This window comes from Methanoculleus sp. UBA374 (assembly GCA_002508705.1).
Taxonomy (GTDB): Archaea; Halobacteriota; Methanomicrobia; order Methanomicrobiales; family Methanoculleaceae; genus Methanoculleus; species Methanoculleus palmolei.
In genome coordinates this window covers 28,521-84,365 of the sequence record DAYL01000023.1, presented here as the reverse complement: position 1 = coordinate 84,365, position 55,845 = coordinate 28,521, and the positions used below count along the sequence as shown (strand labels likewise).

Below are 55,845 nucleotides of genomic sequence, written 5' to 3'. Positions count from 1 at the left end.
CCCGATCCCTCCCCCGCGTGGCGATACCCAGAGAGGAGCCGTATCAGAGGTTTGACGCCAGAGACCCCTCAATTTTTCGCGGGGAGGCGACAGAATGCTCTGAACTATAGGAATCGTCAGCCGCTGGAAACTTTTAGGATGACTTCGAGAAGATACGCACCGACGATGATCAGTCCCAGCGTCATCACGGTTTCAAACGTGACGTCCTTTGCCTCCGGCTTCTCCGCTACGACATAACGCCATAATTCATTCTGCTCTGTCGGCGTCAGCGAAGTATTCTGAGACTTGCCAAGCAGATACTGCATTCTTTCGAGTTGTGCGGGAGGTAACGGCATTACTATTCTCTCCTCATTTTTGGCAGATAGAGGTATCTGTCTCGTGAGGGACCGCGACACACTTGTAATACAGTTATATGCTATCGAAAAACGCTCAGATCAATGGATAGTGAGCTAATCACAACAGCACTCCTTCTTTTGCCTTATGCCACTCTGTTAACCTTCATATTTGGCCTGTACAAGTTACTCGTGGATCTATCGGAAATAGTTAAATTCCGTATTTTGCGTGAAGTTCCCCGGAGGTGTATGTTTTCTCTCTGTTGGTTCTTCGGACCATTTCATCGACCTTTTTAACGTTCACGGCTGTCTCGCAGGCTACCACTTTTTTGGGCTTTAATTCGCACTCAAGGGTCTTGCTGATCGATTTTCTTCCTTTTCTGCGCGAGATGATTTCTTGATAAATTGCATCGGATACTTCTATCGTCCGCATACACATGGTGTCTGCCATCCAAAGGGATACACTTTGTGTAGGGGTGCAAGACCCCAGTTTCCCGAACAGCATTCGCCCATTTCTGTGGGGATCGGCCGGGAAACGCCCATGAGGATTGCGTGTACCGGCCAATCTTGTCCTGGCCGGAAAACCCATCCTCGGGAAAAAAGAGGACGAGTTATTTTCTCTTCAATTCTCCGATGATCGTTGCCTCCTCAGGCATGACGTTCTGCAGGGCGGCGTATAACCGGGAGAACCGGTTTCCTGTATATATAAGGATTTGCCCAAATACGGAGATTATGCGCTTCCACCTATGGATTAAGTAGAAAACTCGATGTCCAATGATTTAGGGGTCTTCGATCTAACCTAGGCAAGGTATGCGGCGCACGACGCGCTAAGGTGTTGAGCATCAATATCTATATAAATCAGGCTGTGAAATCACCACCCTGATGCAACATGAAACTCAGTGCAAGGAATCAGCTGCCGGGAACGATTAAGGCAATTAATGTGGGTGTGGTCACCGCAGAGGTCGTCATCGCGCTCTCCGGCGGCGGCGAAATTGTCTCGGTCATCACCAAAAAATCCGTGGAGAGCCTCGGGCTTACCGTCGGCAAGAAGGTCTACGCCGTGATCAAGTCGACAGAGGTCATGGTCGCCATCGACTGAGAGAAACTTACTCATTTCAGGGCGGCGACATCTGTGTCGTCGCCCCACAGGTTCCAACCGGAGCGTGTCATTGTACCCCGAGAACTCAAATTCCGCAGTATGCCCAGATCCGGCCAAAAACCCTCATAATGTCTTCTGGACAACAAACATACAGGACGGAAACTGCATTTCCATACAAAAGGGGAACCCGGGAGATTCAGCCCATACCTCCGTGCTCGCCCACCCGCATCCCGGATCCTTCATCGAAATCTCCAAAAATCATCCTTAAACTCCGATAATCTCCCTAAATAAAAGGAAGTTTCTGAGAGGCCCGCACTGCCGCCAGGGCTGTCGGGAGGAGCGGCGGGTGGCAGGAGAACTATAGAGACTTTCGATGAACAGGGGAGATCGTCGTAGACCCCTTCATTTCCACTGGAGATCTGGACTGCCTCTCTGTAGTAATCCGGAGGTGCCGGGGCACTGGCCCGACCAGTCGTTCACGATATCCCTCCCCGTCACGCCTCCGATCAGCGTCCCTAAACTCCAGGACTTTCCCCAAATCAAAGGCGATTTCTGAGAAAAACCCACTGCGCCAGAGCTGTCGGGCGGCAGGAGGACTATAGAGATTTCCGATAATCATGGGTGATCGTCGTAGACCCCTTCGTTTCCACTGGAGATCCAGGCCGTCGCTCTGTAGTAGCCCGGAGGTGCCGGGACGCTGGCCAGGCCGGTCGTTCGCGATACCCATCGCCGTCACGTCTCTTCCGGGCTCAGCTGCGATTGAACGGCGTCAAACGACAGAGACGGGGAGAGAAGTTACCCATCTTCCTCCACAACATCGAACCAGACGGGATCGGGGCAGTCGGGCCGGCCGCCGTAGTTGATGGTAATCTCCTCATCCTTCCGGATGGCGCGGTGAGCAGAGATACGAATCTCGCCCCGGGCAACGTCGCAGACATGATCTGCATTCGCGTGATATGAATGGTTGTAGAGCGAACCGTAGCCCAGTGCCACGGCGGCCAGCTCCGGGTGCTCCCCCCATGCGAAGTAATAGTTGTAAAGGCGTGTCCGGTCAAGGAGTTCCTGCTCGTCCGCTCCCCCGAGTATGATCACCGGACAGACCTCGATCAATTCGCCTGCCGCAATCGCCCTGCGGGCGAATACGCCCCGGCCGCGGCTCTCTGTCGAACCCACATAGACGGCGTCGGAGGGGAAGATTGTCCCCTCCGGCCCCGCACCCAATGCTCCAGCACCATCTGTCGTGGTATCACCGCTCCTCCATGTGCGAATGAGAGTAGTGGGTGTTGCCCGGGCAAAAAAGATGCGGGCGGAGGGAATTCCGGCAAACCTACCCCGGCGGAAGCGAAGACAGGGGGGTAAGCGAAAGAATTTGTATCCGCACGCCCCCACAGACATATCTGGAGGAACAAACAATCGAAGACGTCATCGTAGCGCGCGACCTCGAGAAGCGGTTCGAGGATCTCGTCGCAGTCGACCATATCGCCTTCCGGGTCAGGAAAGGAGAAGTCTTCGGGTTTCTCGGGCCGAACGGGGCGGGAAAGACGACGACCATGAAGATGATCCAGTGCATCTCTCCAAAGACAGGCGGCACGCTCGAGGTCTTCGGCATGGACGTGAACACCCACCAGCGGGAGATCAAGAGCCGCCTCGGGGTGGTGCCGCAGGAGACCAACCTCGACCCGGATTTCTCAACCTATCGGAACCTGCTTGTCTATGCGCGCTACTTTGGCATCCCGAAACAGGAAGCGGAGCAGCGGGCGGAAAACCTCCTCGCGTTCATGCAACTTGAAGAGAAACGGGACGTACGGGTCGACAAACTCTCGGGCGGGATGAAACGTCGGCTGATCATCGCCCGGGCCCTGATCAACGCGCCGGAACTGCTCATCCTCGACGAACCCACGATCGGGCTCGACCCGCAGGCGCGTCACCTGATCTGGGAGAGGCTCAGGAACCTCCAGGCCGAAGGAAACACCCTTGTCCTCACCACGCACTACCTGGACGAAGCGGAACGCCTCTGCGACCGGCTGGTGATCATGGACCACGGGAAGATCCTCGTCGAAGGGCCCCCGGCAGACCTTATCCGGGAACATGCCGGGAGCGATGTCGTTGAGGTCGAACAGACGCCGAAGGTGATCGCCCGACTGACCGAGCTTGGCGTGAACTACGACCTTGTCGGAGATATGCTTCAGGTATTCACGGACCGTCCCCACGACGTAGCACGCGAACTGCTTGAGGTCTGCCGGCACGAAGCAGTGACGGTTCGCCCCGCGACCCTGGAGGATGTCTTTCTGCGGTTGACCGGACGGAGGCTGCGGGAGTGAGCGAGCGACTGATCGATATCACCGGAAGGGTGAAGAGCGTCTGGCAGAGGAACTGGGATGCCTTTCTCAGGACCTACCAGGTAAACTTTATCCCGCCCTTTGTCGAGCCGGTCCTCTATCTCCTGGCCCTGGGGTTCGGGCTCGGGACCTACATCGAGTCCGTCGACGGGATACCGTATCCCGTATTCATTGCACCGGCCCTCGTCTCGATATCGGTGATGAACTCAGCCTTCTTTGAGTGTACCTACTCGTCGTTCGTCCGAATGTACTATCAGAAGACGTTTGACGCCATCATCGCAACGCCGGTCAGCATCGACGAAGTGATCGCCGGAGAGATGCTCTGGGGGGCCACCCGCGGGATGATCTATGCGACCCTGATGCTCCCGGTGCTCCTCCTCTTCGGCGTCGTGGCCATGCCGTCGTCCCTGCTCCTCATCCCCTTTGCTTACCTCGTCGGTCTTCTCTTTGCAGGGATTGCAATGTGTTTTACGGCGATAACGCCAAGCATCGACGCGCTGAACTATCCATCGTTTCTCTTCATCACCCCGATGTTCCTCTTCTCGGGAACGTTCTTCCCCCTCGACCTGCTTCCGCAGCCGATCCAGTACTTCGCCCTCGCCGTTCTCCCGCTGACCCACGTCGTCGGTATCAACCGGGCAATCACGCTCTCGGCCTATTCTCCGATGAACCTCTTCAACCTGGCCTGGATCGCCGTCGCCACCGCCCTCTTCTTCGTCCTCGCCATCAGGCTGATGAGAAGAAGGCTCATTGTGTGACCGCACCCCGTCAATCGGTTCTCCCGGGCATCACGGTCCGGAGAGGAAATTCGCATAACCGATGCTGCCGGTAGCAGTCACGCCGCACGGGGGCCGTGCGCAAAAAAAGAGGTTAGAATCGGGGTTTCCTGTGCTTCGGGAGGCAGTCGCGACAGTAGACGGGCCGGCCCTCCGTCGGCTTGAAAGGTACTTCGCACTCTTTGCCGCAGTCGGAACAGACTGCTTTGTGGAACTCGCGGGGGCGATCCTGGAACGAGCGGGGACCCCTGCTCGGATATCTCTCTTCCATGTACTTCAACCATGCAGATAGACTGCACATATACAACAACACGCCTGCATATAGATATTTCTCATGGATCTCGGAGAGTAAAAATCGCCCGGATGTATCCCCACCGGGTTCGGGTCCCGCACCGGACAACGCAGGACCTCTCACCCGGTGCGTGACGAGGTCTTTTGGCGATAAAAATTCCCCCGTAATGCAGTTGTTTCCCCGGGCAGAAAGAACAACGGCACAATGCTTTTATCGATACCATCCTACCGAATGATCATCCAACTATGACACACGATAACCGTTCTCTTTTACCATCCGGCAGATCGCCGGTTCTATCCTGGAGATGGGACTAAGGTGAGTGGCTCAGCATGACTGACGAGAACCACACAGACGAACCTCCCGATAGCAGACCAAAGGGAAAACACCGGGAAAGGAAGACGATTGGTCCTGTCCCGAACCTTGAAGAGCATGTGAAATCCGACTGGTGGAAGGGCATCTTTAATCGTCTCTACCTGAAAACCGACGGCGACGTCGTCGACGACCGGCAGATCACGGAAAGGGAGATCGATCAGATTGTTCAGATCCTGCACCTGGAACCCGACGCGAAGATCCTCGACCTCTGTTGCGGCCAGGGAAGGCACACCCTCGAACTCGTACGGAGGGGTTATAACGTCGAGGGCCTCGACCAGTCGCATTACCTGATCCACCGTGCCCGATCCACCGCAAAGAAAGAGGGGCTCCCGGTCCGGTTCCGGGAAGGGGATGCACGTCGGCTCCCGTACCGCACCGACACTTATGACGTTGTCCTTGTCCTCGGGAACAGTTTCGGGTACTTTGATTCTGTCGAGGAAGACCTGCGGATCCTCACCGAACTCCGGCGCATCCTCAAACCCTGGGGCCGGGTGCTCCTGGATGTGGCCGACGGCGATTACCTGAAAGAGCACTTCCAGCCGAGGTCGTGGGAGTGGATCGACGACGCTATGTTCGTCTGCCGCGAGCGGTCCCTCTCGCTCGACGAGCAGCGCCTGATATCCCGGGAGGTGATCACCGACGTCGACAAGGGTGTCATAGCCGACCAGTTTTACGCCGAACGTCTCTATACTCCCGAGGCACTCCGGCGGCTCCTGGAGCGGGCCGATTTCTCGGGGATCACCTTCCACAACATCGCCACGGAGTCGCAGCGGAACCAGGATCTCGGCATGATGGAACGCCGCCACATTGTCACGGCGGTCCTCAAGAAAGATTGGTCGACGACAAAGACAAGAGAGCAGGAGCGGACAAAGCACGTCGCGGTGATGCTCGGCGACCCGGCAAAGCCCGACGCTTTAAAGCCCTCCTGCACCTTTGACGACGACGACTTCTACACCATCGGCCAGATGAAGGCGGCCCTCCGGGAACGTGCGGGTTACCGGTTCACCTTCCTGTGCAAACACGACACCATGATCCCGGATCTCTTGAAACTGAAGGGGAAGGTGGACTATGTCTTCAACCTCTGCGACGAGGGGTTCAACAACGACCCGAGGAAAGAGCTCCACATCCCGGCGCTTCTCGAGATGCTCGATATACCGTATACGGGCTCCGGACCGCAGTCGCTTGCATTCTGCTACGATAAGTCGCTTGTGCGCGGCGTCGCGAAGGAGATGGGTATCCCGGTGCCGGATGCCTGCTTCATAACGCCCGGCGACCGTACCTACGCCGTCGGGATGAAATTCCCGGCAATCGTCAAGCCAAACGCGGGCGACTCATCATACGGCATCACACAGAAGAGCATCGCCCATACCATCGAGGAACTCTCCGATATCATCAACACGCTCCGGACGACACTCGGCTATGACCGCTCGCTCCTCGTCGAGGAGTTTCTCACCGGGAAAGATATCAGCGTCGGGATCATCGGAAATCCGTCGGGCTACTGCACGGTGCTTCCCGTCATCGAGGAGGATTACTCTGCGCTGCCCGCGGAATTTCCCCGGATCTGCGGCTACGAAGCGAAGTGGCTCCCGGATTCACCCTACTGGAAGATCGTCTCGAAGCCGGCGGATCTCCCCGAAAAAACAGAAAAGACGATTGTAAGGTGCTGTCTTGTCCTCTTTGAGCGTCTAGAGTGCCGCGACTACTGCCGGTTCGACTGGCGCCTGGATGAAGCCGGCAACCCGAAACTCCTGGAAGTCAACCCGAACCCCGGCTGGTGCTGGGACGGCCACCTCGCAAAGATGGCAAAGTATGCGGGCCTCACGTACTCCGAGATGCTCGGGCGAATCCTGAAGGCGGCAGAGGAAAGGTTCGGGATCGAACAGGCAACCGACGTGCAGGAAACCGAAACGGAGTCCTCTCCGCTCGACCTGCCCCGGCAGGCGGCCTGAACTCCCTTTTTTTTCGCCGGATCGGGAGCGGTTCACCTTCGTTGCGAATGCATTTATCCTAAAAAGACCACTGTCTTCCCGCATATGGCGGGGCCGGAGAAAGACACGCTCTTTACGAGGTGTGCCCGGGAAGCAGAAGCGCTTTCAAGAGACGTGATGGACGAGATCGCATGCGAAGAGCGGCGGCAATCGTCCCTCTTCGCACGCGACGACCGCCTTCACGCCACAGGGCCCTTCATTCTCGCCGCGTTCCTCGCAAACCTCTTCTTCCTGCTCATCCTCCCCCACCACTTCATGCCGTACTGGATTGCATCGAGTTTCATCCTGTATATGGTGAACCCCTTCATCCTGATGATCCCGACCGGAGAGGGGGTGACGGTTTCCCGGGGCGGGGAGACCGTCCGGGAGGTCCTCCGATCGCTCCGGGCTACCAGAGGGGGGCCCCACCCTGCGGTTCACGATCTGCAGGCGCTCGGGAAGGTGCTCTGGGACATTTTCTTCATCAACTCTCAGCCCCTCGCCGCGGGGTTCGGTCTGATATTCGGCGTCAATATACTCTTTGCACTCTTCTGCGGGTATGTAACGGGATCGCTCGAAACGGGGACGGCAGCGCTGATCACTCTTCAGTCCCTTGCAATCGTCCTTTTCTATGCCGGCATCTGGTACTTCAAGCCCTATACGACGAGTTTCTTCCTCTCGCTCGACGTGATGCGGGTAACTATGCAGGAGAAGATCCGGGCGGGATGGAGGGCGGCGATGCAGGTCGTCCTCGTCGTCGCCGTCATTGGAGCCGCAAGCGGAGTCCTCGCCGTATCGGCAATGCTTCTCCCGGGGGTGACCTTTTCGACATTCCTCGCCTCGGTCAACCTTGTCCTCGGGTGGGACCTCCTGCTGCTCGCGGTCATATTCGCTTCGCAGGTCACCATCGTCCGGTACCTGCAGGGGGCATACAGCCGGGAACTCTCCTTGCAGGTGAGCGATTACAAGGTCCATGTCTGGCGGGACGGTATCCTGAACCGGCTTGCCGCATTCCCAAAAACACCGGAGGAACTCCATGGGTCCGGGCATCTTGCGGATCTCATGGCAAATCTCTCGCAGATGCAACGAGACTACCAGCGGATGAAAGTATACGCATCGGAATATCACAGTATCTTCGGTTTTTTCCCGGTCTGCCTCGTTCTTCCCGACATCTGCCGTATCCTTGACCGGAGCCGGGACACACCCCAGAAAGCCGTGCCGGAGCCCGATAGCGGGATGCGCACTGAGAGACCGAGCGAACCGACGGGTATGAATGCCGGTAGCCCCCGGTAACCATCAGTATATAATCCCCCGGGACATAGATCATAATTACATGGCCGATGAATCGTATCGGATCGCGACGGTTCGGGGCAGAGAGGTCCCCTACGATCCGGAACAACTGCGCAAGATCAGCGAGCATCCCTGCTACTCTGATAAAGCGTGCCACGCCTTCGGGCGCTGCCACATCCCCGTCGCTCCGAAGTGCAACATCCAGTGTAACTACTGTGTGCGAGACTTCGACTGCGTGAATGAGAGCCGGCCGGGCGTGACGAGCAGGGTTCTCACCCCGAAGGAGGCGCTCGATCTCGTCAGGAACGTCCTCAAGGAGTACCCGTACGTGAAGGTGATCGGTATCGCGGGACCGGGTGAGCCGCTTGCAAATCCCGAGACGTTTGAGGCTCTGCGACTGATTCACGAGGAGTTCCCGCACCAGATCCTGTGCATCAGCACAAATGGTCTGGTACTCCCCGAGTCGATCGAGGAACTGGCGAAGAACGATGTCGGAAACGTGACGGTCACGCTCAACGCCATCGACCCTGCGATCGGGGAGAAGATCTACTCCTGGGTCGAGTACAACGGGAAGAAGTACCATGGGCGCGAAGGGGCGGAACTGCTTCTTTCCCAGCAGATGAAGGGGATCGAGATGGCGGTTGCAAAGAAGATGCTGGTCAAGATAAACACCGTCTACATCCCCGGGATCAACGACGAGCATATCCCCGAGATCGCAAAGAAGGTCGGGGAGATGGGGGCGTTCACCTTCAACGTCATCCCGCTCATCCCGCAGTATAAGTTCGCCGGGATCACTCCTCCGACGCCGAAGGAGAAGCGGGAGATGCAGGACCGATGCGCACTGTATATCAAGCAGATGCGCCACTGCGCACGCTGCCGGGCGGACGCGATCGGGAAACTCGGTCAGGACGTCCAGTCATGCGTCTACCGGCAGATGAAGGATGAGAAGGCAGAGTAATCAATTCTTTTTTACCCGCCGGACATGACGGCGATCATGCTCCGGGCCGACCAGCCGTTCGACCTCGACCGGACGCTCTCCTGCGGGCAGGCTTTCCGCTGGGAGAAGGCGGACGGGCGGTGGCAGGGCGTCGTCGACGGCCGGGCCGTTCGCATACGGCAGGATGCAGAGGCTCTCACGTTTGCCGGGGCGGACGAGAGGTTCATCCGCGACTACTTCCGGCTCGACCAGGACCTTCCCGCCGTCCTCTCGTCCATCGACCGCGACCCGGCGATCGGCGCTGCGATCCGGGAGTGCCGGGGGCTCCGGCTCGTGAGGCAGCCGCCGTGGGAGTGTCTGATCTCGTACCTCTGCGCCACGAACACGAACATCCCGGCGGTGAAGCGGCGGGTCGCGCTGATGGCGGAGCGCTACGGGAGACGGATAGACGGCCCCTTCGAGACGGCGTATGCGTTCCCCGAACCGGAGGCGCTCGCAAAGGTCTCCTGTGCGGACCTGTGGGACTGCAAACTTGGCTACCGGACGGATTACGTCCGGGACGCCGCGGCCTATGCAAGCGAGCACCCCGATTGGGCGGAACGGGTCGCGGCCCTTCCCTTCGAGGAGGCGCGGCGGGCGCTGATGGAGTTCCGGGGCGTCGGGCCGAAGGCGGCGGACTGCGTGCTGCTCTTTGCGTTCGGGTTTTTCGAGGCGTTCCCGGTCGACGTCTGGATACGCCGGATCGTGGCGGAGACCTACCTCCCGGACCTCACGGGCCGGAGTTGCACCCCGGCGGAGTACGAGCGGATCCGGCGGTTCGCGCGGGACTACTTCGGGGAGTACGCCGGGTACGCGCAGGAGTACCTCTACTGCGCACGGGGCCCTGCACGTCACACGGAGTGAGTTTGCGCCGGACGGTGCTCGCGCTCCGGTTCTTACGAACCAGCGTGCTCCTGAGCGTCGTTCCTGTCGGAGCATCGCATATCGCTTCGCGGGGACGGGAGCGGGCCTTCCTCTCCCGAAGATACCGCGACGGCGTCCGGGAGATCAACCGGAGAGTAAAACCGACTCGAATTAGTAAAACTATTTTGGGTTAAGATGAAGACACTACTATCATGCAGAAGCCTCTTTTTCCCGCGAAAAAGCCCCCTCGTTCGAAGATGCCCGGAAAGATCGTCCCGGCCCGAGAGGTGTATGGGGTTCGGAACGTCGGGGATTTTTTTAGCCTCGAATCACCGAAATACCGTGAAGTTCGGTCCTTCGACCCCGCCGACAGGGAGGTGGCGACCGCCGCTTTCGCAGGGATGATCGGAGGAACTTCATGCAGGAGTTAGGGTGCTCGACGTGGTGTCTCATGGACCGGGAACTTCCCGAGGTTCTGGAGACCCTCTCCGCCCGTACCGATACGGTCGAGATCCTCTCGGAGGCTGCCCACGATATCCTCTATTGTTCGGAAGCCTGTTTCTCCTTCGACCTCCGGTACACGGTTCATTCCCCGACCGCCGATATCAATATCGCCAGTTGCCGCGAACCGATCCGGCAGGCATCGCTCGGTCTCCTCCGTGAAGTCTGTAGGGCGGCCGGGGAGATCGGTGCCGGGTGCGTGGTCGTCCACCCCGGTTTCTCGCCCTGGATCGAGCTTCTCGATCGTTCGTACCTGGCACTTCAACAGTCTCTTGGAGATCTTTCAGCAATCCAGGAGGAGTACGGGGTGCCGGTCGCCGTGGAGAACATGGGGAGCTGGAAGGTGTGCCATTTCCGCGATCCCTCCTTCCTGCCGGTCTTGCAGGAGGCAGGGCTTTCATTCTGCCTGGATCTCGGCCATGCCAACCTCAACGGGGCGCTGGATGAGTTCCTCGCCATAGGAAAACCCCTGCATGTTCATCTTCATAATAACGACGGCTCTGATGATTCCCACCAGGCGCTGGGACACGGGAATATCGATCTCTCCCGGGTACTTCCCCTCCTTCCCCGGAATGCATCGCGGATTGTTGAAGTGCAAACGCTTGAGGCCTACGACGAGAGTATCCGCTTCATGGCAGAGATGGGGAAGGGAGGCCCGGACTGCAGAGAATGTACGGGTGATGGAAACAACGGATAACACAAACGAGGGGGGCCGTTCGGCTTCGATCTGGAACGTTACGGGAAGTGGAATGCAGTAGAGTTGTTTTTCAGCGAGATTGCTTCGGGGAGTCTGGCCGGGTACGCGCAGGAGTACCTCTGCTGCACGAGAGGGGAGGCGGCACGTCGCCCGGCGTGAGGTTTGTGCCCCCAACAAGCAGGTGTGGACGCGAGAACAAGCCTTCCCCTCTCGCCGGAGGTGGTGAGAGCGTAGCGGTTTGCTTTGCCGTATCGTGGCCCCATGGCGGGACCTGCCAACTGTCCGTCCGCCGTGCCTTCGCGCCGTCCCCACACCGCATCGACGGTTTATCGTGAGTACCTGCGCTGCTGAGACGATTTAGAAGATATTGCAGCGATACATCGGTATCGTGTTCTTCTTTTTAGTTTTCAGGGTTCTATGGAACCCAAACCTTTCGTAAAACAGTTCAGCATCGGGTTTGGCATCGACGGTGAGAACGCAACATCCGGAATAGGTTGACACGGCTATTGCTATCGATCGTACCGCAGTTAACATGGCCCGCCCAACGTCTCTTCCTTCGTATTCCCGGTGTGTGGCGAACCGAGCAATCTTGACTGCAGGATAATAGGAGTGGTTATACCAATCTTTGTCGTCCTCGGGATCGATGTCCTTCTTGATGATACTGTCGTTGAGGAGCGAAAAGTATCCTGCACACTCTCCTTCGTAAACAGCGAGATGGGTTACAGCGACATGGGCATCTTTTTCAGTACGTCTATGGTCAGGTAGTCGGTAAGAGCCTGATGCGTGCAGAAAAAAGATAAGGTGTCATGATTGGCGGCGAGATGCTCGAAGGATATATCCGATAGAGGAATCTTTGGTAGCCTGGCGCCCGAGACCGTGGAAAAGTTCTTTGAAGGCATCTTGATCGCGCAAAAATAGATGGAAACGGAGAGAATTTTCACCGGATGGATCTTACAAGTTCCTCTCCGTGGTCGCGTACCCAGCGGGTCATCTCCCTCCCTTCCGGAGTATCATACCGGTCGGGGTCCGCCATGTACTTCTCAAAGCGGCGGGCGTCATCGCCTTCCAGGTAGAGACCTAATTTGATTTTTTGGGCCATATTAACATCATCTCCACACAGTTCTCGACGCGTTATGATATACTATATCCCGCCAGGCTGATATATATTCGGGTTAACGCAGGTCGTATAATCGATCCCGTCAATTGCCTGTTTTACGCTGGCGACATATATCCGGCATACTACCCGGACCTCCCTCTCTTCACTGTCGTCCTTCCTCCATCGAATAGAATAGCAGGAAGTAACCTTTATTCCCCATATCCTCCCATAGTGAATTATGGTAACACCGATCCAGTTTCAGCCGGAGACCACGGCCCGCCTGGATGATGTGAAAATCCATCCACGAGAAACCCTTCATGCCGACGGCGACTCATCGGGTCCCCTGAATAGTTACAAATATCTGTTCTCACACTGCATAAATGATTATTATTCGGGGGAAAAATCGTGCAAGTTTTCTTCAACGTTGAATTTGATGGGGAATGGTGGTGCGCGAGCGCCCGCACACCGGGGAACCTGATCTGCACCCAGGGTGAAAACATAGGGGATCTCATCAACAATATCATCGACGCAACATTACTTCACTATGATGATCTTCTCCAAATGGGAGAACATATCACGATCGTCACTATTTACCGATCAACGTCTTCCAGTCCCGCTCCACAAGCAACCGCCAATTTCGAATACAGGGTCGATCTCGTTGCCGCGTCGTCCGGTTGTTAGTGGAACTGATGTCATCAAAGCATTCAGCAAGATTGGGTTCTACCTATTTCGCAAACCGGCAGTCACGTTCACCTGCACAAAGAATTCACCAAACATGGCCCGTTAACCATCACCATACCTCTTCACCGGACGCTCGCGGTGGGGACGCTTAACGTTATCGTCTCCGAGATAGCGCGATATGAAGAGATCCCCAAACAACAGATATTCGATCTCCTTCGCTGACCGGGCGAGTATCCACGAGGAGTGCGAAATAGTAGGGAGAGGGGATGTTTTCTACCGGATTCACCTGAAGAACTGCTAACACTCCTGCAGAACATGAACCTTGCCATGGATGACGGCATGCTGAATCTGACCGGGGTGCTCCTCTTTGCTGAGAAACCCGAGTGGATCAAACCCCAGTTCATCATCAAAGCCATCCGCTATCCCGGCAACGCCATCCACGCAAGCGAATACCTCGACACCGAGGATTTTTCCGGGACATTCCCCGAGATCTTCGAGGGCGCCATGGCCTTTATCATGCGCAACCCGCGGAAGGTCCAGGCAGGTAAAGGAGTCAATACCCCGGGGGTTCTGGAGATCCCGCCGGTAGTCTTTGAGGAACTCCGGGTCAATGCTCTGGTGCACCGGGATTACCTGGTCAGTGCACCTATCCGGCTGTTCGTCTTCGACAACCGCATCGAGATCATCAGCCCCGGCCACCTCCCGAACAACCTGACGGTGGAAAAGATCCGGACCGGCAACTCAAATATCAGGAACCCTATCCTGGCATCATACGTCGCAAAGGGGCTGCTGCCGTACCGCGGTCTCGGCTCCGGCATCAAGCGGGCACTCGAAGACTGGCCGGATATCGACTTCACCGACGACCGGGACGGTTGCCTCTTCACCGTCACAGTTCACCGAAAGGAGGAGAAAAGTTCGGAGAAAGGTTCGGAGAAAAGTTCGGAGAAAATCCTTGAACTCCTGAAGGCCGAACCCGACCTGGCAGCAAGAGTAGTCGCAGAACGGCTCGAGATCACACAGAGGGCGGTCGAAAAGCAGATCGCCAACCTGCGTAGAGACGGCCGGCTCCGCCGCATCGGCCCCGCCCGCGGCGGGCGCTGGGAGGTGCTGGAATGACCTTCACCGATTCCTCCACCGTCGAGCAGCTGATCCTTGATGCCGTCACCCGAAAGCGGCGGGCCGCCCACCTGACCGTGCAGGAAGCCCCCCGGGCCGCATTGCCCGGCCGGTTGGACCTACGTGCCCCCAGCCCAAATCCCGCGCCGGTCAGGCGACGTGATGTTTGAACCCCGATATCGCTGCCGGGCCCGACCGGGCCGACGAGGTGATCTACAACCTCCGTGCCATCCTCCTTTCCGTTCAGGCCGACGGCCTCGTCCGGGCGAACGAGAATTTCATAGCCTGGCTCCGGGGCGAGAAGACCATGCCCTTCGGGATGAACGGCGAGCACGTCCCGGTGCGGCTCGTCGACGCCGAAAACCCAGGCAGTAACCACCTCGTCGTCACCAACCAGTGGATCTACCAGGCCGGAGCCGTGGAGAAGCGGTCCGACATCGGCTTCGTCGTCAACGGACTGCCGCTCGTGATCGGCGAGGCAAAGAGTCCCGCCCGTAGCGCCGTGACCTGGTTTGACGGCGCATACCAGATCAATGAGATCTACGAGAAGCAGGTGCCGGCCATGTTCGTCCCCAACGTCTTCTCCTTCGCCACCGAGGGCAGGATCTACCGCTACGGCTCCATAAGGATGCCGATCGACCTCTGGGGGCCGTGGCGGACGGAGGAGAACGAACCCCGTGTTCCGGATCTCAATCAATCGGGAACACCCGGATGTGATCTCAGATGACCAGTTGTTTCGTAGGGCACTACCCAATTTTGAGGGGACCTGTTGTAAGGGACCCTGACAGCATCTTTATACCATATAGTAACCTATAGTTTGTTATGGCAACGACGATCCAGCTCCAACCCGAGACCAAGTCCCGTCTGGATGCCCTGAAAATGCACCCCCGGGAGAGTTATGACGAGACGCTCAATCGTATCATGGACGCGTTCTTCGATCCGGAGCCGCTCTCCGAAGAAACGCTGCAGGAGATCGAAGAAAGCATCGCGGACATGCGGGCCGGTCGGGGTCGCCCCTTCGAAGAGTATGCTCGGGAACGGGGCCTTCGATGACCTGGCGGCTCCTCCTCATGCCAGGAGCGGAGCGGAAACTCAATCAAATCCCGGACCCTGATGCCCAACGAATTAAGGACGAACTCTACGCCCTGGCAGACGAGCCGTTCCCTCGTCTGTACGCCAAAAAACTGAAAGGACACCAGAACAGTCCGTTGTATTCTTTTCGTGTGGGACAGTACCGGATCATTCTTGTGTTCGAGAATAATATGATGATTATTACCGTGATCGATATTGGAAATCGGAGTAAAGTCTATCGGAAATATTGATAGCCGTCATTTCCGCTCTGCATACCAGAAGGTCAACTACCCCCACCTCTCGTCGGGGGCATGATACCATGCTCTTTGTAGGCTTCGCGATTCAACTCCCTCCTGTGCGGGAGAGAGACCGCAATAGGCCGATTGACGGCGGCCCTAGCAGCGATACTGCTGCACGGTGGTGGTGTTTGCGCCGGTGTATAGCCGTGATCCACAGGAGACGTTCCTGCTTCGTGTTGAAGAAGCTGAAGAAGGGGAACATGACATACGATGATGTAATCTCTCGGATGGTCGACGATGAGAGTTGGGATGTTGAAAAACTGGATGCCGATCTAGGTAGAATCGAGAAGAGATCTAAGTTTTACTCCTTTGAAGAGGTATTCAAAGATGTATAAACTAATCTTCAGTGAGGAAGCGCTCAAATACCTATCACAAATACCGAAATGTGCACCGTCGCCTCACGTGAGGTGCGACGGACGGAATGTCCGGAGCACGAGCACTGTTCGGTGCAGAGCCGCGAAGGAATGATCAGACTCTGCGTGATGCTCATCCTCACTTCCAATGGGTGCCGGATCTGAATTTTCCCCGGTTCACCCCGGACAGTGGACCGTGGCGGCCTGCGCACCTCGCACCGAGCGGTGCTCAAATTCCGTTCCTACCGGAACGTCGTTCTCCGGTGCTCGAACTCCCGCCGTGCCGCCGGTCGTTTATCGCCTCTGGGGGTGGGGACCGGGGAGGGGAGATTTGTCCCCCTCCCCCAGAGGGTGTCCTTCCGTCCTTCCGGAGGCCCCCACCTCCTCGGAAGAGGCGGGGACAATGCGGTGGCGATAGTCACGAGGAATCCGCGCTCGGGCGTGGCCCCGGAGGAACGACACTCCCGCAAGTTAACCGTCGCGGTTTGAAGCCTGACGGCTTCTCAAGCTCCGCTTGAACTCGCGCTTCGCGTGAGAGAGCAGTCCTCCATACACCAGGACCGACAAAATAAGATGAAACGGTCCATCCACTACCGTCCTGCGGCCGATGACGGCAGGGATATCTTCGCGATGTGGTTACCGATCGTCCGGAGGGGAGAACATCCCGTTCTCTCCGCTGCGTCCCTCGTGGACGGCGGCCGGGATGGGGCACTCCCAGATCGTCCGCGCACCAGTCTTCGGTGGGACTGAACAGCCGTCCATGCGCGCCGGAACGGTGGCAGCCGGTGATGCTGTGAGAACCCGAACTGCAGGGGCCGCTCGGCGGCTGGGAAGCGTGCGGTTGTCCCAGGAGCGAGGTTGCGCCCGACGTTCCTGACCCATCCCTCTCATCGAGAAACGACGTCTGGATCGCAAGGGTCACCGCGTCGCACCCGGCGAAGTCCGCGGTGCAGGAGAACTTCCCCGCACCGACGACCGTTCCCAACAGTTCCTCAAACCCGGGCTCCTCGCCCTTGAGCGGAGACTCGCCCCGGTTGAGCATCACGATCTTGTAGCCCGACGAGGAGGAGTTCCGCTGGAAGTTGTAGACGTGCTCGATCTGTGGCCCATCCACAAAGAGGGGCGCCACATCTCTCAAAGATACCGGGCAAAATCGTCGGGATCTATCTTTGCCAGTTTCAGGACGCTATGAAGCGTACCAATCTTCAGCTCATCGTGCAACGGGACAACCGTACCCACTTTTCCGCTGGGCGTCACCTTTGAAAGGCGCACATGGCTCCCCGATTGCCCGCTTACGGCGAATCCATAATGTTTCGAGAGTATCTTTATCACCGTCTTGCCCGAGACGGGTTTAAGCCCGGACACCTTCGGCCACCTCAAACGTCGTGATGATCGGCCTTCTCCCATCTTTCAGCGGGAACTCTTCAAGGTACAATTCCGTAGCTTCTTTGAGGTTAGCTACCGCCTCCTCTACCGTCCGACCCTGGCTGACGGTGCCGACCTCCGGGCACTCCGCGACGTACATATCCTCTTCCCTGTAAAGCACGGCCGTGAGCGTCTTCATGATCTCACCAATAGAATAGCATCGCTCTTTGTGGTGATAATACTGACCGAAGTATCAGCGTAGCCATCTCGTCAACTTTGAAGACTCCAAGCGCGGGTTCAAGCCCGGACCCACAATTATCCCACGCTTCTTTCGAAGTCATCGTGATCAGACCGAGAGTGGGTCTGCCCCGACTGTGGTACTCACCATGACCGCGACATCAACGCAGCGATTAGTCAGAAATTTGCCTTGCAAGAGCAGAATCTTGTCGGGGAGCAGGTGCGGAACGCACCGTTGAGCCTGCGGACTCGTCTCAATAGGGGGAGAATGAAGCAGGAAGCCCCGTTCTTCATGGCGGGGTGGTTTACTTTAGGAAAAACAAGTTATCCTGATAAGTACAATATCATATATCAGCCGCCCTCCGACCAAAGACGAGACAGGGCGTGCCGGCAAAAGAGAGGGGAAGCCCGATGCCGGGCACCTACACCGGAACGACACGGGAAAATCGGCCGAGCAATCGTTGCAGCGAGGATCTACATATTATGGACACAGAAAACCTTCCAATCAGGATCACCTCGAACGGAGAGGAGATCTTCCGGACAGAAGAGAGCATATACATCCGCCTGCCGCCCGGACGGGCCGTCTTCTCCACGTCCTGGGTGAACGGGGGGTACCGGGAGGACCTGACGGGGGTGTTCAACCACCAGCCGCCCCACCGCGCCCTCAAGTCTCACGACCTCGAAGGAGGGTCCGTAGAAGCGTACATCGCACTCGTAGCCGGAAGGCTCGGCCTCGATCCTGATAAAACGGCAGGACTGCTGACCGCAGCCCGGATGAAGCACGCCGCCGCGGTGACGAAGGCTCATCGGGGCGTCGAAGTCACGGCGGTCGTCACCGCCGGGATCGAGGTGAACGGAGGCCGGGTAGGCGATCCGGCATCCTACTTCCAGGAAAACGGAGAAATCGAGATGATAGCCGGCACGATCAACACCCTCCTCCTCATCGGCGCCGACCTCCCGGCGTATACGATGACCCGGGCGGTCATCACCGCGACGGAAGCGAAAACAGCCGTTCTCCAGGAACTGATGGCCCCGAGCAGGTACTCTTCCGGCATCGCGACCGGTTCGGGAACGGACGGCATCGCCGTCATCGCGGACACCACCCACGAAAAGAACCTGACCGACGCAGGAAAACATTCGAAACTCGGGGAGTTGATCGGCAGGGCCGTCATGGAGGCGACCCGGCTCGCCCTTGAACGTCAATCCCGCCTCTCGCCGGCGTCCCAGCAGGATATCATGGTCAGACTGAGCCGTTTCTCGATCGGGGAAGAGGACCTCTGGACCAGGGCCTCCTCCATGGCAGGCGAGAACCGGAAGCCGCTGTTCATCCAGTCCCTCCGGGAGACCGCAAAAGACCCGGCTCTCCTCTCCGTGGCGACCGCAGTCATCCACATCATGGACGAGATCGGCTGGGGCCTCCTCCCGGAAACGGCCGGGGGGACCGCAGCCAGAAAGATCCTCTGCACGATGCCGGAGGTCTGCGGGACGAAGCCCGACGAGGAGTTTTTCTCCCTCCTCGCCGCCGATGAGCCGGTGGGGGAGCACCTCCAGAGAACGATCGCCTGGATTGCAAAACAGAGGGCCCGGGAAGAATGACGCAGGTCCAGTACCCCTTCACCGCGATCGTCGGCCAGGAGACGATGAAGAGAGCGCTGCTCTACAACGTCGTCGTGCCCTCCATCGGGGGGGTGCTCATCCGGGGGGAGAAGGGCACCGCCAAGTCGACGGCCGTGCGGGCGCTCGCTTCCCTGCTTCCCGCGCGGAGCGTGGTCGAAGGGTGCCCCTTCCGGTGCGGCTTCGGGGAGACGGAGACCTACTGCTCCCTCTGTCGGGAGCGGCTGGACGCGGGGGAAGAACTCAGGCCGGCCTCCGTCCCGATGCGGGTGGTGGAACTGCCCCTCAGCGCCACCGAAGACCGGGTCGCCGGGACCCTCGACATCGAGTACGCTATCAGGACCGGGATGAGAAAGTTCCAGCCCGGCATCCTGGCGGAAGCAAACGGAAATATCCTCTACGTGGACGAGGTCAACCTGCTCGAGGACCACCTCGTGGACCTGCTCCTCGACGCGGCGGCGATGGGGGTCAACTACGTGGAGCGGGAGGGGATCTCCTTCTCGCACCCCGCCCGGTTCCTCCTCGTCGGAACGATGAACCCCGAGGAGGGAGACCTCCGCCCGCAGCTCCTGGACCGGTTCGGCCTTGTGGTCGATGTGACCGGGGAGGAGGACCTCTCGAAGCGCAAGGAGATCATCAGGAGGAGGCTTGCCTTCGAACGCAGCCCGGAGGAGTTCCTCTCCGGGTACCGGGGCTCCGAGGAAGAACTCTCCGGGGCGATTGAATCCGCAAAAGCCCGGGCGGCTGCCATGGAAGTCGCCGAGGAGATCCTGGACAAAGTGGTCTCCATAACCCTCCGCCTCGGCGTCGACGGGCACCGGGCGGACCTCACGCTCGTCCGGGCCGCGATCGCGTCCGCCGCCCTTGCCGGCAGGGACGCGATCGCGAGGGAGGACCTCAGCCGGGCAGCGGACCTCGCCCTCCCGCACCGGGTCTACCGCAGGCCCTTCGAGGAGCAGCACGGGGATATGCAGGCGGTGCAGACCCATATAGCGGAGCTGTATCGGGATGCTCCCTGACGAGCCCGTCTTTGAGGGCATCTTCGGGCTGGAAGAGGCAAAACGGGCCCTTCTCCTCTTTTTAACCGCCCCGGACCTCAAGAGCCTCGTCCTGATAGGAGAGAGCGGGACCGGAAAATCCAGCCTGGCCCGCATGGCGGGGACGATCGCCGGGGAGCGCATCGTCACGCTCCCGCAGAACGCGACATGGGACCGGGTCTTCGGGGCGGCGGATATCCCCGGCTCCCTCCGGGAGGGAAAGCCCGTCTTCCGACCGGGCCTCCTCGGAGACGCCGACGGCGGAATCCTGCTCCTGGACGACATTCATCTGATGGACCGCTCACTGGTCGCGTCCGTCTTTACGGCGGCTGAAGACGGCTGCGTCCCCGTCGAGCGGGACGGCGTATCCTCGGCCTACCGGACCCGGTTTCGGGTCCTCGCAACCCTGAACCCGACGGAGGGGGAACTCTCCCCGCACCTCATGGACCGGTTCGACCTCTCCGCCGTCTGTCCGTCAATCGACGACCCCGCCCTCCGGAAAGAGTTTCTGGCATCGACGCTGCGGCGGGAGCGAGAGACGGGAGCCGGGGGAGAGAGCCGGCGCGAGATGCTGCTCGCCGCCCGGCGGAGGTATACGTTTGTCCTGGTCCCCGAGGGGTTGATGGACCTGATCGCGGACCTCGGCAGGAGCCTCCGGATAGCGGGCCACAGGGGTGAGATCTCCCTCGCCCGGGCTGCCCGCGCGGCGGCCGCCCTCGACGGGCGGGACCAGGTCACGCTCGAGGATGTATCCGGGACCGCACCTCTCGCCCTCCGCCACCGGAGGCGGGACGGCCCGGAGGTCCCTCCCCCCCGAGAGACGGGAGAGAGCGCAAACAGAGAAAACGGAACCCCGGAAGGGCAGGCCGGGGCCGCACCGGCGCCGGAGAGCGGAGAGGGGTCCGGGGACGCCCCCGGAGAAGAGGGGGCGCCCGGCCCGGCAGGGGCCGATCAGGTCTATCCGGTAGGGGAGCCGCCCCTGTGCGGAGATATCTTTCCAGAGCGGGCGAACTCCCCCGGGACGACGGGAAAAAAGGGGGGACGACAGAAGAACGCCGACCGGGGGAGGTATCTCCGGCCGCGGATTCCTTCGGGGACCATTTCGGATATCGCCTTCGACGCGACGATCCGGGCTGCGGCCCCCTACCAGCGGACCCGTCCGAAGGGAGAGATGGCAATCGCCCTCGCCGTCCGGGACCTCCGGGTCAGGGAGAGAGAGCGCAAAACGGGGAGGACGATCCTCTTCGTCGTCGACTCAAGCGGTTCGATGGGCATCGGAAAGAGGATGACCGCGGTGAAGGGAGCGATCCTTTCTCTGCTCAAAGACGCCTACATCAACCGCGACAGGGTCGCCCTGATCTCCTTCCGGGGCACCGATGCGGAGGTGCTCCTCCAGCCGACCAGAAGCGGGGCCGTCGCCTGCCGTCGGCTCGAAGACCTGCCCACCGGCGGCCTGACCCCCCTCTCCCGGGGCATCCGGGAAACGGCCGGCCTTATCAGGAAGATCAGGCAAAAAGACGTCCACGACGAACCCCTGGTCGTATTCGTATCGGACGGCCGGGCGAACTACTCCCCATCGGGGGCGGACCCGATCGTCGAGGCGTTCGACGCCGCCGTTGCGATCCGGAGGGAGAAAGCCCGGTTCCTGGTGATCGACGCCGAATACGGATATCCGCGGTTCGGACTCGCCGGGGACCTGGCGGAGCGCCTCGGCGGAAGGTGCGTCAGGCTTGAATCCCTGAGCGGGGACACAATCGCCGATCTGGTCCGGAAGGAGCGGCGCACATGAGAAACCCTCAACCGCACTCAAGGAAGACAGGGATTTTGGGAGATAAGGGTGAGATCTCAAAGGTCAATTAAAAAAATATTTACTTAATGAAAATAATTCTGATTGTCATGAAACGCACCCGACATCTCCACGGACTGGCGATCCTCTGCCTCATGCTCATCGGATGGATCGCAATATCCCCCGTATCCGGAGAAACGCTGCAGGCCTTTCCCGCCGACACCGTCTCCCCCGAATACGCAGAAGGGTTCAGTGTAGAGTACCACGACACCTACAAGCGGGTCACGGTCCTCAGCCCGTGGCGAGGGTCCAACGAAACGTTCACCTACCTCCTGGTGGAGCCCGGAACGGTCCCTCCCGACCCGGGGCCCGGGGAGACGGTGATCGAGATACCCTCCCGCCGGTTTGTCTCCCTCTCCACGACCTACCTCCCGTATCTCCCGATCCTCGGTGAGACGGAGGCTCTGGTCGGAGTGGAGGATGCGAGCCTGGTCAACACCCCTGAGATCGTCAGCCGCATCAACGAGGGCTATGTCAGGGACGTTGCCGGCGCCGGGTCCGGCATGGCATCCGGGGTGGACATCGAGGTGCTCATCGATCTCGACCCCGACCTGGTCATGACCTACGCCACCGGTACCCCTGAGTATGATATGCACCCAAAACTCAAAGAGGCGGGAATTCCGGTCGTGCTGAACGGAGAGTACATGGAGACGGACCCGCTCGGAAGGGCCGAATGGATCAAATTCGTCTCGGTGTTCTTCAATAAGGAAAAAGAGGCGAACGAGTACTTCGACCGGATCGAAGCGGAGTACCTGGCCCTCAAAGACCTGGCCGCCACGGAAGAGAAGCCGACCGTCTTTCTCAACAACAATTACAGGGGAACCTGGTACATGGCAGGCGGGGAGAGTTACGTCGCGTGTTTCCTCTCCGATGCAGGAGCCGATTATTTCTGGGCAGACGACACCACAACGGGGAGCATCCCGCTCGACTTCGAGGTAGTCTACGATCGAGCGCTCGGCGCGGACTACTGGCTCAACCCGGGCACCGTACGGTCCATGGAAGAACTGCTGGCAGAAGACGCGAGGTACGCCGACTTCGGTGCCGTCGGGTCGGGGCAGGTCTATAACAACAACGCCCGGGTGAACGACGGGGGAGGGAACGACTACTGGGAGTCGGGCGTGGTTCACCCCGAGATCGTCCTCAAAGACCTCCTGAAGATCTTCCACCCCGATCTCGTCCCGGACCACGACCTCGTCTACTACCAGCAACTGAAGTCCGCCGACGATTCCCCGGGCGACGGCGGAAGCGATCTCTGGGAGCCTTTCAAGGCGATCTACAGAGAACTCCTGAAGATCTTCCACCTGGACCTCGTCTCCGTATGCCGGATACCCGGGGCCGGAGCTGGCCGGTGACGAAGACCGCAGAAAGGACCGGGTCTGGCTGGCCGGTGCTGAGGGGCTCCATAAGCATGGTTCTCCTCATCGCAAGCCTCGCCGCCCTCTTTATGCTCAAGCTCGTCCTCGGTTCGGTGGCGATCCCCGTCTCCGACGTCGTCGGCATTCTGCTGGGGAACGGAAGCGATAATGCCGGCTGGGTCGCCATCGTCCTCAACTACCGGCTCCCGACGGCGGTTGTCGGCATCTTTGCCGGGGCATCGCTCGCGGTTGCCGGCCTGCTGATGCAGACCCTCTTCCGAAACCCCCTCGCCGGACCGGATGTCTTCGGCCTCTCGGCCGGGGCAAGCCTCGGAGTCGCCGTGGTGGTCCTCTCCGCCGGAACGGCCGGGGCCTCGTCCACCATTCTCGGAAACCTGGGCCCCTTCGGGAGCATCGGGATCGCGGTTGCGGCATCGATCGGGTCGGGACTGGTCCTCCTGATGATCCTGATTGCATCCCGGCGGATCAGGAGCAGCATGACCATCCTTATCCTGGGCCTGATGTTCGGCTACACCGCCAGCTCGTTCATCTCGATACTGATGCATTTTGCTCTTGCCGAACGGATTCAGGCATACACCGTCTGGAGTTTCGGGTCCTTCGGGGGGGCGACCTGGGACCAGATCCAGGTCCTGGTCCTCTTTGCCTCCGTCGGACTGCTCATAGGGGCGTGCCAGGTAAAAAACCTCAATGCGCTTCTCCTCGGAGAGCAGTACGCAGAGAGCATGGGGCTCGATTTTCGCAGAACCAGAAACGTGATCTTCGTCACGACCGCCGTACTCTCCGGAACGGTTACGGCTTTTTGCGGCCCGATCGCGTTTATCGGGATAGCGGTGCCCCACCTGTGCCGGGCTCTCTTCTCCACTGCAAACCATGCGGTCCTCGTTCCCGCCTGCATCCTGCTCGGCGCCTGTCTCGCGGTTGCCGCCGACATCATCGCCTCCGTCCCGGGAAATGAGATTACCCTCCCCCTGAACGCCATAACCTCTCTCATCGGCGCTCCGGTCGTCATCTGGGTGATCTTCTCAAAAAACAGACAGGGGATGGAGATGAGCGTGTGAGGACCCTGATACGGGCAGAGGGCCTCTCGATCGGGTACAAAACCCGGAGAAAGGTGCGAAAGACGATCGCGGCGGACCTTTCGCTGGACCTGAAAGCAGGGGACCTTGTCTGTCTTGTCGGCCCGAACGGCTGCGGAAAATCGACGCTTCTTTGGACCATCACCGGACTTCTGCCCCCGCTCTCGGGGGAGGTGTATCTCGGCGGACGGGACGTGCGGGCTCTCGCGCCCCTGGAGCGGGCAAAACTGGTATCCGTCGTGCTGACGAACCCCGTCCAGGCAGGTCAACTCTCGGTGTACGACGTCTGCGGCCTCGGAAGATACCCCTATACCGGCTGGCTCGGCTCGCTCACCGACATAGACCGCCGGCAGGTGGAACAGGCGCTCGACGCCGTCGGGGTCGCCTCGTTCGCCGATCGATTTTTAGACGAACTCTCGGACGGCGAACGACAGAAGGTCATGATAGTGCGGGCGCTTGCTCAGAATTCGAGGCTGATGATCCTCGACGAGCCGACCGCCTATCTCGACGTGCCCTACCGCATGGAGATTATGCATATCCTGCGGAGCCTGGCCCGGAACGAGGACCGGGGGATCCTGCTCTCCACGCACGACCTGGACCTGGCGATGCGGACCGCCGACCATCTCTGGGCCATCAGCAGAGAGGGCCGGTTCTACTGCGGGGCGCCCGAGGACCTGGCACTGGACGGCGTGATCTCCGAGGTCTTCGGGATCGGGGGGATCAACTACGACGTCGGGTGCGGTCAGTTCCGGATGCCGGCCCCTCCGAGAGGGACCGTCGCGGTATCGGGAGAGGACGGGAAGATCAGGTTCTGGACGGAGCGTGCGATGCAGCGGATCGGGTTTGTCCCCGGGGCAGGCGACGATCCGGCCGTCAGGGTTGCGATCCGGGAGACCGAAGCCGGCCCGCTGTGGGAGGTGCGTACCCGGGAAGATGCGGGACGCTTCTCCAGTCTGACCGACTGCACCGCCTGGCTGAGAGAACGCGATGTCGGGTGACCGGTGCCGGGCGGCGGCTGCAAGGAGCCTGAAGCCATCTTTATGGGGAATATTTATATACACACTTTTGTTAACTTGTGAAAATACCTCTATAATTGGCCCAATTTGGGAAATATTTATAAGAGGAATTTATCTCACAAATAACTTTATATAAATATATCTCAAACAATCACATATGTCTCACACAACACATCCGGCCCACGGGCACGGCAAAGAGAGAGAATCTCACGGTGCGATCGTCGTGGTCGCGCTGGGTACAACCCAGGCCGAAGGGAGGGCCGTCATATCCCGGGCCGTCGATCAGATCCGGGCATGGTGCCCCGGCACGGTAGTAAAGTACGCGTTCACCTCGGAGGTCGTGCGGAGCGTCCTTTCGGAGGCGGGCGAGAGCGTCCCGAGTCCGCTTGCGGCGGTAGCCTCCCTGATGGATGAGGGGCACCGACGAATTGTCCTGCAGCCGCTCTGCGTCACGCCGGGCCTCTACTACCACGGGCTCTACAGCATTGCATCGGCCCTCAACTCGATCGCCGGCCCGCACTACGACTTCGGCCTCGACGGGGTCCTGATCAGCAGGCCGCTCCTCCTCCTCGAAGAGGACTACCGCGACGCCGCCGCAGCGATCCTGGAGGTCTATGGGAGGCAGGAGCCGGGCTCCGCGCTCGTTCTCATCGCGCCCGCATCGGAAGGGGGAGGAGACCCGGCGCTCTGTCAGCTCCAGATGATCCTCGACGAGACCGCCGGCGGAAGCATCATGATCGGAGCCGCATCCGGGTATCCCGGCATCGATCAGGTCGTCGAACGGCTGCGGCATATGCAGATTAAGACCGTCAAACTCGCCCCGCTCACCCTCGTTCCGGGCATCCATTCCTGGATAGAGATTGCCGGAGAGAACAACGAGGATTCATGCCTGAAGCGGCTTCGGAAGGCGGGCTACCTGGTGACGACCGATACCCGGGCCGTGGGAGAGTATCAGCCGGTTCTGGACCTCTTCGGGAAACGGCTTAAAGAGACCATCCAGAACCATGACTTTTTCTAACCCCTTTTTTCAGGGTAATTTTCATCGCAATCTGCAGCGTCGATCAACATGTTTAACTTGAATAAAGGCAAAAAAAGTTGTATTAACGCCACGTGAGCATCTCCGGCCCGGCGGACCCGGCCGATTTTTCCTTGCAGAAGTGAACATCCATGACGCACCAACCCCGTACGAAGGCAAAGATCGCGATCTACGGAAAGGGAGGGATTGGAAAGTCCACCATCGCCGCAAACATCTCGGCGGCACTGGCGGATGCGGGCTTTTCCGTCCTCCATATCGGATGCGACCCCAAACGTGATTCAACGCGGGCTCTTCTCGGAGACCTCCAGCAGGTGACGGTCACCGAGTACCTCCGCGGCGGGGCCGGGGGGAGGTATGCCCCGGGGGACCTGATCGAGGTAGGCTACAAAGGAGTTGCCTGCATCGAGGCGGGAGGTCCGGAGCCGGGCATTGGCTGCGCCGGAAGGGGCATTCTCAGCACCTTCGAGGTGCTCGACCAGTTTGAGAACGATATGTCGCGCTTTGCCTACGTCCTCTACGATGTCCTCGGGGACGTCGTCTGCGGGGGGTTCGCCGTTCCCCTCAGGCACGGGTATGCAGACACGGTCCTCATCGTGACGTCCGGGGAGTACCTCTCCCTCTACGCCGCAAACAATATCCTCAGGGGCATACGAAACTTCGACGGAGACCGAAAGAGGATCGGCGGGATCATCTACAACTCACGCGGGGGTGCGGAGGAGGACGAGCAGGTCGGGCGGTTCGCAAAGGCCGTTCATCTCCCGGTCCTCGTGAAAATTCCGCGAAGCGAGCTGTTCCACAAAGCGGAGCGGGTGCCGGGGACGCTGATCGGCGAATACCCCGACTCCGAGGAGGCGGCCCTCTTTCGGGGGCTGGCCGCCCATCTCACCGGAGATGGAGGATTCCCCCGGTATCGGGCAAGACCCCTGGAGGCCCCGGAACTCGAGGCCCTGATCTCGGGGCGCAACGTGAAGACCCCGCCTCCCCGGCGCGCTCCCGCCCCGCCGCCGGGGTCCCGGGGATTCATCGAGGAGCCGCTCCGACCGGGGCCCGGATCGGGACATCCCCCGTATCCCGGAAGGGAGCCGCTCTTCGGGTGCGCCTTCTCCGGGGCCGTCGTCGCCCTCTCGCAGATCCGCGACGTCGCCGTCGTCGCACACGGCCCCTCGAACTGTGCTCATATCGTCTCCCAGCTCCTGACCTCCTCGTACAACCGGGATATCCAGAAAAACCCCGGGCGCCGGCCCATGCCGTCCGTTATCCCGACCCGGATGGACGAGCATGCGGTGGTCTTCGGGGGGGAGGAGGCACTGGCGGCATCGGTGCAGAACGCCGCCCTCGCCGGCTATCGAACCGTCTTCATCGTATCCACCTGCGTCCCCGGACTGACCGGGGACGATATCGCCGGCTGCGCACGGGACCTCTCGGCGAAATACTCCATCCGGGCGATCGCGGTGCCGGTGGACGGGGTAGGGGAAGGCGACTTCTCCGCGGGGACCACAGCAGGGTACCGGGCGGCATCGTCCCTGATCGCCCCGGGAGTGCGGGGCAGGCCGCGATCCGTGATCATCGCCGGAGAAAAGACGCTTGCGAACAACACCAGCGCAAACTTCGATGAAATTGCCGCGTACCTCTCGGCTCTGGACATCCGGGTCGTTTGCCGGTTCCTTGCAAACACCTCGGTTGGCGAGGTCGAATCGGCCGGAGAGGCGGACCTCATCCTCCCTGCATCCTCAGACGTCCAGACGAGAGCCCAGGCGGAGATCCTCTCTGCAAAGACCCGGGCGGAGATCTTCCCCCTCCCCTTTCCGCACACCTTCCGGGCATGCGAAGACTGGGTACGCGGCCTTGCAGAGAGATACGGTGCCCGTAAAGAAGCCGAAGCCCTGATCCGGAGGCACAGGGTGATCTACCGGGGGGAGATCGACCGGATAGGAAGAGCGGTCGCCGGAAAGAAGGTCATCATCTCCTCGTCCGGCCCGGACATCTCGTGGGTTCTCGATATCCTCACCGAATGCGGGATGGAGGTGCCCCGCGTCGGGCTCTTCGGCTCCCCCTACCCGCAGGCTCCGCACGACCCCCCGACCGGGGTGTCCGTCACGACCGGCTACTCCCCCGACCGCCTCTACGCGGATATCGCAGATATTCGGCCGGACCTGGTCCTCACCACCATCTGGCCGGACCCGAAGAAAGCAAAGGTACGGTGGGGAGTCATTCCCTTCTGCCCGAATGCAGGCTTTTTCGGGTCGCTCTCGTCCATGCGGCAATGGGCGGGCATCCTCGCCGGGCCGGTCTCCGAAGGATGGAGGGACGACCTGTGAAGTCCGGCGTGATCGAGCCCGACGCCCTGACCGGGATGATCCTCGGCGCCGAAGGAATCCCGGATGTGGCGGTCCTGCTCAACGGCCCGACCGGCTGCAAGTTTTATCATGGGCATGTCGCCCACGTGCAGCGGGGCGGATCGGAGGTCCCGGACCCCTACCTGACGCTTGAGCCGTGGTTCTTCGGCCAGCCCCGCGTCCCGTGCACATACCTCGACGATGAGGACTACATCTTCGGAGCCGGGCAGAAGCTCCATGAGATCCTCCCCTCCCTCGCCGCACGATGGGACGGCCTGATACTGGTGGTAAACGCCCCGGGAGCGGCGTTGATCGGCGACGACCTAGAAAAAGCAATCGCTCTGGCCGGGGTTCAGGACCGGTGCATCCCGGTAGAGACGCCGGGATTCTCCTGCCCCGGACCGGCGGGGACGGACCGGGTCATCGCCCGGGTCCTCCGGCATATCGCCCCGGCCAAAGAGAAGACCCGGCCCGGGACGGTCAACCTGCTCGGCCTCTCCCTCATGCAGCGGCACTGGAAAGGGTCGCTTGCGGAGGTGACGCGTCTCCTCGCCCGGATGGGCGTGCAGGTCCTCTCCTCCCCGGGCGCCGGTTCGGAGACCGGGAGCATCCGCTCCTCACCCGGCGCCGCATACAACCTGCTCGTCTTCCCCGAGTTCGGGGAGGAGACCGCCCGGTGGTACGGACAGAACGCCGGGACGCCCTGCTACATCCCCGCCGAAGGCGCGCCGATCGGATTCGACGCCACGTCCGCATGGGTCCGTGAAGTCTCAGAACTCCTCGGGGCGGACCCGTCGGACATAACGGGAGAGATCGCCGCCGCACGAGCGAACGCCGCAGCCCATATCGCCGGGCAGAACTCGATATCGGGGGTCCCCCGGGGCGCGGGCTACGCTATCAGGGCGGAGAGTTCCGTCGCCCTCCCCCTTGCAAAATGGCTCTACACCTACCTGGGCATGGTCCCGACGGGGGTCGAGGTCGCCGGCGGTGCATACCCGCCGTACCGGGGCGAACTTTTGCGGTTCCTGGAGGAGATCGGCGCTTCGGAGACCTGGAGCGTCTTTCCCGGGGTCCGAAACCCGGATATCGTCTTCGCCGACGGAATGACCGGAAAGATGCTCGCCAACCAGGGGATCTGCAGGGGGTACGTCGAGGTCGGCTACCCCTCCTCCGGGAGGATCGAACTCGTGCCGAGGACCATCCTGGGCGTATCGGGGGCGCTCTACCTCGTCGAGGAGATCCTCAACATCCTTCGATAGTGAATCGTTTCGTCTTATGTTATTGGATGCGTAGAGGATCGCCGCTTCACGCGAAGTGCGAGTTCAAGCGGAGCTTGAAAAGCCATCAGGCTTCGAGCCGCGACGGTTCTAACGAACCGGAGCGTGAGCACCGAAGGTGCGAGCCGCGACGGACGCGAAAGGGAGATTGATATTGCGGTCAATAGAGGTCTGATTCCCGCTATACTAACCTGGGGGAGCGTCGTTCCTGGGTTTTAGGGCCACGCCCGGGCACGGATTCCCCGTGACTATCGACACGCACTGCCCCCTTCCTGCAGGGAACGGGGGCTGGAGACCGGGCGGGGAGGGGGAGACCCCCTCCCCTGTCCCCACCCCAACGGCGATACCTACCACGGTCCACTGCACGGGGTGAACCGGGTTCCGGGGCCACGCGCTGCCCCCGCCCCTTGGGGCGGGGAACGACGTTCCGGTAGGAACGGAGTTGAGCACCGAAGGTGTGAATGAGGAGGCCGAAGGCCGGGCGGGGTGGGGCTCGTGAGGAGTGCCGTGGACGGGGAGGGGGAAAATCCCCCTCAAAGGCCTTCGGCCTTCTCGTGCTCCGTTCCTGCGGAACATCGCATTCCCCGGTCCCCACCCCCAACGGCGATACCCGCCACGGTCCACTGTCCGGAGCGAACCGGGGAAATCCAGATCCAGCACCCACCCCATCGGAAGTGGGGCTGAACATCAAGCAGAGTCCAATAATTCAGGATCGATGCAATAATGTCCGCGGTTTCACACCGAACAGTGCTCATGCTCCGGGCGTTCCGTCCGCCGCACTTCACGCGAGGCTACGGTGCACGTGAAAGATTTGATGAAATGATCCACGAGGGCCGTCACCTGCCGGGACCGGTCATCGACTCGAGGGTGCTCTCCACCGAGAGGTAGAGCGACCGGAGCCGGCCCAGCGTCTCAGCGTCCGGCTCCCACATGCCGCGGTCAACCGCTTCAAGAAGCCTTCCCGCCATGTGCATGAGTGCATGCGGGTTGTCTTCGGCCAGCCAGGCACGGCAGGACTCGTCGAAGAGGAACGTCTCGGCGAGGGACCGGTACTGCCAGTCCTCGAGGATACCCGACGTCGCATCCCACCCGAACGCAAAGTCAACCAGGGCGGAGAGTTCCTGGGCTCCCCTGTAGCGGTGCGGTTTGAGGCCCTCAAGCCATTTCGGGTTTAAGATCCGGCTCCTGAAGAGAAACCGGCTCTCCTCGGCAACCGTGCGAAGGACCGGCGCTTCCGGGTTCGAACTGTCCCCCACGAACGAGACGGGGTCCTTTCCGCCGTATTCCTTCACCGCCGCGATCATCCCCCCGAGATACATGAAATCGTCGTCGTTGTCGAGGATGTCGAGCTCGCGGGAGTCGTGGTTCTTGACGGTGACGTCGAGTTCGGAGAGCCGCCGCTTGAAGAGGTCCCGCATCTCCTCCCCATGATGCTTTCGCCCGTAGGCATGGCCTCCCCAGTCCAGGTAGGTGTCGGCAAGGTCCCGCCGTTCGCCCCAGTCGGCGGAGGTCACGCGATCGGCGACTCCGGCGCCGTAGGTCCCCGGCGGGCAGCCGAATATCCGGACGAGGGCGCGCGATCTCGCCTCGTCCGCGTCCAGCCCCTCCCGGATCGCATCGAGAAGCGATCGGCGCAGGTGGGCCGCGAGGTAATTGTCCTCGTCCTGCTCGTCCAGGCTCGCGACCATCTCCACGCCCTCGTCGATCAGGTCGATAAGACCGGGGAAGACGTCCCGGAACAGGCCGGTGATCCGGAGGGTCACGTCTATCCGCGGCCTCTGCAGTTCGGAGAGCGGCACGACCTCCAGCCCGGCGACCCGCCCTCCGTACGCGGACCAGACGGGCCGAAGACCCATCAGCCAGAGGAGGTAGGCGAGGTCGTCCCCGCCGGTCTTCATGGTATCGGTGGCGAAGACCACGATCCCGACGTTCTTCGGGTAAACGCCTTCTTCGGCCACGTATCGCCGGATCATCTCCTCCGCCATCCTCTTCCCGACGGCAAAGGCCGGGGGCGTCGGGATCGTGGCGGGATCGACCGAGTAGAAGTTCCGACCGGTCGGGAGCAGGTGCGCATTGCCCCGTGTAGGGGCCCCCGACGGCCCCGGGGAGACGTAGCGCCCGTCGAGACCCGCCGCAAGGCTCCCTATCTCGTCGACGGTCCGCCGCACCGCCGGTACGATCTCGGTACAGATCGCCTCCAGCGCCGTCTCCAGCTCCTCGCGGTCGTCGAACTCCCCGAGCAGTCCGGGGATGCTCGCGGGGTCGCATCCTGTCTTTGTCATCTTTTGTATCAGATCGGCGGAGCGTCGATCGATCTCCTCCAGGACGACGCCGTTCGGCATCCCCCGCCCGGAATGCCAGCCGGACGGGTCGGCGGCGAGACGAGGCGCATCCTCGCCCATCGCCCGCCCGACCGCTTCCCGAAGGGAAGGGATCCGACCGTTCCTGATCCTGGTCAGGGCGTAGAGGAGTTCGCAGAAGCGCTCCCCCTCGGGGACTTCGCCGAAGATATGCAGCCCGTCTTTGATCAGGGAGTCGCGGGCCGTGCAGAGGTAATCGTAGAGCGCCTCAAGGTGGGGCGGCAGGTCCGAAGGAGCTGTAGACCGGAGATGAAGATCCGAGGCGAGATCGGTCCGTTCAACGATGCATGCGATCTCTTCGAGGAGGCCGTCGGCCTTGGCCTCCTCCCCGCTTCGCGATGCGCGGAAATAGTCCTGAAGGAGGAGGACGAGGTCCTCGAGGTCCCCGTATCCTCCCGCCCGGGTCATCGCCGGGATCAGGTGGTCGACGATGACTGCATGGGACCGCCGTTTTGCCAGGACCCCCTCTCCCGGGTTGTCGATGACATACGGGTAGAGATGAGGGAGGTCCTCGAGCACGGCGTCGGGGTAGCAGGACGACGAGAGCGCCAAGCTCTTGCCCGGAAGCCACTCGAGCGTGCCGTGCGTGCCGAGGTGGACGACCGCCTGCGCCCCGAACCCCTCCTTCAGCCACCGGTAGTATGCGAGGTACTGGTGAGGCATCACGAGGTCCGTACTATGGTAGACCGCCTCCGCCTCTTCGAGAAATCCCCGGGGGGGCTGCAGGCCGACGAAGACGTTTCCAAACCGTCTTCCGGGGATAAGGAACCGGTCCCCCTCGGTCAGGACGGCTCCCGGCGGCTCCCCCCAGTCGCGGAGCATGCTGCTCCTGCAGGTGGAGTCCAGCCCGGAGAACCATTCCCGGTACTCGTCCCGGCCGACCGTCCCTGCCGCCCGCCGGACCATCTCCGGCCCGGTGAGGCACTCGGGGGTGTTGGTCAGGCCGGAGAGGAGCAGGAGGACCAGGTCCTGCCCGGTTGCGGGGAGGTCGTCTCCGCAGTCGTACCCCGCCTCCCTGAGCGCGTGCAGGATGCGGACGGCGCTCTCCGGACCGTCAAGGCCGAACGCTCCCCCGATCGAGTCGTTCGAGAGGCCGTACTGGTAGAGCAGCACCGCGACCCTTCGCTCGTCCACGGGGGTTGCACGCAGATCCGCCCATGCCTTCGCCATCTTCGCGAGCCGGTCGGCCCGTTCCGCGATCCCCCGGACCTGCCGGGCGCCGTCCTCCGATTCGCGCGAGGCAACCGGGACGGTGATGATCTGCCCATCGTACTCCGGCCATACCACGAGGGACGAGAGTTCGAGCGGAGAGAGGCCCCGGATATTGCCCGCCCAGTCGTCACGGCTCTGACCGGTGACCATCGCCTGCAGGACCGGCACGCCGAGCTCCGCGAAGAAATTCCCCGGGCCTCCGTCTGAACGGCCGTCGCCGGGAGAGGAGAGGCTGATCTGGGAGAACCCCATCAGGACGACGAGAAGATCGACGACTGCCTTCCCCTCCTTCATGAAATACTTCCTCACGATCTCCGCAACCCCCGGCGAACCCGAGACGGGGTCCGGCACGGACGAACAGAAGACCGGTATGGTCGAAAGCCCTTCCCGCTCCAGGGAGGCGATGACCACGTCCACCCCCCCGAGCGCCCCCTCGAGGTAATCGCCCTGCCAGAAGAGGATGCCGGCCTTTCGTGCGCCGGGGGGGAGGGAGGCGAGGTAGTCTTCGGGAGATGCATCCTGCGGCCTTCCGGGGTGGTAGATACCGTGGGCGGGAGGCCGGACCGGATCGGGGGCGGCCGGGGACCCGCCGTCGATGCGGCCGTGAACAAAGAGGAGGAGGGAGCGCATGTTCTCGTAGCCGCCGAGGTGCAGATACGCGTGAACGAGACGGTAATCCTCTTCGGCGAGGCGGAACAGATGGCGGAATTCTTCCATCTCGTCCGGAAGCGTGGATGCGACGAAGACGGGGGCGCGAAGGCCCTCCAGTTCCTCCCGGAGGCGGGGGAACTTCTTGAAGTAGGGCACCGAGCCGTGGAGGTTGATGATGACGAACGAGGCATCCCGGACCTGTTCCACCGTCCCGATGAAGAGCTCCTCGTTGCCGTCGAGGTCTTCCGAACAGACGCACCGAACCGTGACGGGTACACCTTCATCGCAGAGGTCGGCCGCCGCACGGGAGAGGAGAGGGTTATCCCCGGACCCGGAGCCGATATAGATAAGGTTCATCCGGAGCCTCCCGATGGGGGCGACATCGGTTCTGCGACTTCTCCAAACGGGTAAACGGAAGGGGCGTGCGACATACTACATGTTTTTGTCGTGCAGGAATATAAGCGGCATGAGAGACCCGGAAGGTCGGCAGGACCGGAGGGATGGGCGGCGGAAGCGGGACCGATCACGACGGGCAAAGCGACCGCATGACCGGGGATATGCGAAAGGTTAATGCCCGCACAGGATACCGCAACCATCATAGTTTTCCGGGTGTAACCTATGCATGAGATGCTCGATGAGGGTTCGGCATGGCGGAACCGGAGGTTCAGGTCTCTGCACCTCCCGCTCTTCGTGATTCTCGCCGTACTGCTGCTGCTGGATGTCGTCACGACGACCGGGATTCTCCTCCTCGGGGGAATGGAGTTGAATCCTCTGATGGCGGGCATCGTGCCTTCCGTTCCTCTGCATATCGGAGTGAAGGCCCTCTTCTTTGCAGGGATGTTCCTCTGGGTGAAGTGGTGGGACGTGCGGGTCTGCCACGCCGGGGTCACGGCTCTCGCGGTCCTCTGCACATGGTTCACGTTCGTCGTCGTCCACAACGTCGGCTCCCTCATCCCTCACCTGTCGGGGTGACGGCGGACGCCCGGCACCTTCGTCCCTGTGGTCGGGGAACTGGACTTACTCACCACAGTATCATCTGCAAAAGTATTTGACGAAGAAGAAAGAATGAGCAATCAAGGAGATGGAACGCGGACAAATTACCGGAAGCGAGACGCTACCATGACCACTCCCCCGGACTCGACGAAGAAGACGCCGTCCGTCGCCAGGCTTGAGAAGATGCTGCCGGTACTCCGGGAGCGGTTCGGCGTGATAAAGATCGGGATCTTCGGGTCCACCGCCCGCGGCGAAGAGCGGTTCGACAGCGATGTGGACATCCTGGTCGAGCTGTCGCCGGAGCACCTTACATTCCGGAACTTCACGGCGCTCGCCGACTTTCTGGAGGAGGTTTACGGGCGAAGGGTCGACCTCGTCACCGTCGGGGGGCTCGATCCGCTTATCCGGCAGGATGTGGAGAGCGAGGTGATCTGGTGTCAACTACCCCGTCCGATAGGCCGGGGCTTGCAACCGGGATCGATTGGGATCACAAGGTTGCAATTTAATGTGCGCGAAGGTTGACGGTTGAAACGCGGTCCTTATTCGCAACGGCCGGTTGACACGGCCACTACTGATTATCCGTTGAATCACGGAATCACCAGCGACTTTTCTGGCGTGGTTGAGAGCGCTGTTCACGTCGGCATTGATCAAGGTTCCCGTGGCGCTCCGGTACAGTCCCCGCTTGATCCGCCGCTTCTTCCCGTAGGGAGGCTTCTGGATCGAGTCGAGCGCGAGAGCATCCACCTGGGAGGTGTACGCCTCTGAGTGGGAATCATCGAACCCTCTACTGCGCCCGGGGCCCAGCACGCCGCCCGCGGTGAGGCTCACTCCTCCTTCTTACGGACGCGCTGCCGGATGAGCCAGGCTGCCGCCACCAGGCCGAGGATGCCGATGAGGGCAAGGGTGCCGATACCTGCAAGCAGGGGTGGATGCGAGAGCGGGTCTTCCCCTCCCGTCAGAAGATACTGGAACGACCTCCTAAATACTGGAACGACCTCCTAAAAAGCGCTGGAACCGTCTATTTCAAATGGAAAGTAAAACCTACTTAAATTATTAAAAACTATTTTGATTAAGATGAAGAAACTACTATTATCATGCAGAAATCTCCTTTTTCCGCGAAAAAGCCCTCTCACTCGAAGATGCCCGGAAAAATCGTCCCAGTCCGAAAGTTGGATGGGGTTCGGAGCGTCGGGGACTATTTTAGCCTCGAATCGCCGAAACACGGTGGGTTTCGGTCCTTCGACCATCCTTCCGGAGGGGAAGGGGTGTTAGACCCTGCCGACCGGGAGGCAGCAGCCATTAACGATGCGATCGTTGCAGAACATTGCCGGCTGCTGCCGGCTACCGCTGTCGCGGGGATAATCGGAGGAAGACCATGCAGGAGTTAGGGTGCTCGATGTGGTGTCCATGGACCGGGAACTCCCCGAGGCTCTGGAGACCCTCTCTGCCCGTACCGGTACGGTCGAGATCCTCTCGGAGGCTGCCCACGATATCCTCCATTGTTCGGAGGCTTGTTTCTCCTTCGACCTCCGGTACACGGTCCATTCCCCGACCGCCGATATCAACATCGCCAGTTGCCGCGAGCCGATCAGGCAGGCGTCGCTTTGTCTCCTCCGTGAAGTCTGTAGGGTGGCGGGGAGATCGGTGCCGGGTGCGTGGTCGGCCACCCCGGTTTCTCGCCCTGGCTCGAGTTTCTCGACCGTTCGTACCTGGCGCTTCGAGAGTCTCTCGGAGATCTTGCAGCAATCCAGGAGGAGGACGGGGTGCCGGTCGCCGTGGAGAACATGGGAAGCTGGGAGGTGTGCCATTTCCGCGATCCCTCCTTCCTGCCTGCCCTGCACGAAGCAGGGCTCTCGTTCTGCCTGGATCTCGGCCGCGCTCACATCAACGGAATGCTGGATGAGTTCCTCGCCATAGGAAGACCCCTGCATGTCCATCTCCACGATAACGACGACTCCGGTGATGCCCATCGGGCACTGGGAAACGGGAACATCGATCTCTCCCGGGTACTCCCCCTCCTCCTCAGAACACATCGCGGATTGTCGAAATGCAAACGCTCGAAGCTTACGACGAGAGCATCCGCTTCATGGCGGGACGGAGAAGGGGGGCTCGGTCCAACGCACCGGGGTGCGGGCTATGTCGAGTTTGAGATACCGCCGTGTTTCGGGGTACTTCTTGCTCCGGTGCAGGTGGTGGATGCGGAGGGACCTCTGAGTGTTTTCGTGCAGTGGCGTCTGCAATTCACCCATCCTCGTCGAAACGTCCCGAAAACAGACATAGGGAGCACTTGTAAAGATCCGAACGGGGACAACATACTCGGCATATCTTAATAGTTGTATGCAAAGTATAATACTTATGATACAACTCTTCGTGAACCGGGAGAGGGAACTTGATTTTCTCAACCGGAAATATTCTGAAAATTCATCCCAGATGATCGTTTTGTATGGAAAACGGAGGATTGGAAAGACCGAACTGATAAAAAAATTCATTGAAGACAAGGACGGGGCATATATCCTCTGCACAAATGACAGCACGGAGGAGAATATCAAAGAGATGAAAGATAAATTCGCCGCCCTCACCGAAAAAGAATATTTCAGGGATATTGATGTCTCATCGTTTTATTCATTATATAAGTACCTTTCAGAGGAGTTGGGCGGCAGAAAGGCGGTAATTGCGATCGACGAATTTCCATATTTAATTGAGCTGAACCGCGGAGTTGTATCAGTCTTTCAGAAGATCTGGGATGAACTCCTTGTAGAGAGCAATATATTCCTGATACTATGCGGCTCTTCAATGGGAATGATGGAAAACGAGGTTTTAGGTTACAAAAGCCCGCTATACGGGAGGAGAACAGGAGAATGGAATGTTTCATCGATGTCATTTAGGCATGTAAAATACTTCTATCCTGATTATGAAAAAGCCGATCTGTTCAGGGTATGGGCAATATGCGGAGGCGTACCTTTTTACCTTCAAAAACTTGACGGCTCCCTGACAGTCGAAGAGAATATAAAGGAAAAGATCCTCAAAAAAGGTGAAATCCTCTACAACGAGCCCGGAGTTCTGCTCAGAGAAGAGTTCAGGGAGCCGAAAATATATACACTCATCCTGAAATATCTCTCCCTTGGGTACAATAAACAGGGGGAATTATCTTCGGTCACCGGAATAGACAGGGGCAACCTTTCAAAATACCTTTCAGTGCTTGAAAACCTCCATTTTATTGAATATATACTCCCTCTTGGGAGAAGAAAAGGCGGAATCTATGAGATCAATGACCAGTTCTTCAGGTTCTGGTTCAGATTTGTATATCCGAACCTGTCGGATCTTGAAATGAGCCTTGTTGATGAAGTCTATTCCCGTATCTCTTCCGGGCTCAATGCCTATTACGGAAAGCAGTTTGAGCATCTGGTAATCGAACAGATAAAAACCAAGGAAATCCCCCTCCCTTTCTCATTTACTGATGTCAGGCCCTGGTGGCATAAAGAACATGAGATTGATGCAATTGTCACCAACCCGGAGAACAGGGAGATTTTATACGTGGAATGTAAATGGAAAAGTCTTGACAAAACCGGTGCCGAAAGGACCCTCTCAGGGCTTGAAAAAAAGTCATGCTATGTTCAGTGGAATAATGAATCCAGAAAGGAGTATTTTGCTCTATTTGCAAAGAAGATAGATGGAAAAGAAATTCTGCGTGAAATGGGATATAGTGTATTTGATCTTGATGATCTCTGAACAGAACTATTTTGGCAAGGTATAGGCATGATATACTCTCTCCATCGGCAGGCAGAGACAGACCGAGAAATGATTATTCCTGTTTGTATTCTTTTAAGAGTGTATACAAAGTATAATACTTCTCATACAACATTTGGATGAGAAGCCGGATAAAGAGATGTCCCTGATGACGTCAAAACAGATCCCGATCGTCGCCTCTTCATCCGGTACCGGGAGGATGACGGTGACCTCCGAATCGCCGGAGGATGGACGCGTTGGAGTCTCCGGTCCTCCCCCTCTTCATCCCGCCTCTCCCTGCGCGGGGCCGACCCGCCATCCGACCGATCGGTCGATGCCGAGCGTTTGTTCTATGGGCCGCTGGCGGTGGCAGGCCGGGGCGGACCTCCCGGACCTTGCAGGAAGGAGTTGTACCCCGGTCGGTTAGGAGCGTATCCGGCGGTTTGCGCGGGACTACTTCGGGGAGTATGCCGGGTACGCGCAGGAGTGCCTCTACTGCGCCCGGGGTCCGGCACGTCGCCCCCGGTGAGGCTCACTCCTCCTTCTTACGGACGCGCTGCCGGATGATCCAGGCTGCCGCCAGCAGGGCGAGGATACCGAGCCCGACGAGGCCGGGGATGACGATATCGCTAAGGTGGATAGGCACTCCGCAAATCGAGATAACAGGCGAGGCGATGCCGATGGCGACCTATTTTCCGGGAGGGACAAACACCCTGTCAGCAGCGATATCCCGGGGCCCGCGCATCGTCGTGTTGTAAAGATGCGCCCTCGTCTCCGGGGGCATGCTCTCCAGGAATTCAGGGCAGGTCATCTCATAGTACTCACCTACGGATGCGTTCTGCTCCAGTATCCGCTGGTATACCAATGCGTGCGATTCGTTGAAGGGGCACTCGACGGCGAGCTGCTGGCCTGCGGTCTCTTCAAAAACCAGCCCCGGCACAGAAGTAAGAACCGCCAGCAGTGCAAGGAGCAGGAGAGAGATCCGGGGACTGTGTGTCATCGACCTAGAGGTGGGCGTCCGGGATATAAGGTCGTGCCGGGACCTTTTCCAGCATCCCCGGTTTCCGGGTCTCCACTATCCATGCCTTCCCCCCGCTCACCCCCCGGTGAAACTCGCGATAAACCCGTTCTCCTTCATCCCGAGCACCTCCTCCGGCGTTCCGTCGGCCAGCACCTTCCCCTCCTCAAGGAGGCAGAGGCGGTCTGCGAGTTCGAGGACGTCGCGCAGGGCATGCGTGACGACGATGCAGGGGATGCCGGCATCCCGGATCTGGTCGCGGAGCTCCGTCCGCATCGCGCCTCGCGCCCGCATATCCACGGCCGCAAGCGGCTCGTCGAGGAGGAGGAGTTCCGGGTCGAGGATCAGCGCCCGGGCGAGGGCCACCCGCTGCCGCTGGCCTCCCGATAGCCGGCCTACGTTGACGCCGGATAGGTCGGAGAGGTTCATCGCGCGAAGGTGCTCCGCCACGGATCTGGCTATCTCCGGCTTCGGCACCTTCCTGCACCGGAGGCCGAACGCCACGTTCTCAAAGACGGTCATATGCGGGAAGAGAGCGTAGGACTGGAAGAGGTGGCCGATGTTCCGGTTCTCGGCAGGGATATCGATCCGTTGTCCGTCCGAGAAGAGCGCCCGGTCCCCGAGGGTGATCTCGCCTGCATCAGGCGTAAGGATGCCGGAGACGAGGTTCAGCACCGTGGACTTGCCCGACCCATTCTCCCCGATGAGGACGAGGGTCTCCCCCGACCGGACCGAGAGCGCGACATCGAGGGGAAAGTCCCGCAACTGCCTGATAACATGGAGAGAGAGCATCAGTACCTCCTCCGGGTGACGATCTTCACCGCGGAGATCACCGCAAACGATATCACGACGAGGATGATGGAGAGGCTGATCGCGGCGTTCATGTCTCCCTGCATGGTCGTATAAATCGCAAGCGGCATTGTCTGGGTACGGCCCTGGAAGTTCCCGGCAAACATGATCGTGGCGCCGAACTCTCCGAGCGCCCGGGCGAACGAGAGGATTGCCCCGGAGACGAGCCCGCCCCATGCAAGCGGAATGGTAATCCTGAGGGCGACAGTTCCGGGGGACGCCCCGAGGGTCCGCGCTGCATCCTCGTAGAGGCGGTCGATCGCCTCGAAGCTCGCTCTCGCCTGCCGGATGTAAAACGGCGAGGCGACAAAGACCTGGGCCGTGACCACCGCGAGGGTGGTGAAGGCGATCTGGATGCCGAAGACGTCGAGGTACTGCCCGACCACGCCCCGGCGCCCGAACGCCATCAGCAGCGCGAGGCCCGCCACCGCCGGCGGCAGGACCATGGGGAGGTCGGTGAGGGTGTCGACGAGCTCCCTCCCCGCGTAGTCCCGCCGTGCGTTCACCAGGGCAAGCGGCGTCCCGAAGAGGACGACGATCGCCGTGCTCACCGTCGCGGTGACGAGAGAGAGGGAGAGCGCATCGAGGACCACCGGTGCGGCAAGTGAACGAAAGAAAGCTTCCGGCGAGATGCGCAGGAAGAGCGAGACGACCGGCAACGTGACGAAGAGGAGGAAGATAACAAGAAGGACGGAGATGAGGAGGGCAAGCGCCGCCCTCCAGAACCGCGTCCGGCTGCCGGAGAGGAGAACCTCACGCTCAGGCAGGGATCGGGTCAAATCCATAGTCTGTCAGGATGGCGCTGCCGTCCGGACCCCGGACGAATGCTATGAACGACTCTGCTTCAGTCTTGCTCGGCGATTCCGCAAGGATGCCGAGCGGATAGGTGGCCTTGACGTTGTACTGGGCCGGGATCTCGATCCGCGTCACTTTGTCCAGGTCGTCCCTGGTGACGTCCGACTTGTAGACGATCGCCGCATCCGCCTCGCCGAGCGCCAGCTTGGGCACCACCGAACTCACCGCTGTCTCCTCGGAGATGACGTTCTGCATCACGGCTTCACGGTATGCCTCGCCGTATGCAGGGTCGGCAGCCAGTTTCTCGAGCATCTGCCGGGTGTAGTCGCCGAAAGGAACATCCTTGGTGCCGATGACGATCTTCACGCCCGACTTATTCAGGTCGGCAAGACCCGTGATCCCCGCCGGGTTATCGACCGGGACGATCAGGGCCAGATTGTTCTCGAGGAATGGGGCCACGGTGCTGTTGTCCATGAACCCCCCGTCCTGGAGGGCCTGCATGTGCTTCGTGCTTGCAGAGACAAAGATATCTACGTTCGCTCCCTGTTCGATCTGGGTGCGGAGGGTCTGCGAGCCGTCGAAGACGAAGTCGACCTTGACGTTCTCGTTCTGTGCTTCATATGCTCTCCCGATATCAGTGAAGGCCCCCGTGAGCGACGCTGCCGTAAAGACGGTCAGAGTCGTTTCCCCAGGAGCCTGCGGGGTGGTCGTACACCCCGCAACCAGGAGAGCGGCAATAATTAGAAGACTTACGGCAACAAGGGTTGCCGGAACTGACATCTTCATGCTACACCTTTCCTATAAAAGGGTTGCAGTTCCAGGTATTTAATTTAGTTTATTTTATACATTTATTAAATAAAATAGATTAACCGTTTCCTACAGTATTAAAAGGTATAGTGTCGCCGGACCTCGCCGCACAGAAAGGAGGGAACAGGCGGGCCCGAACCGGGAAAATGGCCCTCATCGGAGATCGACGCCGGGGCGAACGTGAAAACAGGGAAAATTCAGGCTTTATTTGAATGATCCTTGCAGAAATGAAGCAGGTTCTGATCAGGAACACCGTCGCTTCACTTCATCCAGGAGTTCGCGACGGACCCCCTCGATGCGCTCGTTCACCATCCGGGCGAGGGGGTCCTCGCCCATGGAATCGTAAAGCATTGGCCGGTGCGGCACCTCTTCGAGTGTCCGGGCCTTTGTCAGTTCCCCAATGACGGCCTGTGCCATGTTCGAGTACTCATCGCGATCGACCTTAGCCTTCAACCACCGGTACAGGTGGCCCGGCAGTCGCACACCCACCTGTTTGCTTGAAACGGTATCGGGGGACTCCATCTCCTATTTAGGTAGCCTGCAGAACAGTTATATCCTGTCATTTTTATTTTTCTATTGCGATACCATAGGATACCAATAGATACCATTAAACCTTCTTAGACCCGATCTAAATGCATGAGATGGAGCAAGCCGGTCAGCCTGTGCCTGCCGGAAAGCGTCCGACAGGCACAAAATGAATGGGGCTGCAGCACGACAGAGGGGAGCAACCACACCGGAAACAAGAGGGCTGATACGTGCACGTAATAACCCGTACCCAAAAGACACCGGGCTCATCGAACGCCGTCGGGGATACCGATGAGGGGACGTGCACTCCCGACCCCTTCTGCGGTTGCCAGCACCAGGACCCCGTTAACGGCAGTCGGGGAGCGCACGTCGCCCACCAGTGCCCCAGGTGCGGGTCCCCGGGAGAGTTCCACGGAACCGTCGATCTCTCCGACCGGGGCCTCTATGCCCAATACCGGTGCGCCGGGTGCGGCCACGGGTTTATGGTGAGAATGAGATGATACCTATAGATAACATTCAAGAGCATGGCATTCAGGGAAATTGACGATGAACTGTGGAGGATCGTCCAGAAGCACCTTCCTCCGACGAAGCCGCACGTCGGCCGACCCCGACGCGACCCTCGCGGGTTGTTCAACGGCATCCTCTACATCCTGACCACCGGCTGCACCTGGCGCGACATTCCGGTTAAATATGGCACGAAATCGACGATTCACCGGTATCACCTTGAATTGTGCGAGAAGGAGGTGTACCAGGCGATCTTCTTCGACCTGCTCCGTTCCGGGTATGAGATCCGGAAAACACGGAAGATCAAAAACCGGAAACTGCAGAGCGGTTTTCGTGTCGATCTCTCGCGCTGTGTGACGGATACCAACGATATCCAGGCGCAACAGGGGGATCGGCCGGTTGTAATGGCAATAAACCGGTAGACGGGAAGAACAGTCCCCCACCCGGACCATTCCGGGGGTTCGCCCCCGATCACCTCCCGGTAAACGGTGAGGTTGGCCAGGAACGTCTGCCGCAAGGTGTGCCCGGGATAAAAGCCGTTTCTCCGGGTAGACCTCCGGTGCGGCCCCGGCGACAGAAATTCTACGATAAGTATCCGATCGAGATGCACCAAGGGTTTTCGGGATCTTTTGGGACGACATCAGGAGATCTCCGAAAACGCCTTTCCGGGATGGGGACGGCCTGACAACGCAACGGCTCGGCACCTCTCCGCCGGGCGTTCTTCCGGAACAAAAAAATTTACGTCCCGATCGCCCAGCTGTTCATGTAGGTCTCCTGCTCTGGCGTCAGACGGTCGATCGAAAGACCGAGCGCGGCGAGTTTCAGCCGCGCCACCTCTTCGTCGATGGCGGAAGGGACGTCGTGAACCCCGGGAGCGAGATCGCGGCCGTGTTTTGCGATGAACTCCGCAGAGAGCGCCTGGACGGCGAAACTCAGGTCCATCACCTCGACCGGGTGGCCCATGCCCTTCGGTGTTGCAAGGTTCACGAGCCTCCCCTCGGCAAGGACATGAACGGCCATGCCGTCGAGCATGTAGGTGTCGATCCCGTCCCGGTGGACGGTGGAGTCCGCGTGGGATGCGAGCCACGCGACATCGATCTCCACGTTGAAATGGCCCGCGTTCGCAAGGATGGCCCCGTCTTTCATCTTCGGGAAGTGCTGCCCGGTGATGATGCCCGCATTCCCGGTGGTGGTGACGAAGATATCGCCGAGGGCCGCCGCCTCATTCATTGTCATGACATCGAACCCGTCCATGTGCGCTTCGAGCGCCCTCCGGGGGTCGACCTCGGTCACGATGACGCGGGCACCGAGACCCCGGGCCTTGCGTGCAAGCCCCCGGCCGCAGTAGCCGTACCCCGCGACGACGAACCGCTTTCCGGCGATGAGGACGTTCGTCGTTATCATGATGGATGCAAGTGCGCTCTCCCCGGTGCCGTGGACGTTATCGAAGAAATGCTTCATCGGGGTATCGTTGACGGCGATAACCGGGAATTCGAGCGCCCCGTCCCGTGCCATGGCGCGGAGCCGGTGGATGCCGGTCGTCGTCTCCTCGCACCCGCCGATGACCGAATCGAGAACGTCCTGCCGCTCGGTGTGGATGCGATAGATCAGGTCCATACCGTCGTCGATGGTGATCGCAGGACGGGCATCGAGCACCCGATCGATGGCCGCGTAGTATTCCTCGACGCTCGCACCCCGACGGGCATAAGAATGAACCCTATCCCGAGTGTTGAGCGCCGCCGAGACATCGTCCTGGGTCGAGAGAGGGTTGCACCCCGTGATATGCACCCCGGCACCGCCCGCCGCCAGGGTCTCGACCAGCACCGCAGTCTTTGCCTCGACATGCAGGGCCATGCCGACGGTCATGCCCGAGAACGGTTTTTCCTCGATAAACCGCTTCCGAATAGACGCAAGGACCGGCATATACTGCCGCGCCCACGCGATTTTGAGATCTCCAGATTCCATTAATTCCACCAGACCGGTATCTGTCCGGAGAGTTCTCCGGTTTGCCTGTAAGGGTATCTTTCGGGATCACTTAAAACTGAGGGGAGCGGCACAGGTTTCAGAGGAGCAGGATCGCCCGCGTGGATGTGCAACATCTATTGACAGATGTCCGCGAGGAGCATCCCCGGAATGTTCATCCGATGGATACGCTCATTGAACACGGATTTTCTCCGGATATCCCCTCGAGGGGGGGGAGGGAGGAGCATCCCCCCTCCCCGTCAGCCCCGCTCCCATTGACGATATCCAATGGAATACCACGAAGGCGCAACCGTGGTCCCGGGATAACGTCCCGCACACCGGATAGTGCGTCTGCCCGGTTCCTGCGGAACCTCGCAAGGTACACCTCGCACATACCAAACCCTCATCACCTCCCGCTCCCCAACCATTACCCATGGTTCTGACGAAGCGGATCATCCCCTGCCTGGACCTCAAGGACGGGCGGGTCGTCAAGGGCACGCACTTCGTCGGGCTGCGCGACGCGGGCGACCCCGTCGAGCTGGCCCAGCGCTACAACGAGCAGGGTGCGGACGAGGTGGTGTTCCTCGATATCACCGCCACCCGGGAGGACCGGGGCACCATCGTCGACGTCGTGCAGCGGGCGGCCGATGAACTCTTCCTCCCGCTCACCATCGGCGGAGGCATCCGGACACTTGACGACATGAAGCAGCTCCTCCGGGCGGGTGCGGACAAGGTAAGCATCAACTCAAGCGCCGTCCGGGACCCGGGACTGATCTCGCGGGGCGCCGAGCGGTTCGGCACCCAGTGCATCGTCGTCGCCGTGGACGTCCGGCGGAATTATGAAATGACGCCGGGAAAAACGCCGATCGCCCTCGCCGACGGCCGGGAGTGCTGGTACGAGGTCGTGACTCACGGCGGGAGTAGGCCGACCGGGCTTGACGCCGTCGCCTGGGCGCGAGAGGCCGAGGAACGCGGGGCCGGCGAGATCCTGCTCACCAGCATGGAGACCGACGGGACGAAGGAAGGGTTCGATATCCCGATCACCAGAGCAGTCTCGTCGGCGGTCGGGGTCCCGGTGATTGCAAGCGGCGGCGTGGGCACCCTCGAACACTTCTACGACGGGTTTACAAAAGGTAAGGCCGATGCCTGCCTCGCGGCAAGCGTCTTCCACTACGGTGAGTTCACCGTCCGCCAGGTGAAGGAGTACCTGGCGGAACGGGGTATCCCGGTACGGCTGTAAGGTCGAGCGCAAGCGCCGCCACCGGATGCTCGAGGTCGAACGCGGTTAAGACTGCCGGGTGGATCTCCCCGAACACCCCCGCAATCCTCCCGCCGACGACGATGTCCCCCCGGCGACCGTCGATGAACGCCGGGTCCGCCGACTCAACGACCGTGTAGGAAAGGGAGAGTTCCCGGCAGAGGGCATCCGCCGCTGCATACGCTTCAGAAAAATCGGCCCCGGGGTGGATGCTGACCGCAGCGACCTTCTGATACGTGACGCAGGCCTCGACCACGTCGCCCACCGCAAAGAGCCGTTGCGGGAGTTCGCGGTGCTTGTTCGCCTGGAGCATCTCCATGAGCAGCGGAAGGAGGTCGGTGCGGACCACCGTCTGCTCCTCGCTGATCGGGTGGAGCACCCGCAGGGTTCCGGGCAGGGGCTCCCGCTGCATGTTCGAATAGAGCACCCGTTCGTTCGTGAGGGTGAACGGCATCATCTCGAGGTATCCGAGACCGGTCATCACCAACCGGACGGCGGCCGCGATGGCGGTGGTCGGGTGCTCCTCTGCAATGGTTGAGGTTGCCGGGAGGACGGCATCGAAGTTTTCGAAGCCGTAGGCGATCGCCACGTCCTCAAAGATGTCCCAGTCGTGCAGAATGTCCGACCGGTAGCAGGGAACGAGGACCCGGACCCGCAGGTCTCCGTCGGGTTCGGCACCGAACCGCATCCGGCGGAGGAGCCGCGCCATCTCCTCCGCCGTGAGGGGGAGACCGAGGAGGGAGGCGCACTCCCCGACCGAGACCACCCGCTCGGCCGGCGCAAGCGAAGGGATCTCCCGCCCGTCGACGGCGACCGTCTCAATCGTCGCCCCGGCCTCGGCGAGCGCGGTGCAGATGATGTTCACCGCCGTCATCACCGCCTTTTGATCGGTGCCGGTGCAGTCGAGCAGAATGTTCTTCGTTGCCGTCGTGACCCGCGTCAGTTCCCCGTTGATGATCGGGGGGAACGAGAGAACCCGGTCGTCGGCATCGACGATCAACGGGAACCGGGCGAACCCCTCAACCAGGCGGGCGTAATCCCTGCCCTTCGGGTGGTCGGTAAGGATCTCGTCGAGGGTCATCTCCCGCTCGAAGTCCAGCGGAACGAAAGAGCGGCTCCGGGGTGAGGCGATATACCGGAAGGGCGGCGTGACCGCATCGAGGTCGTGGACGCCGATCGCCACTTTGGCCCGTCCGCGCCCGACCGCCCAGTGGAGAGCCTCCTGGAGGCTCATCAGGCTCTCGATCGCCTCTTCGTCGAGGTCGACGTTCCGGATCACCGCCGAACCCAGGCACGGCCGGATATCGGCAAGACCCGGGTCGACCGAGAAGGCGATGCCCGAGGGCCGGACGGTGTAGACCGGTAGGCCCTCCTCGATCCCGAGGAACCCGCGCATCGCCCGGGCAACGCCTTCGGGCGAGTAAAGGTCCGGCCGGTCCGGGAAGAACTCGACGTCCACGTGGTCTTCCTCAATCCGCTCGATATCGGCCCCGATCATCGGAACACGGTCGATGATCGTCTGTCGGTCGGTCCCGGTCAGCCGTTCCAGGTACCGGTAGGGTAACGTGATTACTGCCATCTCACCGCCTCCCGCCGTAGGTGGGCGTCTCCCGGACCCACTCGACGTCGCTCCGGTAGAGCTGCCGCAGGTCCCGGAGACCGAGTTTCAGCATCGCAACCCGGCTTATCCCGAGACCCCACGCGAGCACCGGGTGCTCGATCCCGAAGGGTGCGGTCACCTCCTGCCGGAAGACGCCCGCTCCCCCGAGTTCCACCCAGCCAAGCCCGTCGACGTAGACCTCGGGCTCCACGGAGGGCTCGGTGTAGGGGAAGTAGCCGGGCCGGAACCGGACCTTCTCAAAGCCCATCTTTCCGTAGAACTCCTTCAGGAACCCGAGAAGGTGGCGGAAGTTGACCCCCTCGTCCATCACGACGCCCTCGAGCTGCTCAAATTCGGCAAGGTGGGTGGGGTCGATCGCTTCCCGCCGGTAAACCCTGCCGATGCAGAACGCCTTCACCGGGGGCTTCGGGTGTCTCGCGAGATGCTGGATGGAGAGGCTCGTCGTATGGGTCCGGAGCACGCACTGCTGCGCCTTTTCCGCGCTCCAGACGCCGCCCCACCCGGTGGAAGAGGTCGCGCCGCCGAATTCGTGCATATCGCGGACGCGCTCATACCCTGCCGGGAGCGGCCAGCGCTCGCCAAGGAAGAAGGTGTCCTGCATCTCCCGCGCCGGGTGGTCCTGCGGCTGGAAGAGCGCGTCGAAGTTCCAGAACGAACTCTGCACGATCCCGCCCGCCATCTCCGTAAATCCCATATCAAAGAGGATGCGGCGCATCTCGTCAAGGAGGCGCTGGTAGGGGTGGATCTTGCCCGGGTAGACGCGCTTCGGCAATTTCCCGACGTCGTAGCGCCGGAGAGAGAGACCTTTCCACGCACCGGAGAGGATCTGGTCGCGGGTGAGCGTCCCCGTCTCTTCCTGCAGGTCAAGCCCTCCGGCGAGGAGGGCCTTCCCTCCGGGCGCCATCGAGACGATGTAGGTGACGGCCTCCTCCTCTGCGACGAGCCCGCGCCGAAGAAGGTCGGCAACCCCCACGCTGTCTTCGACCGCACCGCTCTCGCCGAGCCGGGCAAACGCGGCCTCGTCGGGCCCCGGGGCGGAAGCGCCGGTCTTCTGCACGACCCCGTCCCGGATGGCGACCCAGCCCTTCTTCCGCATCCAGCCGATCCCGATCTTTGCAAGCGGGTGCCTCTGGAGGTCCCGCATCGGGATCGTCTCCCCGAAACTCTCCAGCAACTGCCGTTCGGGAAGGCCCTTCCCGAGATAGGTCCGGCCCTCCTCCGTCGGAGTGAACCGCCGGGAGATGCGTTTTTCCACGTTCACAAGCCCCCGTTCACCGGCGAGATTCGCGTACTGCACCACCGCCTCCGGGCGGGCGTTCATCTTCTTCGCAAGAGTAGCCGCGTCGGCGGACCCCGTCGACCCCAGGGCGACCAGGAGCCTCTTCTCGTTCAGCGTCAACTCCACCGTTCACACCTCTTCCGCAAGGTGCTCGACCGCGTCCATTTTCTCCCGCAGATCCACGAGAAACGCCTGCACCCGCTCCAGCGTCTCCTTCTTGCACTGCCCGCAGGTGAGTTCGCCGCTCTCGCACCGGCGGCGTAAGTCGGCGAGTTCCACGTCGTCTTCGAGCATGTGGAAGAGGTTTAAGAGATAGACCGGACAGCGGTCGGGCTCGCCCCCAAGGCGCCGCTGTTCCTCAAGCGTCATCCGCCCCCCGGTCAACGCCGCCATAATCTTCTTCTTGAGCGACCGCTCGGACTCGTAGAACCCGATCAAACTGTCGGGTACGCTGCTCGACATCTTCCCGCCCTGAAGCCCGGGTATGAAGATGTGGTAGGTCGACGAAGGGAGGTAGAACCCGAACCCGCCGTGAGCGATCTCGATCTCCCGGACGGCGCCCTCCACCCGGTCCATCGAAAGACCGGTGACGTCCACATGGCCAGCATACTTCTTTGAGCCCGGGAACGCACGGGATACGGCCTCGAGAGCCTCTTCCGGGGCGTTCTTCGACCGAACGCTGATGTGATCGCCCCGGTCCTCGACCGTAAACATCCGGAGTTTGTAGGCCACGTCCCGGGTGAGCCGGATGTGCGGGTCCTGGTCGAGGCCGACCGGGACGACCGTCGGCGCCGGGCCCGCGTCGAGCTGCGGGAAGAGGATATCGGCAACCTGGGTGGCGACACTCACGGCGTGGGAGAGCGAGGTCTCGGGCCCGAACCCGTAGATCGCCGAGAGGTCCGAGAAGTTCACCTTCGTGGACGCCTCGAACGCCAGGTCCTTCAAGCGCTCGTTTTTGCTCTGGTAATAGGTCGTTCCCTCAAACCCGAGGGCGTAGAGGGCCTTGAGGTACTCTTTCCCGAACTCGCGGCACTTCTCCCACGAGAGGCCGCGAACCGCATGCGCCTCCCGGTCGGCAACGGCCACGTAGCCGTTCCCGCCCTGCCGGATGTGCCAGACCACCTCCTTCATGACCATCAGGTGCCCGAGGTGCGGGAGGCCTGAGGGCATGAACCCGGTCAGCACGTGAAACGGTGTGCGGTTCCGGATGGCATCGACAATCAGGCCGTAGTCCCGGTGTCCGACGACAACACCCCTGCGCATAAACGACGGTACCTCGGGAAGTCTGCGTGCGACCTCACCGATCGGCCCGATGCCGAATTCGGCAAAGAGTCGATCCACATCGATGGTCTGGTTACTCGACCACGGATTCATTTCGGACTGCATGGTCTCTGCTCACAGTTTGATTCGGGCAAATTCGACGTATCGGATATCGGTAGTGTATATGCAGGCAAACAACATCTTCTTTTTGACGCTATGCGCAAGCCTGACCGAGCGTGAGACCGCACTCATCGGCAGGGTGGTCCCGGACGGGACGGCATGGACGAGCATCTCGGAGTGAGGCTTTTTCCCGGAGTAGACACGGAAGTGATGGCCGAACTTGTATCCGGTTCTCGGGATGTAGCCCCTCCCCCGGAGGTCGGAGAAGACCCGCTCCTTTTCGCGGATCTCAACGTCCTTTTCGGCCACCGAATCGAGAAACTGCTCCGCGGTCATCGGTTCACCGTCCCGCGTGACCGCAAGACAGTGCCGGCGCATGAGGTAGATCGACTCGACCGGGCGGAGGAGCAGCCGCCGGGAGTCAAGCCGTTTGCCGTACCAGTCCTCTTCAAGCGGCGTCCCCGGCGGCAGGTGGGCCAGCGCGTAGGTCCCGAAGAGGGAAGCCTCCACCGGCGGCATGCTGCACCCGGCCGGCTCTCCGACCCGGGGGAGGTCCTGCACGCGCACCTCATAGTAGGTCAGCTCGTCCTCGTCGTCGACGACCGCAAGGAGATACTGCTTACGCATGTTGACCGCTGCAAGCACGTCCTCGCCCAGTCGGTCGAAGTCGACGAGGTCCCGCTCGGAAAGGACCCGGATCAGGTACTGGGACCTCCCGACCCCGGGCCGGTGACCGCGGCGGAAGACACGAAAATCGTGCGGACCCGGTTGAACCACGTACCCCCGCTCGCGGATGTCGCGGTAGACGAGGTACCTGCGGATAAAGTTCGGCTGACCGGCGAAGAGGCCGAGCAGGGTGTCGAAGTCAAAATCCTGTACGTCAATCTTATCTCGTTCTATGAGGTAGAGCGCCTCTTCGGGAGAGAGCCGGAGACCGTCCCCCTCCAGCCTCCCGTAACCCCCCTGCTCGTAGAGCGTGCGCCCTTCACTCCCAAGGCGCACCCAGGTTCCGTCGAATATCGCCGACACGTGCTAGAACTATTGGGAGTGCACGGACATTAAGGGATTGCCGACACGGCACGGGATGCCGGACCACCATGTTTTTTGCGTGCTGCACCTCACCAAGTGATGATCTTATGACGGAAAGACACCGATTCTTCTGGCAGCCGGGGATGGTCCTCGCGGCGCTGCTCCTCACGGCGGCGCTGCCGGCAGGAGCCTTCGCCGCAAGCGAGGCCGCCCCGTCGGTCTCCTGGAACGTGACGTTCTCGCCGGAGAATAACAACAAATTCGACGCCGTTGCACCGACCGCAGACGGCGGATATATTGCTCTCGGCTCCGCCCTTACGGAGGTCTACGGCGGCAAAGAAGACCTGCTGCTCGTAAAGACCGACGGCAACGGCACGCACGTCTGGAACCGGACATTCCCCGACATAGCGCCGGCTTCCGTCGCAGAAACCGCTGACGGCGGGTACATTATCGGCGCATACAACGTCTCCACGGCCGGGTCGGACCAGAATATCACCTATCAGGGCACTTCTTTCCTGATCAGGACCGACGCCGCCGGGACTGAGGAATGGCGGCAGGTTCTGCCCGGGATGATGGTCTCGTCCGTCGCAGAGACCTCTGACGGCGGGTACGCTGTCATCGGATGGCTCTGGAGCCGATCCGAATCGATAGACGACACGGCGGCGGCGATCGTGAAGACCGACGGCAACGGTACTCCCGTCTGGAACCGGACGTTCCCCGGCACCGCCGCGAATGCGGGGCTTGTGACCGCCGACGGAGGGTACGTCATCGGGGGCACGAAGTCCCCCTTCAATAACGACCGGGGAGATGCCTTCCTCATCCGCCTCGACGCCGACGGCAGCACCCTCTGGCACGAGAATTACGGGGCCCCGACCATCTACGACATCAAGGAGACCGGCGACGGGCGGTTCGTCTACGCAGGCAACTACTGGTACGGCCTCGTTGACGCGAACGGGGAGGAGATCTGGCTCAAGAACATGGAGGGCCTCACCGGCTACGCCGTCGGCCTGCGGCCTTCCGGAGGCTACCTGATCGCAGGCACGGACCAGAGGAGCAGTGAGGGCTTCGCCTTCGGGACCGATGGAGACGGGGCAATTCAGTGGAACACGACGTTCCCCGCAACCGGGGTCTACGCGGCCGGCAACGCTCCCGACGGCGGTTACGTCCTTGCGGGCATCCGGTTCCTCTCGCCCGACACCAGCGCCGCCTGGCTGGTCGGCCTTGAAGAGCCGGCCGAACCCGCACCGACGACGCCGGGCTTCGGCGCAGCGGTCGCCGGGACGGCGCTTCTCCTCCTGGTCGCGGAAAGAAAGATGCGAAGGTAATCTCCCGCCCCTATTTTTGTGTGAAAAAGAGTCTTTCAGGAGTTTTTCCACCTGAGGTAAAGGAACACCCCCACCCCCACGATGAGGAGGGCAGCCAGGCCCGGGACGAGGGGCAGATCCCGGGGACCCTGCCCGGTCTCCGGCGGCGGCGGGGTGCCTTCCGCGACCACCTGCACCGCGCCGGTCCCGGGCACCTCGATAAAGAGCGCATACAGGCTGAAGTGAGAGACATTGGCCGTGACGCTCCGGGTCTCCGGGTAGACGGCGGTGGGGACATCCTCCCAGTCGTCCGCCGACCGGTTGAACCACCGTACCAGGAGTTTGTTCTGCCCGCTGCCGTTGTAGACGGCGTCCCACTGCCCTTCCGTGAAGTTGAATGCCAGGGTCGCCGCAGGCGAGAAGGCGGCCCCCTCCGGGCCGAGGGTGCAGGCATACCCGGCAAATGCATACGCACCCCCACCGGGCACCGGGGGTACGTCGGCCGGATCGAGGTCCCCGAGGGTCACCGCAAGAAGCGGTCCGCCGGCGGCATCAACCGCCCGGACCCCCTCCGCAATAGTGAGGGTCGCGATGCCGGCGGGAGAGGCGATCCGGACGATCTGATCCACGACGCCGGTCTCCCGGAGAGGCAGCTGGCCGGGCTCAGCCTCATCCGGGGGGGCGGAGGTCGGCGTCGGGGTCGCTGTTGCGGTCGGAGCCGGCGTGTTCCAGTCCGGGGCAACCCAGGCGAAACCGCCTCCTCCGCCACCCCCGCCTCCCGTTGAGGTCGCCGGCGGGGGCGGGGTTGCCGGAGCAGGACGGACGGAGATATACCCGGTCTTCACCGCGGTGCTCTTCCCGGCGGCGTTTTCTGCGGTCAGGTTGACGGTGTAGTTTCCGGCGGCCGTGTAGGTGTGCTTCGGGTTTTGAGCGGCAGATGTTGCCCCGTCCCCGAAATGCCAGAGCCAGGAGGACGGGACTCCGGCGGACGTGTCGGTGAACGCGACCGTGAGGGGGGCCGTACCGTTGGGCGGTTCGGCACGAAACCCTGCAGCAGGCGGACCCAGGACCTGGATCTGCCTGGTTTTTGTAGAACGGGCGCTGCCGTCGGAGATCGTCAGGTTGACGGCATACCTCCCGGGCTCCTTGAAGACGTGAACCGGGTTCCGTTCGGTTGAGGCGGCACCGTCACCGAAGTCCCAGGACCACGACAGAGGCCCCCCGGTCGATGCATCGGCAAACCCGACCGCGAGCGGAGCGGGACCCGCGGTTACATTGGCGGTGAAGTCGGCAGCGAGCGGCCCGATGACCGTTATGTAGTCTTTCCGGACGGTTGTATTCTCCCCCGCGGCATTTGCAACAGTGAGAGAGACAGTGTAGGTACCGGGATTCCGGTACTGGTGAACTGGGTTCCGTTCGGCCGAAGACGCCCCGTCGCCGAAGGCCCATAACCACGCTCCGGGCCCCCCCGTCGAAGCGTCGGCAAACCGGACGGCAAGCGGCGCCCGGCCCTCGGTGACGTTTGCCGAAAACACTGCGGCTGGTCGTTCGATCACGGTAATATAGCCGCTCTTCGTCTCAACGTCGCTCCCTGCCGGGTTTTCGACCGCGAGCGAGACGGTGTAGGTGCCGGCCGCCGTGTAGGTGTGCTCCGGGTTCCGGTCGGAGGAGGTGCCGCCGTCGCCGAAACGCCAGGACCAGGCATCGATCTTGCCGGCCGAAGTATCCGTGAACCTGACGGTGAACGGCGCGGTCCCGCTCCGAACGTCGGCCGAAAACGATGCGATCGGGAGTTCGACAACGGTGATGTAGGCGGATTTTGTGATGCTCCCGCTGCCCGCCGCATTGCCGACGGTCAGACCGACGCTGTAGGTGCCGACCGCCGTGTAGGTGTGCTTCGGGTTTTGAGCGGCAGAGGTCGTCCCGTCGCCGAACTCCCAGAGCCAGGTGACGGGATTGTTCGCCGATTTGTCGGTGAACTGCACGGTGAGGGGGGCGCCGCCCGAGACCGGCGCGGCGGAGAAACCGGCGGCCGGGGGTTTTGACGGCTCTGCACGGATGAGATCGGTCTTCGCGACGGTGTCGGACCCGAACCGGTTGCTCACCGTGAGCGAGACGGTGTAGTTCCCCGGGCTCCTGTAGGTGTGCACCGGGTTCTGGTCGGTCGAAGACCCGCCGTCACCGAACTTCCACTCCCATTCCTCCGGATCGTCGTCGGACCGGTCGGTGAACCGG

Annotated in this window: 52 protein-coding genes and 2 pseudogenes; 32 read left to right on the top strand and 22 right to left on the bottom strand. The window is 60.9% G+C overall.

The window, feature by feature from the left end; translation table 11 throughout:
- Positions 1-116: 116 nt before the first annotated feature.
- Together BRA42_RS07660 and BRA42_RS07655 are read right to left on the bottom strand one after the other, a co-directional pair.
- The gene (locus BRA42_RS07660; RefSeq protein ID WP_292410527.1) at positions 117-305 is read right to left on the bottom strand and encodes a hypothetical protein; all 189 of its coding nucleotides are present in this window, start codon (positions 303-305) and stop codon (positions 117-119) included.
- Between the two features lie 238 nt (positions 306-543).
- Complete coding sequence (locus BRA42_RS07655) at positions 544-765, bottom strand: hypothetical protein (RefSeq protein ID WP_292410525.1); 222 nt, start codon at positions 763-765, stop codon at positions 544-546.
- 456 nt (positions 766-1,221) lie between these two features.
- On the opposite strand from BRA42_RS07655, the gene BRA42_RS07650 reads away from it, so the two are divergent.
- Positions 1,222-1,431 (top strand): TOBE domain-containing protein, encoded by a 210-nt coding sequence (locus BRA42_RS07650; RefSeq protein WP_292410522.1) that lies wholly within the window; start codon positions 1,222-1,224, stop codon positions 1,429-1,431.
- 795 nt (positions 1,432-2,226) lie between these two features.
- Here BRA42_RS07650 and BRA42_RS07645 read toward each other — a convergent pair.
- Positions 2,227-2,652 carry an SET domain-containing protein gene (locus BRA42_RS07645; RefSeq protein WP_292410520.1) on the bottom strand — a complete coding sequence of 142 codons (426 nt, stop codon included), beginning with the start codon at positions 2,650-2,652 and terminating at the stop codon, positions 2,227-2,229.
- A gap of 191 nt (positions 2,653-2,843) precedes the next feature.
- Between BRA42_RS07645 and BRA42_RS07640 the strand changes: the two genes are divergently transcribed.
- A complete protein-coding gene (locus tag BRA42_RS07640; RefSeq protein WP_292410529.1) occupies positions 2,844-3,752 on the top strand; it encodes an ABC transporter ATP-binding protein in 909 nt (302 codons plus the stop codon).
- A complete protein-coding gene (locus tag BRA42_RS07635; protein ID WP_292410518.1) occupies positions 3,749-4,528 on the top strand; it encodes an ABC transporter permease in 780 nt (259 codons plus the stop codon). The genes BRA42_RS07640 and BRA42_RS07635 overlap by 4 nt, the downstream gene beginning before the upstream one ends.
- Before the next feature lie 112 nt (positions 4,529-4,640).
- Here BRA42_RS07635 and BRA42_RS07630 read toward each other — a convergent pair whose 3' ends face one another.
- Entirely contained in the window at positions 4,641-4,817 is a 177-nt protein-coding gene (locus BRA42_RS07630) for a CxxC-x17-CxxC domain-containing protein (RefSeq protein ID WP_292410516.1), read from the bottom strand.
- Between the two features lie 350 nt (positions 4,818-5,167).
- Between BRA42_RS07630 and BRA42_RS07625 the strand changes: the two genes are divergently transcribed.
- The 5 genes from BRA42_RS07625 (at position 5,168) to BRA42_RS07605 (ending at position 11,505) form a co-directional block, all read left to right on the top strand.
- Entirely contained in the window at positions 5,168-7,159 is a 1,992-nt protein-coding gene (locus tag BRA42_RS07625; protein ID WP_292410514.1) for a methyltransferase domain-containing protein, read from the top strand.
- 84 nt (positions 7,160-7,243) lie between these two features.
- Entirely contained in the window at positions 7,244-8,470 is a 1,227-nt protein-coding gene (locus BRA42_RS07620) for a hypothetical protein (protein WP_342770924.1), read from the top strand.
- Positions 8,471-8,510: 40 nt separating this feature from the next.
- Positions 8,511-9,425 (top strand): nitrogenase cofactor biosynthesis protein NifB, encoded by a 915-nt coding sequence (nifB, locus tag BRA42_RS07615; RefSeq protein WP_292410510.1) that lies wholly within the window; start codon positions 8,511-8,513, stop codon positions 9,423-9,425.
- A 24-nt stretch (positions 9,426-9,449) separates the two neighbouring features.
- Positions 9,450-10,307: a DNA-3-methyladenine glycosylase family protein gene (locus BRA42_RS07610; RefSeq protein WP_292410508.1), complete on the top strand. Its 858-nt coding sequence runs from the start codon at positions 9,450-9,452 to the stop codon at positions 10,305-10,307.
- Positions 10,308-10,725: 418 nt separating this feature from the next.
- Complete coding sequence (locus tag BRA42_RS07605; RefSeq protein ID WP_292410506.1) at positions 10,726-11,505, top strand: sugar phosphate isomerase/epimerase family protein; 780 nt, start codon at positions 10,726-10,728, stop codon at positions 11,503-11,505.
- A gap of 357 nt (positions 11,506-11,862) precedes the next feature.
- Here BRA42_RS07605 and BRA42_RS14555 read toward each other — a convergent pair whose 3' ends face one another.
- Together BRA42_RS14555 and BRA42_RS07595 are read right to left on the bottom strand one after the other, a co-directional pair.
- Positions 11,863-12,294: a GNAT family N-acetyltransferase gene (locus BRA42_RS14555; protein ID WP_394339213.1), complete on the bottom strand. Its 432-nt coding sequence runs from the start codon at positions 12,292-12,294 to the stop codon at positions 11,863-11,865.
- Between the two features lie 148 nt (positions 12,295-12,442).
- Complete coding sequence (locus BRA42_RS07595; protein WP_342770926.1) at positions 12,443-12,604, bottom strand: hypothetical protein; 162 nt, start codon at positions 12,602-12,604, stop codon at positions 12,443-12,445.
- A gap of 699 nt (positions 12,605-13,303) precedes the next feature.
- Here BRA42_RS07595 and BRA42_RS14550 point away from each other — a divergent pair.
- The 6 genes from BRA42_RS14550 (at position 13,304) to BRA42_RS07570 (ending at position 16,103) form a co-directional block, all read left to right on the top strand.
- Positions 13,304-13,504: a type II toxin-antitoxin system HicA family toxin gene (locus BRA42_RS14550; RefSeq protein WP_394339232.1), complete on the top strand. Its 201-nt coding sequence runs from the start codon at positions 13,304-13,306 to the stop codon at positions 13,502-13,504.
- A 105-nt stretch (positions 13,505-13,609) separates the two neighbouring features.
- Positions 13,610-14,398, top strand: a complete 789-nt coding sequence (locus BRA42_RS07590) for an ATP-binding protein (protein WP_292405092.1) — start codon at positions 13,610-13,612, stop codon at positions 14,396-14,398.
- 166 nt (positions 14,399-14,564) lie between these two features.
- Positions 14,565-15,125: a type I restriction endonuclease gene (locus BRA42_RS07585; RefSeq protein ID WP_292405094.1), complete on the top strand. Its 561-nt coding sequence runs from the start codon at positions 14,565-14,567 to the stop codon at positions 15,123-15,125.
- A gap of 95 nt (positions 15,126-15,220) precedes the next feature.
- Complete coding sequence (locus BRA42_RS07580; RefSeq protein ID WP_292405097.1) at positions 15,221-15,451, top strand: DUF7557 family protein; 231 nt, start codon at positions 15,221-15,223, stop codon at positions 15,449-15,451.
- Positions 15,448-15,720: a type II toxin-antitoxin system RelE/ParE family toxin gene (locus BRA42_RS07575; protein ID WP_342771136.1), complete on the top strand. Its 273-nt coding sequence runs from the start codon at positions 15,448-15,450 to the stop codon at positions 15,718-15,720. The genes BRA42_RS07580 and BRA42_RS07575 overlap by 4 nt, the downstream gene beginning before the upstream one ends.
- Positions 15,721-15,788: 68 nt before the next feature.
- On the top strand, positions 15,789-16,103 hold the full coding sequence (locus BRA42_RS07570) for a hypothetical protein (RefSeq protein WP_292405103.1): 315 nt from the start codon (positions 15,789-15,791) through the stop codon (positions 16,101-16,103).
- 898 nt (positions 16,104-17,001) lie between these two features.
- Here the strand turns inward: BRA42_RS07570 and BRA42_RS07565 are convergent.
- The 3 genes and pseudogenes from BRA42_RS07565 to BRA42_RS07555 form a co-directional block, all read right to left on the bottom strand.
- Positions 17,002-17,247: pseudogene (locus BRA42_RS07565) on the bottom strand (nucleotide sugar dehydrogenase); the annotation flags it as partial.
- A gap of 8 nt (positions 17,248-17,255) precedes the next feature.
- Positions 17,256-17,486, bottom strand: a complete 231-nt coding sequence (locus tag BRA42_RS07560) for a type II toxin-antitoxin system HicA family toxin (RefSeq protein WP_292405106.1) — start codon at positions 17,484-17,486, stop codon at positions 17,256-17,258.
- The gene (locus tag BRA42_RS07555; RefSeq protein WP_292405109.1) at positions 17,473-17,685 is read right to left on the bottom strand and encodes a type II toxin-antitoxin system HicB family antitoxin; all 213 of its coding nucleotides are present in this window, start codon (positions 17,683-17,685) and stop codon (positions 17,473-17,475) included. The genes BRA42_RS07560 and BRA42_RS07555 overlap by 14 nt, the downstream gene beginning before the upstream one ends.
- Positions 17,686-17,862: 177 nt before the next feature.
- Between BRA42_RS07555 and BRA42_RS07550 the strand changes: the two are divergent.
- The 10 genes and pseudogenes from BRA42_RS07550 to BRA42_RS07505 form a co-directional block, all read left to right on the top strand.
- Positions 17,863-18,327, top strand: a pseudogene (locus BRA42_RS07550) (hypothetical protein); the annotation flags it as partial.
- A complete protein-coding gene (locus BRA42_RS07545; RefSeq protein WP_342771181.1) occupies positions 18,228-19,319 on the top strand; it encodes an adenosylcobinamide amidohydrolase in 1,092 nt (363 codons plus the stop codon). The pseudogene BRA42_RS07550 and the gene BRA42_RS07545, both read left to right, overlap by 100 nt.
- Entirely contained in the window at positions 19,316-20,356 is a 1,041-nt protein-coding gene (locus BRA42_RS07540; protein WP_292405112.1) for an ATP-binding protein, read from the top strand. Before BRA42_RS07545 ends, BRA42_RS07540 begins: the two co-directional genes overlap by 4 nt.
- Complete coding sequence (locus BRA42_RS07535) at positions 20,346-22,163, top strand: VWA domain-containing protein (protein WP_292405115.1); 1,818 nt, start codon at positions 20,346-20,348, stop codon at positions 22,161-22,163. The genes BRA42_RS07540 and BRA42_RS07535 overlap by 11 nt, the downstream gene beginning before the upstream one ends.
- A gap of 107 nt (positions 22,164-22,270) precedes the next feature.
- On the top strand, positions 22,271-23,572 hold the full coding sequence (locus BRA42_RS07530) for an ABC transporter substrate-binding protein (RefSeq protein ID WP_292405118.1): 1,302 nt from the start codon (positions 22,271-22,273) through the stop codon (positions 23,570-23,572).
- Positions 23,539-24,654: an iron ABC transporter permease gene (locus BRA42_RS07525; protein ID WP_342771135.1), complete on the top strand. Its 1,116-nt coding sequence runs from the start codon at positions 23,539-23,541 to the stop codon at positions 24,652-24,654. Before BRA42_RS07530 ends, BRA42_RS07525 begins: the two co-directional genes overlap by 34 nt.
- Complete coding sequence (locus tag BRA42_RS07520) at positions 24,651-25,670, top strand: ABC transporter ATP-binding protein (RefSeq protein ID WP_342770764.1); 1,020 nt, start codon at positions 24,651-24,653, stop codon at positions 25,668-25,670. Before BRA42_RS07525 ends, BRA42_RS07520 begins: the two co-directional genes overlap by 4 nt.
- A gap of 175 nt (positions 25,671-25,845) precedes the next feature.
- Positions 25,846-26,706, top strand: a complete 861-nt coding sequence (locus BRA42_RS07515) for a sirohydrochlorin cobaltochelatase (RefSeq protein WP_292405126.1) — start codon at positions 25,846-25,848, stop codon at positions 26,704-26,706.
- 149 nt (positions 26,707-26,855) lie between these two features.
- On the top strand, positions 26,856-29,042 hold the full coding sequence (locus BRA42_RS07510; RefSeq protein ID WP_292405129.1) for a nitrogenase component 1: 2,187 nt from the start codon (positions 26,856-26,858) through the stop codon (positions 29,040-29,042).
- A complete protein-coding gene (locus BRA42_RS07505; RefSeq protein WP_292405131.1) occupies positions 29,039-30,319 on the top strand; it encodes a nitrogenase component 1 in 1,281 nt (426 codons plus the stop codon). Before BRA42_RS07510 ends, BRA42_RS07505 begins: the two co-directional genes overlap by 4 nt.
- 854 nt (positions 30,320-31,173) lie before the next feature.
- On the opposite strand, the gene cobN is transcribed toward BRA42_RS07505, so the two are convergent.
- Positions 31,174-34,917 (bottom strand): cobaltochelatase subunit CobN, encoded by a 3,744-nt coding sequence (cobN, locus tag BRA42_RS07500; RefSeq protein ID WP_342770765.1) that lies wholly within the window; start codon positions 34,915-34,917, stop codon positions 31,174-31,176.
- 270 nt (positions 34,918-35,187) lie between these two features.
- Here cobN and BRA42_RS07495 point away from each other — a divergent pair, with 270 nt between their 5' ends.
- Entirely contained in the window at positions 35,188-35,532 is a 345-nt protein-coding gene (locus BRA42_RS07495; protein ID WP_292405136.1) for a DUF5658 family protein, read from the top strand.
- A gap of 93 nt (positions 35,533-35,625) precedes the next feature.
- Complete coding sequence (locus tag BRA42_RS07490) at positions 35,626-36,075, top strand: nucleotidyltransferase family protein (RefSeq protein ID WP_292405139.1); 450 nt, start codon at positions 35,626-35,628, stop codon at positions 36,073-36,075.
- 819 nt (positions 36,076-36,894) lie between these two features.
- Here the strand turns inward: BRA42_RS07490 and BRA42_RS14545 are convergent.
- Complete coding sequence (locus BRA42_RS14545; protein ID WP_394339230.1) at positions 36,895-37,098, bottom strand: hypothetical protein; 204 nt, start codon at positions 37,096-37,098, stop codon at positions 36,895-36,897.
- 110 nt (positions 37,099-37,208) lie between these two features.
- Here BRA42_RS14545 and BRA42_RS14540 point away from each other — a divergent pair, with 110 nt between their 5' ends.
- A complete protein-coding gene (locus BRA42_RS14540; protein WP_394339231.1) occupies positions 37,209-37,883 on the top strand; it encodes a TIM barrel protein in 675 nt (224 codons plus the stop codon).
- Between the two features lie 25 nt (positions 37,884-37,908).
- Positions 37,909-39,282 carry an ATP-binding protein gene (locus BRA42_RS07480; RefSeq protein ID WP_342771134.1) on the top strand — a complete coding sequence of 458 codons (1,374 nt, stop codon included), beginning with the start codon at positions 37,909-37,911 and terminating at the stop codon, positions 39,280-39,282.
- Between the two features lie 685 nt (positions 39,283-39,967).
- Here BRA42_RS07480 and BRA42_RS07475 read toward each other — a convergent pair.
- The 5 genes from BRA42_RS07475 to BRA42_RS07455 form a co-directional block, all read right to left on the bottom strand.
- Positions 39,968-40,279 (bottom strand): hypothetical protein, encoded by a 312-nt coding sequence (locus tag BRA42_RS07475; protein ID WP_292409162.1) that lies wholly within the window; start codon positions 40,277-40,279, stop codon positions 39,968-39,970.
- 96 nt (positions 40,280-40,375) lie between these two features.
- Positions 40,376-41,089 carry a sulfate/molybdate ABC transporter ATP-binding protein gene (locus BRA42_RS07470; RefSeq protein ID WP_292409160.1) on the bottom strand — a complete coding sequence of 238 codons (714 nt, stop codon included), beginning with the start codon at positions 41,087-41,089 and terminating at the stop codon, positions 40,376-40,378.
- Positions 41,089-41,931 (bottom strand): ABC transporter permease, encoded by an 843-nt coding sequence (locus BRA42_RS07465; RefSeq protein WP_292409159.1) that lies wholly within the window; start codon positions 41,929-41,931, stop codon positions 41,089-41,091. The genes BRA42_RS07470 and BRA42_RS07465 overlap by 1 nt, the downstream gene beginning before the upstream one ends.
- Positions 41,906-42,727: a molybdate ABC transporter substrate-binding protein gene (modA, locus tag BRA42_RS07460; RefSeq protein WP_292409157.1), complete on the bottom strand. Its 822-nt coding sequence runs from the start codon at positions 42,725-42,727 to the stop codon at positions 41,906-41,908. The genes BRA42_RS07465 and modA overlap by 26 nt, the downstream gene beginning before the upstream one ends.
- Before the next feature lie 264 nt (positions 42,728-42,991).
- The gene (locus tag BRA42_RS07455; protein ID WP_292409155.1) at positions 42,992-43,165 is read right to left on the bottom strand and encodes a hypothetical protein; all 174 of its coding nucleotides are present in this window, start codon (positions 43,163-43,165) and stop codon (positions 42,992-42,994) included.
- Positions 43,166-43,503: 338 nt separating this feature from the next.
- Between BRA42_RS07455 and BRA42_RS07450 the strand changes: the two genes are divergently transcribed.
- Together BRA42_RS07450 and BRA42_RS07445 are read left to right on the top strand one after the other, a co-directional pair.
- Positions 43,504-43,773: a hypothetical protein gene (locus BRA42_RS07450; protein WP_292409154.1), complete on the top strand. Its 270-nt coding sequence runs from the start codon at positions 43,504-43,506 to the stop codon at positions 43,771-43,773.
- Positions 43,774-43,797: 24 nt separating this feature from the next.
- A complete protein-coding gene (locus tag BRA42_RS07445; protein ID WP_292409153.1) occupies positions 43,798-44,199 on the top strand; it encodes a transposase in 402 nt (133 codons plus the stop codon).
- Between the two features lie 316 nt (positions 44,200-44,515).
- On the opposite strand, the gene BRA42_RS07440 is transcribed toward BRA42_RS07445, so the two are convergent.
- Complete coding sequence (locus BRA42_RS07440) at positions 44,516-45,742, bottom strand: adenosylhomocysteinase (protein WP_292409152.1); 1,227 nt, start codon at positions 45,740-45,742, stop codon at positions 44,516-44,518.
- A 430-nt stretch (positions 45,743-46,172) separates the two neighbouring features.
- On the opposite strand from BRA42_RS07440, the gene hisF reads away from it, so the two are divergent.
- On the top strand, positions 46,173-46,979 hold the full coding sequence (gene hisF, locus BRA42_RS07435) for an imidazole glycerol phosphate synthase subunit HisF (RefSeq protein WP_292409151.1): 807 nt from the start codon (positions 46,173-46,175) through the stop codon (positions 46,977-46,979).
- Here hisF and pheT read toward each other — a convergent pair.
- Genes pheT through endA form a run of 4 tightly spaced genes read right to left on the bottom strand, consistent with a single transcriptional unit; the run spans position 46,921 to position 52,306 of the window.
- Complete coding sequence (pheT, locus tag BRA42_RS07430; RefSeq protein WP_292409150.1) at positions 46,921-48,576, bottom strand: phenylalanine--tRNA ligase subunit beta; 1,656 nt, start codon at positions 48,574-48,576, stop codon at positions 46,921-46,923. The genes hisF and pheT overlap by 59 nt on opposite strands.
- A gap of 1 nt (position 48,577) precedes the next feature.
- On the bottom strand, positions 48,578-50,023 hold the full coding sequence (locus BRA42_RS07425) for a phenylalanine--tRNA ligase subunit alpha (protein ID WP_342771133.1): 1,446 nt from the start codon (positions 50,021-50,023) through the stop codon (positions 48,578-48,580).
- A 3-nt stretch (positions 50,024-50,026) separates the two neighbouring features.
- Positions 50,027-51,283: a tryptophan--tRNA ligase gene (locus tag BRA42_RS07420; protein WP_292409148.1), complete on the bottom strand. Its 1,257-nt coding sequence runs from the start codon at positions 51,281-51,283 to the stop codon at positions 50,027-50,029.
- 9 nt (positions 51,284-51,292) lie between these two features.
- Positions 51,293-52,306, bottom strand: a complete 1,014-nt coding sequence (gene endA / locus BRA42_RS07415) for a tRNA-intron lyase (protein ID WP_342771132.1) — start codon at positions 52,304-52,306, stop codon at positions 51,293-51,295.
- Positions 52,307-52,413: 107 nt separating this feature from the next.
- Between endA and BRA42_RS07410 the strand changes: the two genes are divergently transcribed.
- Positions 52,414-53,631: a hypothetical protein gene (locus BRA42_RS07410; RefSeq protein WP_342771131.1), complete on the top strand. Its 1,218-nt coding sequence runs from the start codon at positions 52,414-52,416 to the stop codon at positions 53,629-53,631.
- A gap of 35 nt (positions 53,632-53,666) precedes the next feature.
- On the opposite strand, the gene BRA42_RS07405 is transcribed toward BRA42_RS07410, so the two are convergent.
- Positions 53,667-55,845 (bottom strand): PKD domain-containing protein (locus BRA42_RS07405; RefSeq protein WP_342771754.1); only part of this gene is annotated, 2,179 nt, incomplete at its 5' end.

Bases quoted from the DNA above. Each gene is read 5' to 3' on its own strand.
- BRA42_RS07660 (WP_292410527.1), bottom strand. From the start codon at position 305: ATGCAGTATCTGCTTGGCAAGTCTCAGAATACTTCGCTGACGCCGACA.
- BRA42_RS07655 (WP_292410525.1), bottom strand. From the start codon at position 765: ATGCGGACGATAGAAGTATCCGATGCAATTTATCAAGAAATCATCTCG.
- BRA42_RS07650 (WP_292410522.1), top strand. From the start codon at position 1,222: ATGAAACTCAGTGCAAGGAATCAGCTGCCGGGAACGATTAAGGCAATT.
- BRA42_RS07630 (WP_292410516.1), bottom strand. From the start codon at position 4,817: ATGGAAGAGAGATATCCGAGCAGGGGTCCCCGCTCGTTCCAGGATCGC.
- BRA42_RS07625 (WP_292410514.1), top strand. From the start codon at position 5,168: ATGACTGACGAGAACCACACAGACGAACCTCCCGATAGCAGACCAAAG.
- BRA42_RS07620 (WP_342770924.1), top strand. From the start codon at position 7,244: ATGGCGGGGCCGGAGAAAGACACGCTCTTTACGAGGTGTGCCCGGGAA.
- nifB (WP_292410510.1), top strand. From the start codon at position 8,511: ATGGCCGATGAATCGTATCGGATCGCGACGGTTCGGGGCAGAGAGGTC.
- BRA42_RS07610 (WP_292410508.1), top strand. From the start codon at position 9,450: ATGACGGCGATCATGCTCCGGGCCGACCAGCCGTTCGACCTCGACCGG.
- BRA42_RS07605 (WP_292410506.1), top strand. From the start codon at position 10,726: ATGCAGGAGTTAGGGTGCTCGACGTGGTGTCTCATGGACCGGGAACTT.
- BRA42_RS07595 (WP_342770926.1), bottom strand. From the start codon at position 12,604: ATGGCCCAAAAAATCAAATTAGGTCTCTACCTGGAAGGCGATGACGCC.
- BRA42_RS07590 (WP_292405092.1), top strand. From the start codon at position 13,610: ATGGATGACGGCATGCTGAATCTGACCGGGGTGCTCCTCTTTGCTGAG.
- BRA42_RS07580 (WP_292405097.1), top strand. From the start codon at position 15,221: ATGGCAACGACGATCCAGCTCCAACCCGAGACCAAGTCCCGTCTGGAT.
- BRA42_RS07575 (WP_342771136.1), top strand. From the start codon at position 15,448: ATGACCTGGCGGCTCCTCCTCATGCCAGGAGCGGAGCGGAAACTCAAT.
- BRA42_RS07570 (WP_292405103.1), top strand. From the start codon at position 15,789: ATGCTCTTTGTAGGCTTCGCGATTCAACTCCCTCCTGTGCGGGAGAGA.
- BRA42_RS07555 (WP_292405109.1), bottom strand. From the start codon at position 17,685: ATGAAGACGCTCACGGCCGTGCTTTACAGGGAAGAGGATATGTACGTC.
- BRA42_RS07540 (WP_292405112.1), top strand. From the start codon at position 19,316: ATGACGCAGGTCCAGTACCCCTTCACCGCGATCGTCGGCCAGGAGACG.
- BRA42_RS07535 (WP_292405115.1), top strand. From the start codon at position 20,346: ATGCTCCCTGACGAGCCCGTCTTTGAGGGCATCTTCGGGCTGGAAGAG.
- BRA42_RS07530 (WP_292405118.1), top strand. From the start codon at position 22,271: ATGAAACGCACCCGACATCTCCACGGACTGGCGATCCTCTGCCTCATG.
- BRA42_RS07525 (WP_342771135.1), top strand. From the start codon at position 23,539: ATGCCGGATACCCGGGGCCGGAGCTGGCCGGTGACGAAGACCGCAGAA.
- BRA42_RS07515 (WP_292405126.1), top strand. From the start codon at position 25,846: ATGTCTCACACAACACATCCGGCCCACGGGCACGGCAAAGAGAGAGAA.
- BRA42_RS07510 (WP_292405129.1), top strand. From the start codon at position 26,856: ATGACGCACCAACCCCGTACGAAGGCAAAGATCGCGATCTACGGAAAG.
- cobN (WP_342770765.1), bottom strand. From the start codon at position 34,917: ATGAACCTTATCTATATCGGCTCCGGGTCCGGGGATAACCCTCTCCTC.
- BRA42_RS07495 (WP_292405136.1), top strand. From the start codon at position 35,188: ATGCTCGATGAGGGTTCGGCATGGCGGAACCGGAGGTTCAGGTCTCTG.
- BRA42_RS07490 (WP_292405139.1), top strand. From the start codon at position 35,626: ATGAGCAATCAAGGAGATGGAACGCGGACAAATTACCGGAAGCGAGAC.
- BRA42_RS14545 (WP_394339230.1), bottom strand. From the start codon at position 37,098: ATGGACCGTGTACCGGAGGTCGAAGGAGAAACAAGCCTCCGAACAATG.
- BRA42_RS07480 (WP_342771134.1), top strand. From the start codon at position 37,909: ATGATACAACTCTTCGTGAACCGGGAGAGGGAACTTGATTTTCTCAAC.
- BRA42_RS07475 (WP_292409162.1), bottom strand. From the start codon at position 40,279: ATGACACACAGTCCCCGGATCTCTCTCCTGCTCCTTGCACTGCTGGCG.
- BRA42_RS07470 (WP_292409160.1), bottom strand. From the start codon at position 41,089: ATGCTCTCTCTCCATGTTATCAGGCAGTTGCGGGACTTTCCCCTCGAT.
- BRA42_RS07465 (WP_292409159.1), bottom strand. From the start codon at position 41,931: ATGGATTTGACCCGATCCCTGCCTGAGCGTGAGGTTCTCCTCTCCGGC.
- modA (WP_292409157.1), bottom strand. From the start codon at position 42,727: ATGAAGATGTCAGTTCCGGCAACCCTTGTTGCCGTAAGTCTTCTAATT.
- BRA42_RS07455 (WP_292409155.1), bottom strand. From the start codon at position 43,165: ATGGCACAGGCCGTCATTGGGGAACTGACAAAGGCCCGGACACTCGAA.
- BRA42_RS07445 (WP_292409153.1), top strand. From the start codon at position 43,798: ATGGCATTCAGGGAAATTGACGATGAACTGTGGAGGATCGTCCAGAAG.
- BRA42_RS07440 (WP_292409152.1), bottom strand. From the start codon at position 45,742: ATGGAATCTGGAGATCTCAAAATCGCGTGGGCGCGGCAGTATATGCCG.
- hisF (WP_292409151.1), top strand. From the start codon at position 46,173: ATGGTTCTGACGAAGCGGATCATCCCCTGCCTGGACCTCAAGGACGGG.
- pheT (WP_292409150.1), bottom strand. From the start codon at position 48,576: ATGGCAGTAATCACGTTACCCTACCGGTACCTGGAACGGCTGACCGGG.
- BRA42_RS07420 (WP_292409148.1), bottom strand. From the start codon at position 51,283: ATGCAGTCCGAAATGAATCCGTGGTCGAGTAACCAGACCATCGATGTG.
- BRA42_RS07410 (WP_342771131.1), top strand. From the start codon at position 52,414: ATGACGGAAAGACACCGATTCTTCTGGCAGCCGGGGATGGTCCTCGCG.